Genomic DNA, 57,671 nt, shown 5'->3' on the forward strand with positions numbered 1-57,671 from the left:
TATTGGATGTACACCTCCAGATGGTCCTGCAGGTTCTGGCCGACGCCGGGCAGGTCGTGCACCACGGCAATATCCAGATCATGCAACAGCGCCGCCGGGCCGACCCCGGAGCGCTGGAGAATCTGCGGCGAGGCGATGGCCCCGGAGCACAGCAAGACTTCGCGGCGCGCATTGACGATCACCGGGGTGTCATTGTCGCCCGCTAGATAGCTGACGCCGATGGCGCGTTTGCCGCTGAACAGGATGCGGTCGGTCAGGGCGTGGGTGACGATGCTCAGGTTCGGCCGGCCCTTGGCTTGGTCGAGATAGCCGCGCGCCGTGCTGGAACGCCGCCCTTGTGGGGTGACGGTGCGGTCCATGGGGCCGAAGCCTTCCTGCTGGTAGCCGTTCAGGTCATCGGTGCGCGGGTAACCGGCTTGCACGCCGGCTTCGACCATGGCGTGGAACAGCGGGTTATTGCCATTTTTCGGGGTGGTTACCGACACAGGGCCATCGCCGCCGTGGTAGGCATTGGCGCCGATATCGCGGGTTTCGGCCTTGCGGAAGTACGGCAGGCAATCCAGATAGCTCCAGTCTTCCAGGCCCTTTTCCTCGGCCCAACCGTCGTAATCCATAGCGTTGCCACGGATGTAGCACATGCCGTTGATCAGGGACGAGCCGCCCAGACCCTTGCCGCGCCCGCATTCCATGCGGCGGTTGTTCATATGCGGCTCGGGCTCGGTCAGGTAGGCCCAGTTGTAGCGCCGGCCTTGCAGCGGGAAGGCCAGTGCAGCGGGCATCTGAGTGCGGAAGTCCAGGCGATAGTCCGGGCCGCCGGCTTCGAGCAGCAGCACGCTGACGTCAGCGTCTTCGGTCAGGCGGGTGGCCAGCACGTTACCCGCCGAGCCGGCGCCGATGATGATGTAGTCGAATTCCTGGGGCATAAAAGCTCCTGTAGCCCGGATGCACTCCGGGGAAAACGCGGTGACTGTTCCCGGATTACATCCGGGCTACGGGGTAGCTATACGTAGGGTGGATGACGCTGTTTTCATCCACCATTGCAGTTGGTGGATGGGTGAAGCGTCAGCTACGCGCCCCGATCCACCCTACGCGGGGTTTTAGAACACCGAGGCGAAGCCGCCCAGTTCGACCTGTATCGATTTGATCCGGGTGTAGTGCGCCAGAGTGGTCAGGCCGTTCTCGCGGCCGACGCCGGATTGCTTGTAGCCACCGACCGGCATCTGCGCCGGCGACTCGCCCCAGGAGTTGATCCAGCAGATGCCGGCTTCCAGCAGATGGATCACCCGGTGCGCGCGGGCCAGGTCGCGGGTGACCAGGCCGGCGGCCAGGCCGTAGTCGGTGTCGTTGGCGCGGCGGATCACTTCTTCTTCGGTGTCGTAGACCAGGATGCTCATCACCGGGCCGAAGATTTCCTCGCGGACGATGGTCATCTTGTCGGTGCAATCGGTGAACACGGTCGGCGCGACATAGGCGCCCTTGGCGTACTCGCCCTCGGTGACGCGGTTGCCGCCGATCAGCAGGCGCGCACCTTCGCTGCGGCCTTTGTCGATATAGCCGAGCACGCTGTCCAGATGGGCGGTGCTGACCAGCGGGCCAAAATTGGTGTCGTCATTCAGCGGGTCGCCGAGGCGGATGCGCTTGACCCGCTCCAGCACCTTGCTCTCGAAGCGCGCCTGCAACATGCGCGGTACGAACACCCGGGTGCCGTTGGTGCAGACCTGGCCGGAGCTGTAGAAGTTGGCCATCACCGCGATGTCGGCGGCGCGGTCGAGGTCGGCGTCTTCGAAGATGATCAGCGGCGATTTGCCGCCCAGCTCCATGGTCACTTCCTTGAGTGACGAACTGGAGGCGCTGGCCATCACCTTCTTGCCGGTGACGGTGCCGCCGGTAAAGGAAATCTTCTCGATGCCGGGGTGCTCGGTCAGCCATTGGCCGACTTCGCGACCGCTGCCGGTGAGCACGTTGAACACACCGTCCGGGACGCCGGCCTCGGTATAGATTTCGGCCAGTTTGAGCGTGGTCAGCGAGGTGACCTCGCTCGGCTTGAAGATCATCGCGTTGCCGGCGGCCAGGGCCGGGGCGGATTTCCACAGGGCGATCTGGATCGGATAGTTCCAGGCGCCGATGCCGGCGACCACACCCAGCGGCTCGCGGCGGGTGTAGACGAAGCTGGTGTCGCGCAACGGGATCTGCTCGCCTTCGATGGCCGGGATCAGGCCGGCGTAGTATTCCAGCACGTCGGCGCCGGTGACGATATCGACGTAGCGGGTCTCCGACAGCGGCTTGCCGGTGTCGAGGGTTTCCAGCTCGGCCAGCTCGTCGTTGCGCTCACGCAGGATGTCCACGGCCTTGCGCAGAATGCGCGAACGCTGCATCGCGGTCATCGCCGCCCAGACCTTCTGCCCGGCGGTGGCGCTGGCCACGGCACGCTCGACGTCGGCCTGGCTGGCGCGCTGCACCTGAGCGAGCACCTCGCCGGTGGCCGGGTTGATGGAATCGAAGGTGGCGCCGCTGCTGGCGTCTACATAGCGGCCATCGATATAGAGTTTCTGTTCGGGGAAACGAGGCATAGCGCGGTCCTCTGTTCGGTGGTCGGGTCAGCCAACCGGGGTTAGCGAAGGGACCGGCGAGCGGGCGGGAATGTTCGTCAGGCTAAAATATTTTGATTGAACGATCAATCAATAAAAACGACGAGACCGAGGTAAACACGACATGAGCGGCGCTGTATGGCCGTAGACAAGGCACCGCGTTTGTAGGGTGCGCTGCGCGCACCATGATTCCGGTGTAGGAAGGTGCGTACGGCGCACCCTACGAGGGCTTACTGGGTATTGAAGCTTCACTAGCCAAGGCACCACGTTTGTAGGGCGCGCTGTGCCCACCATGATTCCTCAGTGCAGCGACGTGCGCACGGCGCACCTACGAGGTTGCTTTGGCCAGCTGCACTTCAAGGTAGTCGTAAGCGATCTGCATGGCTTGCTGGGTATCGAAGGCTTCGCCCGACAGGGCGCCGCGCAGCCATAGGCCGTCGATCAGTGCCGCCAGCCCGCGGGCCGCAGTACGCGCCTGCTCCTGTGGTAATACGCGCTGAAACTGCCCACAGAGATTGGAATACAGGCGAAGGTCGTTGACCCGTTGCAGGCGGCGCAGCGACGGCTGGTGCATGCTGGTAGCCCAGAACGCCAACCAGGTTTTCATCGCCGGGCCATTGACCTGGCTGTCGTCGAAGTTGCCATCGATGATCGCGCGCAGGTGAGTGCGCGGGCTGTCATCGCCCAAGGCCGCGCGGCGTTGACGCACCGCATCGCTCAGAGCCTGCATCAGATGGCGCATGGTGGCCTCAAGCAGGCCGTTCTTGTCCTGGAAATAGTGACTGATGATGCCGTTGGATACCCCAGCCAGCTTGGCGATATAGGCAATGCTGGCATCGGCCATGCCCACCTGATCGACGGCCTCAAGGGTCGCGGCAATCAATTGCGAGCGGCGGATCGGTTGCATTCCAACCTTGGGCATCGGTGACTCCGTACAGACGGGCGGGGTGCGCAGTCTAGGACGGTTTTTATTGATCGATCAATCAATCATGCCGCGCGCTGCCCGTCGGGCTCTCGTTCAGAGCAGCGGTTCGTCGTCGCGGATCAGGATGTAAGAGCGGCCGCTGGCATCTTCGTCGTAATCGCAGACGAAGAACATCACCACCTCGCCTGCGCCCGGCATGGTTGCCACGTAGTCGCCGCTGTCGGTGACGAAGTGCTGGGCCGAGCCTGGCTTGGCCTCGCACTCGATGCGCGCCGTGAAGAACAGCTCGGGATCGCTGTCGGCAAAAAATGCCTCGCGCTCCGCGGCGTCCCAATCGGCGGGCGGCTGGAACGGGCCGGTCATCAGAATTTTCGCGTCGCCCAGGTCTTCTTCCTCGGCTTCGGGGTCGTGGGCGTCCGGCCGATAGACCGTGCAGTCCTGCGCGTCCGGGTGGTTGAGGATCGTCTGGCGGCTATCGGGGGCAGGCTGGGTCATGTGGGTATCCGGAATGGTGGAGTGGGTGCGTGAGGGTATCGCTGGCGTCAGCGGTAGGGCCATTCTAGCCCTCGTGCGGCGCCAGCAGCGCAAGACGCGTCAGGATCGGCAGGTGATCCGAGCCCACGTCTGGGCCCGTCTCGGCACTGAGCACAGCCCAGTGCTGCGTTACCAGGACGTGGTCGATTGGGATGCCCATAACTCCGCGCAGCATTGCCGGCCAGGTCGGGGCGAGGCCACTGGCGCGGCGCAAACCCTGGTCCGCCAGGCCAATGAAGGCGGACGACCAGGGCGTGGCGTTAAGGTCGCCCGCAACAATGCCTGGCAGGCTGCTCGCCGCAGCACGGGCGCCAAGCGCTCGCAGTTTGGCGTTGCGCACCTGATGGTCATGCGGCGAAAGCGGCGGCATAGGGTGCATCGCGACGATATCGAAGGATTGCCCGGACCATTGAATGCGCGCATCAAAGTGGGCGATACCCTGGGCATCGCGAATCACCCGCAGCTGTTGCAGCGGATGGCGGGAGAGCAGGGCGATGCCAAAGGCGCCGTCTTCGGCTATGCGTCGCTGAAAGGGGTAGTCGCGCAGTTCGCCCAGGCTTTTCGAGTACTCCGGTGAGACCTCCAGCAACACCACCACGTCCGGCTGCGTGTCGGCCAACCAGCGCTGCAGCGCCGCGCTGTCGCGGTTGTGCAGGTTGACGTTGGCGCTGGCGACGGAAAATACGGCGCTGCCCACAGGCATGTCTGGCGCTGGCGCCGACGCGGTAAGCCATGGCAGTGGCGCGGCCAGTAGCACCATCGCCCAGCGCCGGTCGTGCCAGGCCGCCAGGGTTGTGAACCCCACTAATCCGAGTAGAAACAGCCACTGCCAGTGACACGCCAGGTCGATCAGCCAGGCCAGCGTGCCGTTCGATTCGGCGAGCAGGTGTGACAGCAGTGGGGTCAACAGCCCCAGCGCAGAAAGTAGGGCGAATACGGGCGCGTATCCGGTGCGCCAGTGTTTTCGGCGGGGGCTGGCGGGTAATGCCGGGCGAGTGGGATGCATGGGGTTAGCCGGTGGTTGTGCGCGGCGACTCACTCGACAGCATACCGCTCGGCCATGCGCGCTTCGGGTTGCGGATTCGACATAAAAAAACGGGCCGAAGCCCGTTTCTTGTCTGCCGTGACTGCCGCTAGGTTATTCCAACCACTGGGCAACGCGCTCCGGGTTTTTCGCGATCCAGTCCTTGGCGGCCTGTTCCGGTTTGGCGCCTTCGCGGATGGCCAGCATGACCGCGCCGACTTCTTCACCGCGCCAGGAGATGTTCGTCAGGAAGGCAGAGGCGTCGGGCGCCTTGGCTTCCAGGCCCGGGTTGGCAACGGTGTCGACATGCTCGTCATCGCCGAAGACCTTTTTCGGGTCTTCCAGGAAGCGCAGGTTCCACTTGGCAAACATCCAGTGGGGAATCCACCCGGTGACGACAATCGCTTCCTTGTCCTTTTCGGCGCGCGTCAGGGCCGTGGCCATGGCCGGACCGGAACTCGGCATCAGCTTCATCTCGCTCAGCTGGTATTCCTTGATCGCTTCTTCGGTGCGGCGCATCACGCCGGCGCCAGCATCGATGCCGGTGATCTTGCCGTCGAAGTCCTTGCTGTAGGTGTTGAGGTCCTCGATGGTCTTGGCTTTGACGTAGTCCGGCACGATCAGGCCGATTTTCGCGCCGTCATAGTTGGTGCCAAGCACCACGACCTTGTCCTTGAGCTTCTCGAAATATTCGCCATGGGTGGCGGGCAGCCAGGCAGAGAGGGTGACGTCGAGGTCGCCGCGGGCGACGCCCTGCCACATGATCGCCGGCTCCACGGCTTGCAGTTTCACCGGATAGCCCAGCTTGGTCTGGAGAATTTCCGCAGCGACATGGCTGACGGCGACGCTGTCGTCCCAGCCGTTCACGTAGCCGATTTTCAGTTCCGGCTTGTCGGCCGCGAAAGCGCTGCTCATGCCGGCCGCCAGTGCTGCGATGCCAAGCCCTTGCAGGCAGAGTTTTTTCAGATTGCGCATGCTTTTTTTGCTCCATCAGTGAGTGGCAGTGGTGACGTGGTGCTGGCTCGTTCTGATTGCGGGCTTTGAGGCGGTGCCCAGCACGCTGCTGGCCAAACCGCAGAAAGCCGTTCCCACGCTGGCTGAAGCTTCAGTCAACCGGTTTGCAGCGGTGCAGCTGTGGGTACACCTGGCCCACCTGCACGTTGGCGGGTGGGCCGGATTGGTTGGTGTTACAGGCCGACGTGCTTCTTCACGGCAGCAATGCCGTCCTGGCCGTCATAAGTGGTGACGCCCGCCAGCCACTTGTCGAGGATCTCGGGGTTGGCCTTGATCCATTCCTTGGCGACGGTGGTCGGGTTCTGCTTATCCAGCACCTTTTCCATCAGCTGGCTTTCGATTTCCACGGTGAACTGCAGGTTGTTCAGCAGCTTGCCGACGTTGGCGCACCGCGCTTCGTAATCCGGCGGCACCACGGTGTAGACCTTGGCGGCGCCGAAGTCCGGGCCGAACACGTCATCGCCGCCTTCCAGGTAGGTGATGTCGAACTGGGTGTTCATCGGGTGCGGTGCCCAGCCGAGGAATACCGCCGGCTCCTTCTTCTTCACCGCGCGCTGCAGCTGAACCAGCATGCCGGCCTCGCTGGATTCGATCATCTTGAATTCGCCAAGGCCGTACTGGTTGTCCTTGATCATCTTGTCGATCAGCAGGTTGCCGTCGTTACCCGGCTCGATGCCGAAGATCTTGCCGTCGAGCTGGTCCTTGAACTTGGCGATGTCCTGAAAGCTCTTCAGGCCGGCTTCGGCGGCATAGGTCGGTACGGCCAGGGTGTACTTGGCGCCTTCGAGGTTGGGTGTTGGCAATACCTTGACCCCGCCGTCCTTGGTGAACGGCTCGATCACCGCGTCCATCGATGGCGCCCAGTAACCGAGAAAGACGTCGATCTGGCCACTTTTCACGCCGGTGAAAGCGATTGGCACCGAGGCCATGATCTTGCGCGTCTGGTAACCCAGGCCTTCGCTGAGGGTCATGGCTACGCCGGTGGTCGCGGCGATATCGGCCCAGCCGATCTCGGCGAAGCGCACCATCTTGCAGCTCTCGGGCTCCTGCGCCCAGGCGTTCTGTAGCAATGCAGCGGACAACAGGCCGACACCTGCGAGTGTTTTTATCGAGTTCATCTGCAACTCCCTGTGTAGTGCAATGGCTAAGACTTACTGACGCTGAAGCTTGCCGCTGAACCAGCCGAACACACTGCTGCGCTTGGCGGTTTGCGGTGTGCCGAAGCTTTCGGTGATGCGGTCGAGGATGATCGCCAGGAGCACCACGGCCATGCCGCTTTCGAAGCCTAGGCCGATATCCAGGCGCTGGATGCTCGCCAGCACGTCGTTGCCCAGGCCGCCCGCGCCCACCATCGAGGCGATGATCACCATCGACAGGGCCATCATGATGGTCTGGTTGACCCCGGCCATGATCGACGGCATGGCATTCGGCAGCTGCACCTTGAACAGCAGCTGGCGACCGGTGCAGCCGAACGACTGGCCGGCTTCGATGATTTCCTTGTTGACCTGGCGAATGCCCAGGTTGGTCAGGCGCACTGCCGGTGGCATGGCGAAGATCACCGTGGCGATGATGCCCGGTACGCGGCCGAGGCCGAACAGCATCGCGGCGGGAATCAGGTAGACGAACGCCGGCATGGTCTGCATGAAGTCGAGAATCGGCCGGATGATGGTCGCGACCCGCTCGCTGCGCGCGGCCCAGATACCTAGCGGGATGCCGAGCAGCAGGCTGATCAGGGTTGCCGAGAAGGTCAGGCCGAGCGTCACCACCGTCTGTTCCCAGAAACCGGTGAGCACGATCAGGACGAAGGCAACGGCGGTGAAGATTGCGAACTTGTAGCTGATGCGCCACAGCCCGAGGCCGACGAAGATGGCGATCAGCAGCCAGGCCGGCGGCAGCATCAGCAGCCACTCGATGCCTTCGGAAAAGCCGTTGACCACCGCGCCGATGCTGTCAAAACCGTCGCTGTAGTTGTCCAGCAGGTGCTGCACCACGTCGTTGACCCAACTGCCCAGGTCGAGCTGTTTCTCACTCATGGGATTCTCCTTGCAGGCGGGTCAGCAGACGCCCTTTGCTGATGGCGCCGCAGTAGTGGCCTTGCCCGTCGACCACCGGGATCGGCCCTTCGTTGTCCACCAGGCGTTCGATCACCTGATCCAGCGGCATATCTTCGGCTACCGGGTCGATGTGCTTGAGGACCCGATCATCCAGCCCGCAGGTTTCCCCACCCTCGACCAGCAGGGCGATTCGCTCGAGGCTGATCGAGCCCTGGAAGTTGTTCTGCTCGTCGACGACAAATGCGTAGTGCTTGTCCAGTGCCTGCAGCTCCTGGCACACCTGCTGCGCATCCGGCGCTTTGCCGTTGTGCACGTACAGCGGCACGCTGTCGGCCATCAGCTGGCCTGCGGTGAGGTAGCGGTTGGTGTCGACGGTGTTGAAGAAGTTGTGCACATAGTCGTTGGCCGGGTTGTCGATCAGCTCCTGCGGGGTGCCGACCTGGACCAGCTTGCCGCCTTCCATGATGCCGATGCGGGTGCCGATGCGCATGGCTTCTTCGATGTCGTGGGAAACGAAGATGATGGTGCGGCGATCGGTTTTCTGCAGCTCCAGCAACACATCCTGCATTTCGCGGCGCTTGAGCGGATCGAGGGCGGAAAACGCCTCGTCCATGATGATCATCGAGGGGTCGACCGCCAGGGCGCGGGCCAGGCCGACGCGCTGCTGCATGCCGCCGGACAGCTCATGCGGCAGCTTGTGCGCAAAGGTGTCCAGGCCGACCTGTTCGAGCACGGCCATGGCACGCTGCTCGCGTTCCTTGCGGCCTTTGCCGGCGACTTCGAGGCCAAACGCGGCGTTGTCCAGCACGGTGCGCGAGGGCATCAGGGCGAACGATTGGAAGACCATGCTCATGTCGCGGCGGCGCAGGTCGATGAGTTCCGCCTTGGGCATCTTGGCGACGTTCTGGCCGTCGATGTAGACGTTGCCGGCGCTGGGCTCAACCAGACGGTTGATCAGCCGGATCAGGGTAGATTTGCCCGAGCCGGACAGGCCCATGAGCACGAATATCTCGCCTTCCTCGACGCTGAACGACACGTCGCTGACGCCGATGACGGCGCCCTTCTCGGCAAGGATGCGGTCCTTGCTCCAACCCTGTTTGAGCAGGTCGATGGCTTCTTGTGGCTGTGGCCCGAACACCTTGTAGAGGTTCTCGACCACGATTTTTCCAGACTGCATGGGACGGTTCCCCTTCAGTAGACATCCAGATCAGTGCTGCGCAACCGCGCGCTCGCCGCAGGGCGTACGCACGGTGATGCCGACTGTTCTTGCTTGTATGGGTTAGCTTGATTGCGAGGGCTGGCTGGCGCTGGGCAACCTGACACGCCGACGCCTGCAGACACGCCCGGGTTAGCGCTCCAGTTGCCGGAGGCAATGGACGCTAGGGGAAGGTGTGCTGTGATGACTGTCGTAGTGCTCTGTTGCAAACCGCTTTCCAAACCCTCTGGCAGTTACGAAACCCATTCCCTGGGTGATACACACCGCGTCCGGCGGTGCGCGTACATCCGAAATTTCTTGTTGGGCTGGCGCCCAAGACGGGTGGCCAGCGCTTATCTATTCTTCGGTCCGGAGCGTTGGGAGCTCCGGTCTGTCGTGGTACGGACAGGTCGCGTGACGGTTGCGGCAGCGCTTCGGCGGCGTTTGCAATCAGCCTGGCCCAGCTTGCGCTCGGATGTCTCGATAACCCGCCAGATTTCGACAGCGACGAAATCGGCTGACTCAACGATATAGTCTTCAGGTCGCCGCGATTGTCGGTTTGCGACCCTGACGTGTTGGGCGACGACATGGCCGCGCCCTAAAAAACCATAACAGACTTTTCCCACCGGTTGGCAACGCTGCAAGCCACGCCGGCCGTGGTTCGCAGCCGTTGATGCGGCCCTAGCCAGCGTATGCCGGGGGCTGCGGGCGAATTGAAAAAAAATGCAATTCAGGGCGTTTGGCGGGCGCCGAACAATGGGTTTATGGGACTTCCGTCGTACTGGGTGACGCCTTGCAGCCATTGTTCCACCACCTGCGGATTGGCCTTCAGCCAGGCTTTGGCTTCGCGCCTTGGGGTGGTGTTCTGGTTGAGGATTGCTTCCATCAGGTCGTTTTCCATCTGCAGGCTGAAACGCAGATTTTTGAGCAGGCGACCGAGGTTCGGACACTCGCTTGCGAGCCCTCTGCGCACTGACGTGTAGACCGTGGCGCCGCCCAGGTTGGGGCCGAAGTAGTCGTCGCCGCCTGTGAGGTAGCGCATGCGCAGCTGGTTGTTCATCGGGTGCGGTTCCCAGCCGAGAAACACCGCCCATTTGTTCAGGTGGTCCGCCCGTTTGACGTGCAGGATCATGTTCGACTCGCTGGACTCCACCAGTTTGAAACCGGCCAGGCCGAAGGCGTTCTGCTCGATCATCTGCTGGATCAACTGGTTGCCGCCATTGCCTGGCTCGATCCCGTAGATCTTGCTGTCGAGCTGCTTGCTGAATTTGCCGATATCGGCGAAGTCCTTCAGCCCCGCGTCATAGGCGGCCTGATTGACTGCCAGGGTGTATTTGGCGCCCTCCAGATTGACCGCCAGCAGCTCCACCGATCCGTCGTCTAGGTAGGGGCAGATGTCCTTCTCCGAGCTGGGCAGCCAGGTGTCGAGAAACACGTCGATCTCTTTTTCGCGCAGTGCGCTGTAGGTCTCCGGCACCGACAGACGCTTGACCTGCGAACGGTAGCCCAACTCGCTGAGCAGCAGGCGGGTCACGGCGTTAGTGGTGATCAGGTCGGTCCAGCCGACGTCGGAGAAACGGACCATGTTGCAGCTCGGCGGGTCGCCGGCCTGCGCCAGCAGCGACGTACTCAGCGCTGCGGCGAGCAGCGAGGTTTTCAGCAGGTTCATGAAGGCGCCTCCAGCAGCCTGTTGGGTTCCCGCGCGCTCAAACGCGGGGCTTTTAGCCAACCATCGCGACGCCAAGGCACGGTACGCCGCTGGGTGGGCGCATGGATCATTGCGCCAGAAATCGCCCGGTGCCTATGCGCCGGGTCGCATCCGGGACGCAGTTGTCGTGGCGGGGAATGTGGCTGTCGTCCGCTGGCGCGACCGTCAGTACATCGCTGGCCCCTGCATCTGGCGGCTTTGGATAAGGGCGCGTCGGTATCAAGCCTGAGCGCTTCGGCCAAAGCCCGATGATGAGTTTTGTTGCCCACCCCGCAGGAGAACCTCGTGGCTATCAGCGTGTTTGACTTGTTCAAGATCGGCATCGGTCCGTCCAGTTCGCATACCGTCGGGCCCATGCGTGCGGCGGCGCTGTTTGTCGGCGCCTTGCGCGAGCGCCATCTGCTGGAGCGCGTCGACCGTCTGCAGGTACGCCTGTATGGCTCGCTGTCGGCTACCGGTGTTGGCCATGGTAGCGACCGTGCGGTGGTGATGGGTTTGATGGGCGAGTGGCCGGACAGCATCGACCCGACAAGCATCGCCCCACGGATCGACGAGCTGCTTAGCAGCGGCCGATTTTCGCTCGATGGTCAGGTGCAGATTGGTTTCGATTGGCAGCGCGACATGTTGTTGCTCGATGAAAACCTGCCGTATCACCCCAACGCCATGACCCTCAGCGCCTTTGCCGAAGAGGGTGGCCTGCTCTACGAAAACACCTATTACTCAGTGGGCGGCGGTTTTGTCGTCGATGCCGAGCAGGCCGCCACCGGCCAGCTGGACTATGACCAGACCCGCTTGCCCTACGACTTCGACAGCGCGGAGGAGCTGCTGCAGCAGTGCCGCGAGCACGGCCTGCGCGTCTCTGAACTGATGATGGCCAATGAAAAGGCCTGGCGCAGCGAAGCGGAAATCCGCAGCGGGCTGATGCGCCTGTGGCAGGCGATGCGCGAGTGCGTCGAGCAGGGTTTGAAGCACGAGGGCATCTTGCCCGGCGGGCTGAATGTCAAGCGCCGCGCCGCCAAGCTGCATCGCAGCCTGCAGGAAATGAGCAAACCCAACGTGATCGGCTCGACCCTCAGCGGCATGGAATGGGTCAACCTGTTTGCCTTGGCGGTGAATGAGGAAAACGCCGCCGGCGGGCGCATGGTCACCGCACCCACCAACGGCGCGGCCGGCATCATCCCGGCGGTGCTGCACTACTACGTGCGGTTCAGCCCGGCAGTGAGCGAGGCGGACGTGGTCGACTACCTGCTTGCGGCAGCCGCCATCGGCATTCTGTGCAAGAAGAACGCGTCCATCTCCGGTGCCGAGGTCGGCTGCCAGGGCGAGGTCGGTTCAGCGTGCGCGATGGCCGCGGCGGGCCTGGCGGAGATCCTCGGCGCCACGCCCGAGCAACTGGAAAACGCCGCGGAAATCGGCCTGGAGCACAACCTCGGGCTGACCTGCGATCCGGTCGGCGGGCTGGTGCAGGTGCCGTGCATCGAGCGCAACGCGATCGCCGCGGTTAAGGCGATCAATGCCGCGCAGATGGCCTTGCGCGGTGACGGTCAGCACTTCATTTCGCTCGACCGGGTAATCCGCACCATGCGCGACACCGGCGCCGACATGCACGACAAGTACAAGGAAACCTCGCGCGGCGGCCTGGCCGTCAGCGCCATCGAATGTTGAGTTCGTTTTGAGTTTTTTTACGACCCGATAGCGGGCAGCGTTGGCTGGATCTGTCAGCTTTTGGTGCATCGTTTCAGGCCGCTGTGAAACGCTACCTGACCGGCTGGTCAGCCCCGTGGGCACGAGGCTTGTTACCGCAGTGATTTCTTCGCGTAGCGCCGCGTTTCGCGCAGTGCTACCGAAATGCTCAGTCGCCTGGCTCGAGGCGCCTGGCGGGTCGCAAACAGAACGTTTCTGTCGCAGCTGCCATAGGCCCACGGCAAGGGTCGCACGGCGGTTTATGTTTTTAATTGAACGGCCAATCAATTTAGGCATGGCGTTTGCGTTGGCATCCTCACTATCTGGGCTTGCCGCGTGCCAGAAGCAAATCAAGGGCCTCGCCAAAAAGGGTCCATATACCGTGTGTTGCTTAGCGTGAGGATTCCACCCATGTCAGTGCTCAACCCAGGGACAACCGCCCAGAGTCCTGTTCCCCAGTCCATCGGCTTTCTGTTGCTGGACAATTTCACCCTGATCTCCCTGGCCTCGGCGGTCGAGCCCCTGCGCATGGCCAATCAGCTCTCGGGAAAAGAGCTGTACCGCTGGCACACCATCACCCAGAGCGGTCTGCCGGTCAGCGCCAGCGATGGCCTGCAGATTACCCCCGACGCGGCGCTGGCCACCGCGCCGCGGCTGGACGCGGTGATTGTCTGCGGCGGCGTGGACATCCAGCACAGCGTCAGCCGCGAGCACGTGCAGTGGCTGCAGAGCCAGGCGCGCCATGGTTGCAAACTCGGTGCGGTATGCACCGGCAGTTGGGCGCTGGCCAAGGCCGGGCTGCTCGATGGCTACGATTGCAGCGTGCATTGGGAGTGCCTGGCCTCGATGCAGGAAGCCTTTCCGCGGGCGGCGATCACCACCCGGTTGTTCTCCATTGACCGCAATCGCCACACCTCGTCGGGCGGCACGGCGCCGATGGACATGATGCTGCATGTCATCGGCCGCGAGCATGGCCGCGAACTGGCAGCGGCGATTTCCGAAATGTTCATCTACGAACGCATCCGCAACGAACAGGATCACCAGCGCGTGCCGCTTAAGCACATGCTCGGCACCAACCAGCCGAAGCTGCAGGAGATCGTCGCGCTGATGGAAGCCAACCTGGAAGAACCGATCGACCTCGATCAGCTGGCACTGTATGTCGATGTGTCGCGGCGCCAGCTCGAGCGCTTGTTCCAGAAGTACCTGCACTGCTCGCCGTCGCGCTACTACCTCAAGCTGCGCCTGATCCGCGCGCGTCAGCTGCTCAAGCAGACCAGCATGTCGATCATCGAAGTGGCCTCGGTCTGCGGCTTTGTCTCCACCCCGCATTTCTCCAAATGCTACCGCGAGTATTTCGGCATTCCGCCGCGCGACGAGCGTGCCGGCCAGACCTCGAGCGTGCTGGCGCTGTTGCCGATGCCGGAAGACCTGATGCGCCCTTCGACCTCCTCGGCAATGGCCGCGCTGACCCGCGCGCAAGGCGAATCGACGTTTGCCAGCGTGCGGCTCTGAGCTGGATTAACCAGCGCCGCGCCGGATAGCGCGGCTTTAAGCGTTAGGTGCAGCGCGTTAGGGATGGATAGCGCGTCCGAGCCGTAAGCGCGAACTTAGTGCCCTGGGTGTCGCTGCGCTCGACCCAGGCTACGGGTATTTGGGTGATTGCGGGCTTGGTCGGCTTGATAGCGGCTATGCCTGTTTGATGTCCTTCCACCGGTCGCGCAGAGCGTTGACTCAGTCACGTAGCCTGGGTCGAGCGCAGCGATACCCAGGAAAGCGCGCACCGAGGTATCGCATTACTGATTACCGGCCTAACCAAACATGCCTAACCATGCCACGATCAGGCAGAGCGCTGATTCAGCGCGGTACCAGCGCCGGCAGCAAGGTGCGGGAAATCGCTTCGCGCACGCAGGGCAGCAGCGTCGCGTTGCCGCCGAGCATGTCTTCCACCATTCGCCGCAAGGCGAGGGAGCGGTCCGGGCTCAAACCGACCACCGCGTACTCGCAGGCCTGTGCGGCAGTTACTCCGCTTGGAATGCTCAGGCCCAGCGCCACCAGACGTTCGCGCAGGTCTTCCTGGTCGATCAGGTCGGCATGCATCATGGTCAATTCCTCCAGTGGCGAAAGGGATGGCGATTGTCTGTGTAGTCGGCGGCCGCGCTCAGCGCAGCACACCTTCTTCGAGCAATAACCTGAAGATAGCCTCGGCGCCGGCCTGCGGCGTGGCATCGGCCAGCACCTGACCGCCGCCGCCCGCCGCCTTGGCGGTGGCGGCCTTCATGCGCTCGGCGCCGGTCTTGGCCTTGATCACCTTGAGGCGTTTCGGCCGTGGCCGCGCTGGCTGCAACCGGGCATCAGCGAACAGCGAATCGGCCTGGCCGTCCACCTTCTCGATGGTCAACGCTCCGCGCCGGGCCGGGCCAAATGCACTTTGCCGAGCGCTTGGCGCAGCGTTGTCGACGCTGGCAACAAACGGCAGGCGCACCCGCAAACGCCGCCGCTGGCCGCGGGGCAGGGCTTGCAGCACCTGCGCCACGCCATTGCTGATCTGCTCCACGGCCGCCAGCCCGACCACCAGTGGCCAGCCGAGTTGCTCCGCCAACAGGTAAGGCAGCATGCCGGAGCCTTCGCCGGTTTCCGCTTGGCTGCCGGTCAGCACCAACTGCGCACTGGAATCGGCCAGGTACTCGGCGAGCACCGGCAGCGCATCGCCGTGCGCCGGTTGCTCGAGAATCTTGATCTGCTCAAGGCCCATGCCCAGGTAAGCGCGCAGCGCCTCCTGCTGCGGATCACCGGCATGCAGCACCTGCAGACGCTCACCGGCCAGACGCAGCCCCAGCTCGACGGCGCGGGCATCCTGCTCGGCGCGGCGCGGCCGGCCTGAGGTCGGGTGAGCACCGACCGAAACCAACGTAACCACCTGCAAATCAGTCATGGCGCAGCTCCGTAGGGTGGAAGACGCCGTGTTCTTCCACCATGGCGGTGTGGGCGGTGATGGTGGATGGATGAGGCGTCATCCACCCTTCGAGCTGGTTATGCCGCATCACGCGCGCCTCCCTGCCGATGAGCGGCAACCCGCTCGATCAGCGCCTGGAGGATTGCGGCCGAATCGCCAATCACCGAAAGGTCGGCACGCTTGATCATGTCGCAGCGGGGGTCGAGGTTGATCGCGATCACCTTGTCGCAGGCGCCGATGCCTTGCAGGTGCTGGATTGCCCCGGAAATCCCCACGGCCAGATAGACCCGCGCGGTCACCCAGATGCCGGACGCGCCAACCTGGCGGTCGCGGCCCATAAAGCCATCGTCCACCGCCACCCGCGAGGCGCCTTCGGTCGCTCCCAGCGCGGCGGCAGCCTGGTGAAACAGCGCCCAGTCCTTTACGCCATTGCCGCCGGAGAGAATAAATTCAGCTTCGGCCATGGGGATCTGCGCCGGGTCGACCGCAACCGCTCCCAGGTCCTGAATCCGTGGCAAGTGACTGAGCAGCGCATCACTGAGCGCCAGTGGCCGAACCTCGTGGCGGGTTTCGCTGACCGGCTCGGCGCATTCGGCGGCTGCCAGGATCAGCCGGGGCGCCCGGCGTATCAGATCTTCACGGCCGGCGCCGGCACGCCCGCTGGCGATGCCGTCGGCGACCTGCCAGACCCGCGTTGCCGGGCGCTCGCCGAGCTTGGCTGCCAGTCGCCGGCCCAGCTCACCGCCACCGCTGCGGCTGTCCGGCAGCAGCCAATGGCGTGGCGCCAATTGCCGCTCCACCGCGCCCAGGGCCAATACCCGCGCCTCCGGGGCGTAGCCGTCGAAGGCGTTATCGGCGAGGTGCAGCAGGCGGTCGACACCGGCCAGGTCGAAAGCGTTTTCCTTGTGCTCGCCAAATACCACGGCAACCACCGCGCCGTCGCTGCCGGCCAGTTGCCGGGCCAGGCCAAGCAGATCCTTGTCATGGGCGCTCAGGCGGCCGCCGAGCATATCTGGCACCACGCAGATGCTAAATGCCGGTTGCTCGATCACCTGCAACGGCAGCTGCACCACTTCGTTGGTGCTCGAGCGCTTGGCTGCGCCGCCTTGCTGGGCGCCGGAGCGGTCGATGCGTTTGAGGCCGTTAGGGCCGATAAAGCCGATGGCATGAGGATTCTTGCGCAGCACGCCATGGGCGCTTAGCCAACTGGGTTCGGTCTTCTGCATGGCCGCGTGCAGCGGGTGCAGGCGGTTGCGCGCGATCCACTCGGCGCGCGGATCACGGCGAATGATGTCACTCATGGGCGGTTCTCCCCGATACCTGACGATAAGCGGATGTCGCGTTGGCTATCGCTACGCTCAACGCCAACCTGCGAAAAGTGGACGCCTTCATCACGGCACCTCCGCCATTTCAGGTTTGGCCGATGCCGGCTTTTTGGCCTCGGCCACGCCCTCGATCAGTACGTCCGCCACCAGCTCGGCAATATCCCTGACTTCGGGCCGCGGGCCGACCACGCCTTCGAGCATCGCCGTGCATTGCGGGCAACCCACGGCCACCAGCTCGGCAGCGGTCTCCTTGATATCGCCCATGCGCATATCGGGGATGCGCTGCTTGCCAGGGATATCGGTGATCGGCGCACCGCCGCCGCCGCCGCAGCAGCGGGAGCGAAAGCCCGAGCGCTGCATTTCCTTCACTTCGATACCGATGGCTTTGAGCACCGCCCGTGGCGCTTCGTATTCACCGTTATAGCGGCCCAGGTAGCAGGGGTCGTGGTAGGTAACCGAACCACCTTTGTGTTGGCCCAGGTTGAGTTTCTGGCCGGTGATCAGTTCATCCATATAAGTGCTGTGGTGCAGCACCTGATAGCGGCCGCTCAGCTCACCGTATTCGTTTTTCAGCACATGGAAGCTGTGCGGGTCGCAGGTGACGATGCGTTTGAACTGGTACTTGGCCAGGGTGGCGATATTGCGTTTGGCCAGCAGCTGGAAGGTTGCCTCATCGCCCAGACGCCGCGCCACGTCGCCGCTGTCGCGTTCTTCCAGGCCGAGCACGGCGAAGTCGACCTTGGCCGCTTTCAGCACTTTGACAAAGGCGCGCAGGGTGCGCTGATTGCGCATATCGAAGGCACCGTCGCCAACCCAGAACAGCACATCAACGCTCTGCTTATCTCTAAGCAAGGGCAGGTTAAGATCCGCCGCCCAGTTCAGCCGTCCACCGGGATTGAAACCGCCGGGGTTGTCGGTGGCGATCAGGTTGTCCAGCACCTCGGCGCCCTTGTTTGGCGTGGCGCCTTTTTCCAGGGTCAGATGACGGCGCATATCGACGATGGCATCCACGTGCTCGATCATCATCGGGCACTCCTCGACGCAGGCGCGGCATGTAGTGCAGGACCACAACGTTTGTGCTTCGACCAGCGCTTTGCCGTGCAGATTGACGATGGGCTGGTGCGGGCCGCCACCGTGCTCGCCAACCGGAATGCCAGGGTAGGGACTGCCGAAGTAACCTTTGTCGCTGCCGCCTGCAAGGCCGACCACCATGTCCTGAATCAGCTTCTTCGGGTTCAACGGCTGGCCGGCGGCGAAGGCCGGGCAGGCCACCTCGCACTTGCCGCACTGCACGCAGGCGTCGAAGCCGAGCAACTGGTTCCAGGTGAAGTCCGTGGGTTTTTCCACGCCCAGCGGGGCCTTCGGGTCATTCAGGTTCAAGGCCTTTAAACCGGTCGAACGACCACCGCCGAAGCGCTCACTACGCCGGTGCCAGGCCAGGTGCAGGGCGCCGGCGAAGGCGTGCTTCATCGGGCCGCCCCAGGTCATGCCAAAGAACAGTTCGGACACGCCCCAGGCCACGCCAACCGTCAGCAGCAGAGCGAGAAACCACCCACCAAAGTCGGCGGGCAGAATCCCAGCAACAGGAAGCGTGGCGATAAAGAAGCTGCCGGCAAACATCAGCAGGCTTTTCGGCAGGCGCATCCACGGGCCTTTCGACAGCCGCGAGGGCGGATCGAGGCGGCGCTTGGCGACAAACAGCGCGCCGACAAACATCAGCGTGGTAGCACCAAGCAGGGCAAAGCCGAGAATGCGGTTATGCAGGCCGAAACCGTGTACCAGAATCGCCAGCGCCGCCGCCAGCACGAAGCCGCCAGCGGTGGCGACGTGGGTGCGTGACATGTATGTGTCGCGCTCGACCACATGGTGCAGGTCGACCAGATAGCGGCGCGGCATGGCCAGCAGGCCGCCCAGCCAATCGACCTGCGCCGGCCGCCCGCGGCGCCACATAAAGAAGCGTTTGACTGCACCCATCACCGCCAATGCCAGCGCGGCGAACAACAGAATGGGCAGGATGGTGTTCAGCATGGCCGCACCCTTCAGATGATCCGTAGGGTGGATGGACGAAGCCATCCACCGTATTCAATTCTGTGTTACCCGCGGTGGATAAGCAGGGCGTTATTCACCCTACACAGGCCGCATCGCATAAGCCGCCTCTTAGGGGATGACCGAAGCCGTCCACCGAGGGCGTGACTCAGAAGTCCTTGCACAACCGCAGCGCGTCGTAGATCGCCGCATGGGTATTACGCTGGGCCACGCAGTCGCCGATGCGAAACAGCAAATAGCCGTCGCCCGCCTCGGATAAACACGGCTGAGGCTGAATGGCGAACAGCGCTTCCACATCGATCTGGCCCTTGTTGCGCGAGCCTTCCTTGAGTGCGTAGTAGAGGCGCTCATCCGGGCGCACGCCGTTTTCCACCACCACCTGATCGACCACCCGCTCTTCTTTCGCGCCGGTGTATTCGTTCTCCAGCACCGCCACCAGCTTGTCGCCCTCGCGGTAGACCTTCTCCAGCATCAGGTCGCCGGTCATGATCACTTCCTTTGGGTACAGGCTGCGGTAGTAGGTCGGGAAGCTGGTGCCACCGATGGCCACACCGGGCTTGATGTCGTCGGTGACGATTTCCACTTTCGCGCCCTTCTCGGCGATAAAGTCGGCCACCGACATGCCAGTAAATTCGCAAATGGTGTCGTACACCAGCACGTTATTGCCGGGGGCAACCGTGCCGTCGAGGATGTCCCAGCTGCTGACCACCAGGCCTTCGGCCGCGCCCCAGTGCTCGTTCTGCTCCAGGAACGGATGGCCACCGTTGGCCAGCACCACAATGTCCGGGCGCAGGTCCATGATGCTCGCCTCGTCCGCGCCAGTGCCCAGGCGCAGGTCGATGTTCAGGCGCGCCAGCTCCAGCTGGAACCAGCGGGTGATGCCGGCCATCTGGTCGCGTTGCGGCGCCTTGGCGGCCAGGCTGATCTGCCCGCCCAATGCGTCTTTCTTTTCAAACAGCGTGACGTCGTGGCCGCGCTCGGCAGCGACGCGTGCCGCTTCCATCCCGGCCGGGCCGCCACCGACGATCACCACCTTGCGTTTCGGCCCGGTGGATTTTTCGATGATATGCGGCAGGCCCATGTACTCGCGGCTGGTCGCGGCGTTCTGGATGCACAGCACGTCGAGGCCTTGATACTGGCGGTCGATGCAGTAGTTGGCGCCGACGCATTGTTTGATCTGGTCGACCTGGCCCATCTTGATCTTGGCGATCAGGTGCGGGTCGGCGATATGCGCGCGGGTCATGCCGACCATATCGACATAGCCACCTTCGAGAATGCGCGTGGCCTGATTCGGGTCCTTGATGTTCTGCGCGTGCAGCACCGGTACCTTGACCACTTCCTTGATCCCGGCCGCCAGATGCAGGAACGGCTCCGGCGGGTAGCTCATGTTCGGAATCACGTTGGCCAGGGTGTTGTGGGTGTCGCACCCTGAGCCCACGACACCAATAAAATCGATCATGCCGGTGGCGTCGTAGTAGGCGGCGATCTGCTTCATGTCCTCGTGGGACAGGCCGTCCGGGTGGAACTCGTCGCCGCAGATACGCATGCCGACGCAGAAATCGTCACCCACCTCAGCGCGCACGGCCTTGATCACTTCCAGGCCGAACTTCATCCGCCCCTCGAAGGTGCCGCCCCATTCGTCGGTGCGCTTGTTGACCCGTGGCGACCAGAACTGGTCGATCATGTGCTGGTGCACGGCGGACAGTTCGACGCCGTCCAGGCCGCCTTCTTTGGCACGGCGTGCGGCCTGGGCATAGTTGCCGATCACCCGCCAGATTTCCTCGACCTCGATGGTCTTGCAGGTGGCGCGGTGTACCGGTTCGCGGATGCCGGACGGCGACATCAGGGTCGGCCAGTGGAAGCCGTCCCAGCGCGAGCGACGGCCCATGTGGGTAATCTGGATCATGATCTTGGCGCCGTGCTTGTGCATGGCGTCGGCCAGATTCTGGAAGTGCGGAATGATCCGGTCGGTGGACAGGTTGACCGAACTCCACCACTGCTGCGGGCTGTCGATGGCCACCACCGAGGAGCCGCCGCAGATCGCCAGGCCGATGCCGCCCTTGGCTTTCTCTTCGTAATACTGCACGTAGCGCTCGGTGGTCATGCCGCCGTCGGTGGCATACACCTCGGCGTGCGCGGTGCTGAGCACGCGGTTGCGGATGGTCAGTTTGCCGATCTGGATCGGCTGGAACATTGCTTCGAAGGCCATGACCTTCTCCTCGATTCGGCTGCGATGCGCTCACGGTGCGCGGTGTTCTTGCGTAGGGTGGATGGCCGCAGCCATCCACCGTGGCATTGATGTGGAGGCGGCTTACAGGGGGCGGGTGACGAACAGGCCATCGTCGTGGCCTTCTTCGGAACCGCCGTATTCCTGCACGGTGACGGTGCGGATCGGGCTGCCCTTGGCGGCGAGAATCTGGTCGATGGCGCCGGAGAACCAGCCGGTGAACATGTAGTCCACCTTGCGCCCCACCTTGCCGTACACGTAGACGAAGGCCGAGTGCTTGAGCTTGACCTCGGCATGGCCGGTTTCCAGGTCCAGCTTCTGCGTCTCGAACAGGCCCCAGCCACGCTGCGACAGGCGCTTCATGTAGTGCTCGAACACCGCCGCGCCTTCCAGACCGTGGCACTCGGCCTCTTTCTCGCACCAGTGCCAGGCGGATTTGTAGCCGGCCTTGTAGAGAATCTCGGCGTACTTGTCGGCGCCCAGCACTTCCTCGATGCCCATGTGGTTGTTGACGAAGAAATGCCGCGGCACATAGAGCATTGGCAGCGCGTCGGTGGTCCAGACGCCGGTTTCGTCGTCGACCTGGATAGGCATTTCGGGTGCGTGGGTAGCCATGTGTTGAAACTCCGGAATCAGGTAATAGGTAGGGTGGATGACGCTTTATCCATCCACCGCGCAGGTGGGCCTGCGAGTGGGGCTTGGTGGATGAAAAGAGCGTCATCCACCCTACGGGTCGTGTTCGTTCGCGAGTGAGGCGCTTACTCGCCCCAGACATCCTTCAAGACGCGTACCCAGTTCTCGCCCATGATCTTGCGCACCACGCGCTCGGGATGGCCGCGCTTTAGCAGGGTTTCGGTGAGGTTGGGGAATTCGCCGACAGTGCGGATGCCCAGCGGGTTGATGATCTTGCCGAAGCTGGTCAGGCGGCGGGCGTAGCCCTTGTCGTGGGTCAGGTACTCGAAGAAGTCCTGGCCGTGGCCCTGGGTGAAGTCGGTGCCGATGCCGATGGCGTCTTCGCCGACGATATTCATCACGTATTCAATGGCTTCGGCGTAGTCGTCGATGGTCGAGTCGATGCCCTTGGCCAGGAAGGGCGCGAACATGGTCACGCCGACAAAGCCACCGTGGTCGGCGATAAATTTCAGCTCTTCATCGGACTTGTTGCGCGGGTGTTCTTTCAGACCGGACGGCAGGCAGTGGGAGTAGCAGACCGGCTTCTGCGATTCGAGGATCACTTCTTCTGACGTTTTCGACCCCACATGGGAGAGGTCGCACATGATGCCGACGCGGTTCATCTCGGCAACGATCTCGCGGCCGAAGCCGGACAGCCCGCCGTCACGTTCGTAGCAGCCGGTGCCGACCAGGTTCTGGGTGTTGTAGCACAGCTGCACGATGCCCACGCCAAGCTGCTTGAACACCTCGACATAGCCGATCTGGTCCTCGAACGCGTGGGCGTTCTGGAAGCCGAAGAGGATGCCGGTCTTGCCCTGCTCTTTAGCCTTGCGGATATCGGCGGTGGTGCGCACCGGCATCACCAAATCGCTGTTCTCGCGGATCAGCTTCTGGCTGGCGGCGATGTTGTTCACCGTGGCCTGAAAACCCTCCCACACCGACACGGTGCAGTTGGCGGCGGTCAGGCCGCCCTTGCGCATGTCCTCGAACAGTTCGCGGTTCCACTTGGCGATGATCAGACCGTCGATGACGATGCTGTCGGCGTGCACTTCGGCTGGGCTCATCAGGCTGTCCCCTCTGACAGGTATCGCCAAACCCGTTTGGCGCTTTGGAACGAGCATATCGCCGAGGGCTCGGATGACCCGGTGCAAAAACGACCGGGGGATTGCCGAAAGCGTCAAAGCCGGGTCGCGCTCGGATACGCTGGGGTTAGCGCAGGGTGAGCGGGGTTGCCTGGGCCGCGGGCACCAACTGAACGTGGAGGGGCCGGTGCGCATGGCGCGCCCTACGGGTTCCGGCGGCGAGGTGGTCTGGCTTCACCGCAGGCTCGCCAATAGAGGCGCATCGTGCAGCGGCACATAAAAAAGCCCCTGCGCGGGGTATCCGGCAGGGGCAAGGCGACCCCTTGAGGAGGGTCTCAATTGGCTGGCGCTAGACGTGGGTACGGCGGGCGGCCAGCAGACCGTAGGCGGTCAGCCCGAGCAGCAGTCCCAGGCCTAGCGACATGGCGTTACTCCGCGCCGACCTGGCGTAGGTAGGGCGCTGGCGCGGCGCCGAGGTTGCTCAGCATGCGCTCGCTGTACCAGTCGATGAAGTTGACCACGCCGAACTCGTAGGTCTTCGAGTACGGGCCGGGCTGGTAGGCGGAGGAATTGATACCGCGCTGGTTTTCTTCGGCCAGGCGGCGGTCCTGGTCGTTGGTCGCATCCCACACTTCGCGCATGCGCGCCACGTCGTAGTCGACGCCTTCGACGGCATCCTTGTGCACCAGCCACTTGGTGGTGACCATGGTTTCCTGGGCGCTGATCGGCCACACGGTAAACACGATGATGTGGTCGCCCATGCAGTGGTTCCACGAGTGCGGCAGGTGCAGGATGCGCATTGAACCGAGGTCGGGGTTCTGGATGCGACCCATCAGTTTCTTGCAGCCCTGCTGGCCATCCAGGGTCATGGATACCGTGCCCTTGAGCAACGGCATGCGCACGATGCGGTTGCGCAGGCCGAAGCTGGCGTGGGCGTAGGGGATCTTCTCGGCGTCCCACTTGGCTGCGGACTCGGCGACGTGGTCCTTGAACGCCTGGCTGGCGCGCGGGTCGGTTACGTCGTCCCATTCCAGCAGGGTTTTCAGCAGTTCCGGGTGTGAGCCGCTGCAGTGGTAGCACTCGCGGTTGTTCTCAAGCACCAGTTTCCAGTTGGCCTTTTCCATCAAGGTGGTTTGCACCGCCACCTTGGTGTTCTCCATGTCATAGGGCTCCATGTAATGGCTCAGGGTCGACAGGAAATCATCAATGGCCGGCGGGTTTTCGACCAGGCTGATGAAGATGTAGCCGCCGGCGGTCTTGCAGTTCACCGGCTTCAAACCGTACTGGCTCATGTCGAAATCTGCGCCCATCTCGCTGCCGGCAAACAGCAGGCGACCGTCCAGTTCGTAGGTCCACTGGTGATAATGGCAGACCAGTTTGGCCACCTTGCCCTTGTCGCTGGTGCATAGCCGCGAACCGCGATGGCGGCAGACGTTATGGAAGGCATGCACCACGCCCTCGGCGCCGCGAATGACGATGATCGGATTGGCGCCGATCTGCAGGGTCAGGTAGTTGCCTTTGGTCGGGATCTCACAGGTCATGCCGGCGATCAACCATTCCTTGTGAAAGATCTCCTGCATGTCGATCTGGAACAGCCGCTCGTCGTTGTAAAACGGCTGCGGTAGGGAAAAGGTGCGTTCGCGGGTCTGCAGCATTTCGGCGGTGGCCTTGCGCGCCGGTTCGAGCACATCGCCCAGGCTCAGGGTGGAAGTGGCGTCCATCGGTGACTCCTCAATGGCGAATCGCGCCTGCGATTGCCGCAAAAAAGTGGCGGTAGCAAGGTCGCTGCACGGCTGCCCGATCTTTGGCGCGTGCGGCTTGGTATGGGGCGGAGTGTGGAGTTGGCTGCGGGGTTGACCTTATCCATGGGCGACATGCTCACATCCGTTTCCGACGCGGCAAACCGCGTGGCATCTGGCAGGTCGCGATAAGCATGTAAATGTCGCTGGCAGGTAAATGAGCGGCAAAGCCGTTGCGCACAATCGCTGCCAAGAGGCCGTAATCAGGCTGCCGCGCGCGAGAACGACCATGTCGAACGATTTCCTCAATCCCGTCACCACCCAGACCTGGAGCAACGGCCGTCATCTGGTGCGGTGCGTTAAAGCGATCCAGGAAACCTGGGACGTGCGCACCTTCTGTTTCATGGCCGATCAGCCCGTGCTGTTTTTCTTCAAGCCGGGGCAGTTCGTCACCCTGGAGCTGGAGATCGACGGCCAGCCGATCATGCGCTCCTACACCATCTCCAGTTCGCCGTCGGTGCCCTACAGTTTTTCCATCACCATCAAACGGGTGCCGGGCGGCAAGGTCTCGAACTGGCTGCACGACAACCTGCAGGAAGGGCAGATGCTCGCGGTGCACGGTCCGGTGGGGCTGTTCAACGCCATGGACTTTCCCGCGGACAAGGTGCTGTTTCTCAGTGGCGGGGTCGGCATCACCCCGGTGATGTCGATGGCACGCTGGTTCTACGACACCAACGCCAATGTCGACATGGTGTTCGTGCACAGCGCGCGCTCGCCCAAGGACATCATCTATTACCGCGAGCTGGAGCACATGGCTGCGCGGATCAACAACTTCAGCCTCCATGTGATCTGCGAAAAACATGGCCTGGGCGAGGCCTGGGCAGGCTACCGCGGCTACCTCAACCAGAAGATGCTGGAGCTGATCGCCGCGGATTACCTCGATCGGGAAATCTTCTGCTGCGGGCCAACGCCCTACATGAGCGCGGTCAAGCGTCTGCTCGAAGCGAGCGGCTACGACATGCGCCGCTACCACGAGGAATCGTTTGGTGCGACGCCACCCGAGGTGCGTGCCGAGGTCAAGGAGCTCGCCGCCGAAGCGGCAGAGGCGTCACCCGTGCCGGTCGCCGAGCAGCGCCAGGTCGAATTCATCGGCACCGGCAAAAGCATCCGCGTCGACCCTGGCGAAACCGTGCATGCCGCCGCGGCTAAGCTCGGTCTGCATATTCCCAAAGCCTGCGGCATGGGCATCTGTGGCACCTGCAAGGTGATGAAAATCGCGGGCGAGGTGCAGATGGAACACAACGGCGGGATCACCGACGAGGACGTCGCGGAAGGCTACATCCTCTCCTGCTGCAGCGTGCCCAAGGGCGATGTGACGATTGATTATTGAGTGAGGGGCGGCGTTTCGGTGGACAAGCCCGCGGCATGTCCACCCTACGTGGCTAAATCACCTAGCTATCCGTACTCAGCGCCTGTCGATGGCATGGCGGTGATCTTTCGCACTGCCGACATATTCTGCAAAGCGATTTTACCTAAACCTTTTTGAGGTTCTTGTGGCCTCAGTTAGGTGTCAAGCAAATCACTAGCAGAAAAATCTGGAGGCATCTTTATGAACACCAAGACTTTGACTGCCCTGACCTTCGCCGGGCTGTTCGCAGTGCTCGGCAACGCTCACGCAACTGATAACACCGGTACCACAGGCACCGGTTCCGAGGCTGTTACTCCTGGCGTCGGCACTCCTGACGGCTCCACTACCGGTCGCGGCGCTGGGGTAAACACCGGTGCTGACCAAAGCGTCGAAGAGTCGGGCATGCCTGAGCACGACGACAACCGTGGCACCGATGCGGGTGCGGAAACCGGTAGCGACATGGGCACAGGCTCAGGCACCGGTACCGGTGTAGCGCCAGCCAATCGCGGCGACGGCAGCATGCAGCAGTAACACAGCGCCGTTAGCGCCGACGTCGCATCAACGCGTCGGCCGCGAAGGCAATGTGAAAAAAGGACGGCGCTGCCGTCCTTTTTAATGCCTGAAAAACAGCGCTTTCTAGACCGCCATTACTTCGCGAATGTCCCTTGCCAGCTCGCGCACGCGGGCCTCTTCGGTGTCCCATGAACACATGAAGCGTGCGCCGCCGGCACCGATAAAGGTGTAGAAACGCCAGCCTCTAGCGCGTAGCGCTTCCAGTGCGGGCTCGGACATCTGCAGGAACACCCCGTTGCCCTCTACTGGGAACATCAGGCTGACGCCGGGAATGTTGCCGACCAATTCGGCGAGCAGTTGGGCGCAGCGATTGGCGTGGTGGGCATAGCGCAGCCAGGCGCCGTCCTGCAGCAAACCGACCCAGGGTGCCGAGAGAAAACGCATCTTCGAGGCCAGCTGGCCCGCCTGCTTGCAACGGTATTCGAAGTCGCGCGCCAGGTCGTGGTTGAAGAACAGAATGGCTTCGCCGACCGCCATGCCGTTCTTGGTGCCGCCAAAGCACAGCACGTCGACGCCGGCTTTCCAGGTCAGCTCGGCCGGGCTGCAGCCGAGAAAGGCACAGGCATTGGAGAAGCGCGCACCGTCCATATGCAGGTGCAGGCCCAGCTCGCGGCAGGTTGCGCTGAGGGCGCGAATTTCTTCGGGACGGTAGGCGGTGCCGACTTCCGTGGCCTGGGTCAGGGTCACCACGCGCGGCTTGGGGTAGTGGATGTCCTGGCGTTTGATCGCAATATCGCGAATCGATTCTGGCGTCAGCTTGCCGTTCTCGGTCTTCGCCAGCAGCAGTTTGGAGCCGTTGGAGAAGAACTCCGGCGCGCCGCATTCGTCGGTTTCGACGTGGGCGGTTTCCGAGCAGATCACGCTGTGGTAGCTCTGGCACAGCGCGGCCAGGGCGAGGGAATTGGCGGCGGTGCCGTTGAAGGCGAAAAACACTTCGCAATCGGTTTCGAACAGCTGGCGAAAGTGATCAGCGGCGCGGGCGGTCCACTGGTCGTCACCGTAGGCGCGGTCGTGGCCCTGGTTGGCCTCGGCCATGGCGGACCAGGCCTCCGGGCAGATGCCGGAGTAGTTGTCGCTGGCGAACTGTTGCGATAAGTCAGGCATTGCTAGTTCCTTCTATCGGGCGTCGGACGTGGGGCGCCGAGCGAGCCGGCGGATGGGCTTACTTTACCTGCGCGGGCATGACCCGGCGGACGTTGCGGCGACATCTTGTTCATTCCAGGCGCTGTTTGGCCCGGCTGACAGTCTTGACGGCGCGCCGGCCCCGGACGGCACAAGCGGCCTGGCTGTGGCACCGCCTGCGGAACAAATGAAAGGAACTCACGGCGCCAGTCGGCCTCAGAAATAGGGATTCGGCATGCCTGCCGAGCGTTGCTCTGAACAGGAAATCCAGCATGAACTACCGACACCTGATCGCCTTTTTCGCACCCTTGGCCTTTACCTTGCCGGCTGCTGCCGAATGGTCGGCTGACGCGACCGCCGAGTTCACCCGCGAATGCGTAGCCAGCGCCCAATCGGACCACAGTGAAGCGCAGCTGACAGCGTATTGCGAATGCGCGGCTGACAAGATCAGCAGCGAATTCACTGAAGCCGAACTGCAGGCAATGGGCCGTCAGTCGCCGCCCGACTCCGCGCTGCAGCAACGCCTGGTCAACGCATCGAGCAGCTGTGACAGCAAATTGCAGTAGCTGGCGCTCGGCATTGGGGTAACGTCAGGTATGCCCTTTGAAAGCTGACGCCACCATGTCGAATCCCTCGCCCACTGCTCCACAGCCCACTGCGGCAGGCGCAACCCGCGACGCCGCACTGGACCTGCTCAAATGGCTGGCGCTGTTGAGCATGCTGATCGATCACCTGCGGCATGTCTGGCCGCAGCTCTATGCGGTTTACATTCCGGGCCGTCTGGCCTTCCCGCTGTTCTGTCTGGCAATCGCAGCTAACTTGGCACGGCCTGTATTGGCGCGGCCAACGACAAGCGAACGGCCGTCTATCCCTCTGCGTTATCTCGGCCTGCTGCTGGCGTTCGCGCTGCTATCCGAATGGCCGTACCGACTGCTGGTGCAGGCGCCCCAGTCGTTCAATGTCCTGCCCACCCTGGCGCTTGGCTTGCTGATTGCCAGCGCTGTGCAACACCCCCATGGCCAGCGGCGCTGGCTGGGTATTGCGGCGCTGGTGCTGGCGGCGGTCGGCCATCCCTGGCTGATGTTCGGCCTCGCAGGTGCGTTGCTGCCGGCAGCGTTTTTCTATGCGCTCAAGCGACCCAATCCCGGCGCGGTGTGGCCGGTACTGCTGTGCCTGCTCGGCAACTACTGGCCGCCGTTCTATGTCGATGCGCTGCGCGGCGATCCCTTCGCCTGGGCCGTCATCCTCAGTTGCGCCGGCGCGCCGCTGTTCGGCCTCTGGCTGTTGCGTCAGCGCTTGCCGCTGGCGGTACCCCCTGTGCGGCGCTGGGCGTACCTGTTCTATCCGGGGCACTTTCTGCTGCTGGTGGCGATGCGTGAGTGGCTGCGCTGATCGCAGCGTTGTAGACCCATATCCGCATGGCCTGCGACCTTGTTGGGCGGACATGCCGATGGCTTGTCCGCCATCTTGGTACCGGCGGAGGACAACGCTTCGCGATGTCCAGCCTATGAAAGCGCGTCTCGTCGCCTGCATGTGGCAGACGCGCACGTCGTAAACCCGCATGTCGCCAACGCGCATGTCGCAAACGCAATCCCCTGTGGCGTGCATAGGCATCTGACGGTGCAGAGCGAGTCATACCATCGGTTGCAACTGGGGTTCGACCCCGGAACCGATAACAGGCATCGCCCAGGTGCCGCAGGAGATCAGCAATGTTCAGCAAGCACGACCAGATTCAGGGTTACGACGACGAGTTGCTTCGCGCGATGGATGCCGAGGAGGCGCGTCAAGAGCACCATATCGAGCTGATCGCCTCGGAAAACTACACCAGCAAGCGCGTCATGCAGGCCCAGGGCAGCGGCCTGACCAACAAGTACGCCGAAGGCTATCCAGGCAAGCGTTATTACGGCGGCTGCGAGCATGTCGACGTGGTCGAGCAGCTGGCCATCGATCGCGCCAAGCAGTTGTTCGGTGCCGACTACGCCAACGTGCAACCGCATTCGGGTTCGTCAGCCAATAGCGCGGTGTACCTGGCGTTGATCAATGCCGGCGACACCATCCTCGGCATGAGCCTGGCCCACGGCGGCCACCTGACCCACGGCGCCAAGGTGTCGTCCTCGGGCAAGTTGTACAACGCCGTGCAGTACGGCATCGACACCAGTACCGGGTTGATCGATTACGACGAGGTCGAGCGCCTGGCCGTCGAGCACCAGCCAAAGATGATCGTCGCCGGCTTCTCCGCCTATTCGAAAACCCTGGATTTCCCGCGCTTTCGCGCCATCGCCGACAAGGTGGGTGCGTTGCTGTTTGTCGATATGGCCCACGTCGCCGGCCTGGTCGCCGCTGGCCTGTATCCCAATCCGATTCCCTTTGCCGATGTGGTCACCACCACCACCCACAAGACCCTGCGCGGTCCGCGTGGCGGGCTGATCCTGGCCAAGGCCAATCCTGACATCGAGAAAAAGCTCAACGCCGCAGTCTTCCCCGGCGCACAGGGTGGTCCGCTGATGCACGTGATCGCGGCCAAGGCAGTGTGCTTCAAGGAAGCCATGGAGCCGGGCTTCAAGACCTACCAGCAGCAGGTAATCAACAACGCCCAGGCCATGGCCAAGGTGTTTATCCAGCGCGGCTATGACGTGGTCTCCGGTGGCACCGATAACCACCTGTTTCTGGTCAGTCTGATCAAGCAGGGCATCACCGGCAAGGACGCCGACGCCGCGCTGGGTCGCACCGGTATCACGGTCAACAAGAACGCCGTGCCGAATGACCCGCAGTCGCCGTTCGTGACCTCGGGCCTGCGTATCGGCACCCCGGCGATCACCACCCGCGGCCTCAAGGAGGCGCAGAGCATCGAGCTGGCCGGCTGGATCTGCGATGTGCTCGACCACCTCGGCGATGCCGATGTGGAGGCGCAGGTCGCGGGCTTGGCGGCAGGGCTGTGCGCCGAATATCCCGTATATCGCTGATTCGTAGGGTGGATGTCGCTTTTTACATCCACCGTCGTGGCCATGGTGAATCGGTAAAGCGCGATCCACCTACGGGCTCGATGATTCATACCGAATTTAGGATGGGCCCATCAAACCGATTCTCCTGGGTATCGCTGCGCTCAACCCAGGCTACGTCCTCGTTTGCAGTGTCGTAGGGCAGCGAGAACCGGCGCAGTCGTCGGTACACCGTTTTCACGTATCAGGAGTATCCACTGATGCAACGTTATTCCGGCTTCGGCCTGTTCAAGCACGCGTTCAGCCACCACGAAAACTGGCAGCGCATGTGGCGCAACCCTACGCCCAAGCCGGTGTATGACGTGATCATCGTCGGCGGTGGCGGCCATGGGTTGGCGACCGCCTATTACCTGGCGAAAGAGTTCGGCGTGAAGAACGTCGCGGTGGTCGAGAAGGGCTGGCTGGGCGGTGGCAACACCGCGCGCAACACCACCATCGTGCGTTCCAACTACCTGTGGGATGAGTCGGCGCACCTCTACGAGCACGCGATGAAGCTGTGGGAAGGTCTGTCCCAGGACCTCAACTACAACGTCATGTTCAGCCAGCGCGGCGTCTACAACCTCTGCCATACCCTGCAGGACATGCGCGATTCCGAGCGCCGCGTCAGCGCCAACCGTCTCAACGGCGTGGATGGCGAACTGCTGGATGCCAAGCAGGTGGCCGAGGAGATTCCGTATCTGGACTGCAGCAAGAACACCCGCTACCCGATCATGGGCTCCACCGTGCAACGCCGCGGCGGCGTCGCCCGTCACGATGCGGTGGCCTGGGGTTATGCCCGCGCTGCCGACGCCCTGGGCGTCGACCTGTTGCAGCAGACCGAGGTGATCGGCTTCCGTAAGCAGGACGGAGTGTGCATTGGCGTGGAAACCAACAAGGGTTTTATCGGCGGCAAGCGCGTTGGTGTGGTTACCGCCGGTAACTCCGGGCACATGGCTGGCCTTGCCGGCTTCCGTCTGCCGCTGGAGTCCCATCCGCTGCAAGCGCTGGTGTCCGAGCCGATCAAACCGGTGATCGACAGCGTGATCATGTCCAACGCCGTGCACGGTTATATCAGCCAGTCGGACAAGGGCGATCTGGTGATCGGCGCCGGTATCGACGGCTACAACGGCTACGGCCAGCGCGGCTCCTATCCGACCATCGAACACACCCTGCAGGCCATCGTCGAGATGTTCCCGGTGCTCTCGCGGGTGCGCATGAACCGCCAATGGGGCGGCATCGTCGACACCTCGCCGGATGCCTGCCCGATCATCTCCAAGACGCCGGTACCGAATCTGTTCTTCAACTGCGGTTGGGGCACCGGCGGCTTCAAGGCCACGCCGGGTTCAGGCCACGTGTTCGCCGCCAGCCTGGCCAAGGGCGAGATGCACCCGTTGGCCAAGCCGTTCGCCATGGACCGCTTCCACAGCGGCGCACTGATCGACGAGCACGGCGCTGCCGCCGTGGCTCACTAAGAGGGCTTACCCATGTTGCATATCTTCTGCCCTCACTGCGGCGAGCTGCGCTCCGAAGAGGAATTCCACGCCAAGGGCCAGGCGCATATTCCGCGCCCGCTGGACCCGGCCGCTTGCAGCGATGCCGAGTGGGGCGATTACCTGTTCTTCCGCGATAACCCGCGCGGCATCCACCACGAGCTGTGGGTCCACGCCAGTGGCTGCCGCAAGTACTTCAATGCGACCCGCCACACCGTGACCTACGAAATTCTCGAAACCTACAAGATCGGCGAGAAGCCCAGCGTCACTGCTGCCGGCACTGCCGAGAAGAAGGCCGTCGTTCAAGGAGTACCGGCATGAGTCAGGTCAATCGTCTTGCCCGCGGTGGCCGCATCGACCGCAGCCAGCCGCTCAGTTTCAGTTTCAACGGCGAGACCTATCAGGGCTTTGCCGGCGACACCCTGGCCGCCGCGCTGCTGGCCAATGGCGTCGATATCGTCGGCCGCAGCTTCAAGTACTCGCGGCCGCGCGGCATCGTCGCCGCCGGTAGCGAAGAGCCGAATGCTGTGCTGCAGATCGGCAGCACTGAAGCGGCGCAGATTCCCAACGTGCGCGCCACCCAGCAGGCGCTGTATGCCGGTCTGGTCGCCAACAGCACCAACGGCTGGCCGAGCGTAAACACCGACATGATGGGCATCCTCGGCAAGGTCGGCGGCAAGATGATGCCGCCGGGCTTCTACTACAAAACCTTCATGTACCCGCAGAACCTCTGGCTGACCTACGAGAAGTACATCCGCAAGGCCGCCGGCCTTGGTCGTGCGCCCAGGGAAACCGACCCGGACAGCTACGACTACATGAATCAGCACTGCGACGTGCTGGTAGTCGGCGCCGGCCCGGCTGGCTTGGCCGCCGCATTGGCGGCTGCGCGCAGCGGTGCGCGGGTGATCCTCGCCGACGAGCAGGAGGAATTCGGCGGCAGCCTGCTCAGCAGCCGGGAAACCCTCGACGGCAAACCGGCGGCCGAGTGGGTCGCTCAGGTGATCGCTGAGCTCTCCGGCATGGCCGAAGTTGCCCTGCTACCGCGCTCGACGGTCAATGGCTACCACGACCACAACTTCCTCACCATTCACCAGCGCCTGACCGACCACCTCGGTGAGGTCGCGCCACTCGGTATGGTGCGCCAGCGAATGCACCGCGTACGCGCCAAACGCGTGGTGCTGGCCACCGGCGCCCACGAGCGGCCGCTGGTGTACGGCAACAACGATGTACCGGGCAATATGCTCGCCGATGCAGTGTCCACCTACGTGCGCCGTTATGGCGTGGCGCCGGGCAAGCAGCTGGTGCTGTCGACCAACAACGATTACGCCTACCGCGTGGTGCTCGACTGGCTCGACGCCGGCCTGCAGGTGGTGGCGGTCGCCGATGCCCGCAGCAACCCGCGCGGCGCCTGGGTCGAGGAAGCACGCCAACGCGGCGTACGCATTCTTGCCGGTAGCGCGGTGGTCGAAGCGCGCGGCAGCAAGCGCGTCACCGGCGCTCGCATCTGCGCCATCGATGTCGCCAGGCATAAAGTCACCAGCCCCGGCGAGGTGCTCGACTGTGACCTGATCGTCAGCTCCGGCGGCTACAGCCCGGTCGTGCACCTGGCTTCACACCTCGGTGGGCGGCCGATCTGGCGCGAGGACATTCTCGCCTTCGTGCCGGGCGACGGCCTGCAGAAGCGCGAATGCGCCGGCGCAGTAAACGGCGTGTTCGTCCTCGCCGATGTGCTGGCGGACGGTTTCGAGGCGGGCGCCAAGGCCGCTGGCGAGGCGGGGTTGAATGCCGTTGCCGGCACCTTGCCGGCGGCCGAGGCGCGCCACGAGGAAGCAGCCATCGCGTTGTTCCAGGTGCCCCATGACAAATCCACCGCCCGTGCGCCGAAGCAGTTCGTCGACTTTCAGAATGACGTGACCGCCGCCGGTATCGAACTGGCCACCCGCGAGGGCTTCGAGTCGGTCGAGCACGTCAAGCGCTACACCGCGCTGGGCTTCGGCACCGACCAGGGCAAGCTGGGCAATATCAACGGTCTGGCGATTGCCGCCCGCTCGCTAGGCATCAGCATCCCGGAAATGGGCACCACTATGTTCCGCCCGAACTACACGCCGGTAACCTTCGGCGCCGTGGCTGGCCGGCACTGCGGCGCGCTGTTCGAACCCAAGCGCTACACCGCGATGCACGCCTGGCACCTGCAACAGGGCGCCGAGTTCGAAGACGTCGGCCAGTGGAAACGCCCCTGGTACTTCCCGAAGAGCGGTGAAGACCTGCATACCGCCGTGGCCCGCGAGTGCCTGGCGGTGCGCAACGCCGTCGGTATTCTCGATGCCTCGACCCTGGGCAAGATCGATATCCAGGGTCCGGACGCCCGTGAGTTCCTCAACCGCGTCTACACCAACGCCTGGACCAAGCTGGACGTGGGCAAGGCGCGTTATGGCCTGATGTGCAAGGAAGACGGCATGGTCTTCGACGACGGCGTAACCGCCTGCCTGGCCGACAACCATTTCCTGATGACCACCACCACCGGCGGTGCCGCACGGGTGCTGGAATGGCTGGAGATCTACCACCAGACTGAATGGCCGGAACTGAAGGTGTACTTCACCTCGGTCACCGACCACTGGGCGACCATGACCCTGTCTGGTCCCAACAGCCGCAAGCTGCTGGCCGAGGTCACTGATATCGACCTGGATAAAGACGCCTTCCCGTTTATGACCTGGAAGGAAGGCACTGTTGGCGGTGTACCGGCGCGGGTGTTCCGCATCTCCTTCACCGGCGAGCTGAGCTACGAGGTCAACGTGCAGGCCGACTACGCCCTAGGGGTGTGGGAAAAGATCATTGCCGCTGGCCAGAAGCATGGCCTGACGCCTTACGGCACCGAGACCATGCACGTACTGCGCGCGGAGAAGGGCTTCATCATCGTCGGTCAGGACACCGACGGTTCGGTGACCCCGGATGACCTCAATATGGGCTGGTGTGTGGGGCGAACCAAACCTTTCTCCTGGATCGGCTGGCGCGGCATGAACCGCGAAGACGGCCTGCGCGAGGATCGCAAGCAGTTGGTCGGGCTCAAGCCCATCGATCCCGAGCAGGTGCTGCCGGAAGGCGCGCAGCTGGTGTTCGACCCGAAGCAGGCCATCCCGATGAGCATGGTCGGCCACGTCACCTCCAGCTACATGAGCGCGGCGCTGGGGTATTCCTTCGCCATGGGCGTGGTCAAGGGCGGGCTGAAACGCCTTGGCGAGCGGGTGTTTGCGCCCCTGGCCGATGGCAGCCTGATCGAAGCCGAAATCGTCAGCTCGGTGTTCTATGACCCTAAAGGGGATCGCCAGAATGTCTAACGTCAACGTTTACCTACAGCGCCCCGATGCTGCCCACGCCGAGTCGCCGCTGTTCCACGCCGGCCTCAATGAGCTGGTCGGCAAAGGGCCGAAAGCGGCTGGCGTAATCCTGCGCGAGAAAAAGCTGCTGGGCCATCTGGTGCTGCGCGGCGACGCCAAGGACCCGGCCTTCGCCAGCGGCGTACACCACGCCACCGGCATGGAACTGCCTGGTGCTCTGGGGCTGGTCGGCAGCGGGGAGCGTTCGCTGCAATGGCTGGCGCCGGACGAGTGGCTGCTGATCGTGCCGCGTGGCGAGGAGTTAGCCGCCGAGCAGAAACTGCGCGAGGCCCTGGCCGGCCTGCATATCTCGGTGGTCAACGTCAGCGGCGGGCAGACCCTGGTGGAACTGCGCGGGCCGAACGTGCGCGAGCTGTTGATGAAGTCCACTAGCTACGACGTGCACCCGAGCAATTTCCCGGTTGGAAAGGCCGTTGGCACCGTGTTCGCCAAGTCGCAACTGGTGATCCGCCACACCGGCGAAGACACCTGGGAACTGGTGGTGCGCCGCAGCTTCGCCGACTACGTCTGGCTGTGGCTGCAGGATGCCAGCGGTGAGTATGGGTTGGCGGTCGAGGCCTGACGACATCGTAGGGTGGACGACGCTTTTTTCGTCCGCCGTGAGGCAGCAAAGGTGGATGGATGAAGCGTCAGCTACGCGCCCCGATCCACCCTACGCCACTGAATGTAGGGCGGACATGCCGAAGGCTTGTCCGCCGTTGAAACTCCGCGATGGACAAGGCTGTGCCATGTCCACCCTACGCAATGCGCCATCATCGGAGCCGCCACATGAGCCGCACCCCCGATACCTGGATTCTGACTGCCCACTGCCCGAGCGTGCTCGGCACCGTGGATGCGGTGACGCGGTTTCTGTTCGAGCAGCGCTGCTACGTCACCGAGCACCACTCGTTCGATGATCGCCTGTCCTCGCACTTCTTTATTCGTGTCGAATTCCGCCAACCGGAGGGCTTTGACGAGGCCGCGTTCCGCGCCGGCGTGCAGGAACGTCTGGCGCCCTTCGACATGCAGGTCGAACTGACCCCGCCGGGCTATCGAGCGAAGGTGGTGTTGATGGTCAGCAAGGCCGACCACTGCCTCAACGACCTGCTCTACCGCCAGCGCATCGGTCAGTTGCCGATGGACGTGGTGGCGGTGATATCCAATCACCCGGACCTGGAGCCGCTCGCGCGCTGGCATGACATTCCTTACCACCACTTCGCCCTTGACCCGAATGACAAGCCGACGCAGGAGCGCAAGGTGTTGCAGGTGATCGAGCAGACTGGCGCAGAACTGGTGGTGCTTGCCCGCTACATGCAGGTGCTGTCGCCCGAACTGTGCCGCAAGCTGGATGGCTGGGCGATCAATATCCATCACTCGCTACTGCCCGGTTTCAAGGGCGCCAAGCCGTATCACCAGGCCTATGAGAAGGGCGTCAAGCTGGTCGGCGCCACCGCCCACTACATCAACAACGACCTCGACGAGGGGCCGATCATCGCCCAGGGCGTGGAGGCAGTGGATCACGCCCACTACCCCGAAGACCTGATCGCCAAGGGCCGCGATATCGAATGCCAGACCCTGGCCAAAGCCGTCGGCTATCACCTCGAACGGCGGGTGTTCCTCAACGCCAGCCGCACGGTGGTGCTGCATGCCTAGAACAACGTCACCTAACCCGTAGCCCGGGTCGAGCGCAGCGACACCTGGGAAGGCTGCCCCTGGGTATCGCTGCGCTCAACCCAGGCTACCCGCCTCGTAGGGTGCGCCGTGCGCACCTTGATATGGCCCGAATCATCGGTGCGCACCGCGCACCCCACGGTCGCCCTGTGGCGCCCGGCAACAGACGCAAAACTCCAATGCAAATCGCGTGGCCGCCGGCCGCGCTTTGGCTCGACAAGAGCTCCACAACAAGAAAGGAGAACAACCTATGTCTGGTAATCGTGGTGTGGTGTATCTCGGCGCTGGCAAGGTCGAGGTGCAGAAGATCGACTATCCAAAAATGCAGGACCCGCGCGGGCGCAAGATCGAGCACGGGGTGATCCTCAAGGTGGTGTCCACCAATATCTGCGGCTCCGACCAGCACATGGTGCGCGGCCGCACCACGGCGCAGACCGGCCTGGTGCTCGGCCACGAGATCACCGGCGAGGTGATCGAGAAGGGCAGTGATGTCGAGAACCTGAAGATCGGCGACCTGGTGTCGGTGCCGTTCAACGTCGCCTGCGGCCGCTGCCGCAGCTGCAAGGAGATGCACACGGGCGTCTGCCTCACCGTCAACCCGGCCCGCGCCGGCGGCGCTTACGGTTATGTCGACATGGGCGACTGGACCGGTGGCCAGGCCGAATATGTACTGGTGCCGTACGCCGACTTCAACCTGCTGAAACTGCCGGACCGCGACAAGGCGATGGAGAAGATCCGCGACCTGACCTGCCTGTCCGACATTCTGCCCACCGGTTACCACGGCGCCGTGACCGCCGGTGTTGGCCCAGGCAGCACCGTATATATCGCTGGCGCCGGCCCGGTCGGCCTGGCCGCTGCCGCTTCGGCACGTCTACTGGGCGCCGCGGTGGTGATCGTCGGTGACGTCAATCCGGTGCGGCTGGCCCATGCCAAGGCGGTCGGTTTCGAGATCGCCGACCTGTCCAAAGACACCCCACTGCACGAGCAGATCGCTGCGCTGCTGGGCGAGCCGGAAGTCGATTGCGCGGTCGATGCGGTGGGCTTCGAAGCCCGTGGGCATGGTCATTCCGGGGCCCAGCACGAGGCACCGGCGACAGTGCTCAACTCGCTGATGGGTGTGGTGCGGGTGGCCGGCAAGATCGGCATTCCCGGCCTCTACGTCACTGAAGATCCGGGTGCGGTGGACGCGGCGGCAAAGCTGGGCAGCCTGAGCATCCGCTTTGGCCTCGGCTGGGCCAAATCCCACAGCTTCCACACCGGTCAGACCCCGGTGATGAAGTACAACCGTGCGCTGATGCAGGCAATCATGTGGGACCGCATCAATATCGCCGAAGTGGTCGGCGTGCAGGTGATCAGCCTGGATGACGCGCCGCGCGGCTACGGCGAGTTCGATGCAGGCGTGCCGAAGAAATTCGTCATCGATCCGCACACGATGTTTAGTGCAGCGTAAGCCTGGGGCTAATCGCAATTCCGTAGGGCGGACATGCCGAAGGCTTGTCCGCCATGACGCTCTCGCGGTGGACAAGGCTGCGCCATGTCCACCCTACACCTCAATTTCGGCACGAATCCGCGCAATTCGCGCATCCTTCTCTTCCCACATCTTCGTTACCCAGGTCTGCACAAACTGACGGAATACCGCATCGTTTTCGTAGTCGCCCTGCCACAGCGCTGGGTCGAGGGCGAGGGTACGGATATCGACGATGACCTTGGGCACCTGGCCGCTGATCAAGTCCCAGAAGCCGGGAATCCGTGCGCCCGGGTAGACCACGGTGACATCCAGCACCGCATCCAGTTGTTCGCCCAGCGCGGCTAGCACGAAGGCCACGCCACCGGCCTTGGGCTTGAGCAGGTACTGGTAGGGCGAGCCTTGCTGCGCCTGTTTCGCCGGCGTGCAGCGGGTGCCTTCGAGGTAGTTGACCACGGTCACCGGCAGGTCCTTGAACTTCTCGCAGGCACGTTTGGTGATCTCCAGGTCCTGGCCCTTGAGCTCCGGGTGCTTGGCCAGAAACGCCTTGGAGTAACGCCGCATAAAGGGGTAGTCCAGCGCCCAGAACGCCAGGCCGAGGAACGGCACCCAGATCAGCTGCTGCTTGAGGAAGAACTTGAAGTAAGGCGTTTTGCGGTTGAACGCCTGGACCAGCGCGGGAATATCGACCCAGGACTGATGGTTGCTGATCACCAGGTAGGAGGTGCTCTGGCGCAGTTCGCCGCCACCGCGGATATCCCATTGCACTGGCAGCAGCGTGGCGAAGATCAGCTTATTCAATTCGGCCCAGGTTTCCGCCACCCACATCACGCCGCGCGAGGCACTGGCCTTCATCGCGCGACCGGGCAGAACGAACTTGCCCAAAGCGATCAGCAGCAGCGGGCCGATCAGCACCAGGGTATTGATGAGCAGCAAGATAATTACGGATAGACCGGTCATTACAGAGCGCATGGAAACTCCTTGTCGCGCGACCGCGCAGGCGCTGCCATGATAATCGCCGGCTTATGACGGCTGCACGCCCAGGTGTGCGATATGTCATATTGCCATTGCGTCACCGGCGCCGCGCCGGCTGCGATCCGCTGGCCTATCATCGTTAACAACCATCCAGGTCCGAGTGCACCCGATGTTGAAGCGCATTGCAGTGACGGACGTCCGCGTGGGTATGTTTATCCAGGAGTTCTGCGGCGCCTGGATGGATCACCCGTTCTGGCGCAGCAAATTTCCCCTGCAATCGGACAAGGACCTGCAGCGCATCCTCGCCAGCGGTATCCGCGAGCTGTGGATCGACACCAGTCGCGGCCTGGATGTGGAGGTGGGCACCGTCAGCGCCAGCCCGGAAGAAGTCGATGCGCAGGTAACGGAGCGCTTGCTGGCGGTCGACAGCGCACCGGTGGTCCAGACCTGTTCACTCGATGAAGAGATCAGCCGTGCGGCCAAGTTGTGCGCGCGCTCCAAGCAGGCGGTCGTCGACATGTTCAGCGATGCGCGGCTGGGCAAGGCCCTCGATTTCGAACAGGCTCAGGAACTGGTGGGGGAGATTTCCACCTCGCTGATGCGCCATCCCAACGCGCTGATCAGCCTCGCCAGGCTGAAGAATGCCGACGAGTACACCTACATGCACTCGGTGGCGGTGTGCGCGTTGATGATCGCGCTGGCGCGCCAGCTCGGTCTGGCCGAGGAGCAGGTGCGCGAAGCCGGGATGGCCGGCATGCTCCATGACATCGGCAAGATGGCTGTACCGCTGGCCCTGCTGAACAAACCGGGCAAGCTGACCGACGACGAATTCGACACCATGCGCAAGCACCCCGCGGAGGGCAGCCGGATCATCCGCATGGGCAAGCATTTCAGCGCGCTGGTGCTGGATGTGTGCCTGCATCACCACGAGAAGATGGATGGCAGCGGCTACCCGCACAAGCTGGTCGGCGAGCAGATCAGCCTGTTCGCCCGCATGGGCGCGGTATGCGACGTGTACGATGCGGTCACCTCCGACCGCGCCTACAAGAAGGGCTGGAGCCCGGCCGAGTCGATCCACAAGATGGCCGGCTGGAAAGGCCATTTCGATGACAAGGTGTTCCATGCCTTCGTCAAGACCATCGGCATCTACCCAACAGGTTCGCTGGTACGCTTGGCCAGCGACCGGATTGCCGTGGTGCTCGATCAGAGCGCCGCGTCGCTGCTCACGCCCAAGGTCAAGGTGTTCTATTCGGTGAAAACCCGCTCGGCCATCATGCCCCAGGTGGTCGACCTCGCCGAGCTGGCAGGCCGCGACAAGATCGTGTCGCGGGAGGCCGCCAGCGACTGGGGCCTGCGCAATACCGACGAGCTCTGGACTGGTCTGTCCTGACCCAGGCCCAGGCCAACGCGGGCCGAACCTTCTGCGGCGACACCAGTCGGACTGGTGGAGACCGTCATTTGGAGGATCCGCTGCGTGAAGTTTTTTACCCTGTTACTGACCCTGTTCACCCTGCCTGCCATGGCTAACCAGCCCACCCTTTACGGCCGCTACGAGCACATCCGTTTGCCGCAGATCGGCAAGACCCTGGAAGCCAAGATGGACACCGGCGCCATGACCGCTTCGCTGTCCGCCCGCGACATCGAGCAGTTCGAGCGCAACGGCGAGCCCTGGGTGCGCTTCCGCCTCGCCACCGCCACGGCCGATGACACCCTGTTCGAACAGCCGATGACCCGTATCAGCACCATCAAGGCACGCACCGAAGAATTGTCATCGGACGCCGCCACGCCCGTCACCGAGCGCCCGGTCATCGAGCTGGAAGTCTGCCTCGGCGAGGCGGCGCGGGTGATCGAGGTCAACCTCACCGACCGCAGCCACTTCGATTACCCGCTGCTGATCGGCGCCACCGCACTGCGCGATTTCGAGGCCGCGATCGATCCGTCCGAGCGCTACACCGCCGCCAATCCGCAATGCTGACCGGCGATGCTCTATGCTCCAGCTAATGCCCTGAGTAGCGTCCTTTAAGGAAAGCGCCTGAGGGCGTGATTCTTGCTAGGGATATTCTTCACGGCGCCAGATAGAGCGCCGGTCGGATCTGCTGAGGTGTCGTTATGACTGGATTACTCACGCCGGGCGTGCGTGTGTTGGAGCGCTTCAGCTTCGCGCACAAGTTTCAATTGTTGTTCGTGTTATTCATCCTGCCGTTGGGGTATGCGCTCTGGGCGATCAGCAGCGAGCAGCTGGCGCGCATGGCCTTGATCGACCGCGCCCTGGAAGGCATGCACGGCATCGAGGCGCTGGGCGACGTGCAGAATGCGCTGCTCGAACAACGCCTGCTGTTCTCCCGCTGGAAGGGCACCGATGCCGCCGCCGAAGCACTGCTGCAAGGCCGCGAAGGGGCGCTGGACGAGGCTTTACAGGAGGCTGCCAAGCGCCTCGATTCCGAGGCGGTCAGTGCCCAGGCACGGGAAAAGTTTCAGGCGTTGCAGGCCTCCCGCGCCGACCTCGCCGTGGCCAGTGTGGGCAAGCTGCCCCTGCCTGACGCGCTGGAGCGTTACCAAAAGACCCTTCTGCAGGTGATGACGCTGCGCGAGCAGGTAGCAACCGACAGCGGTTTGATCCTCGATCCCAACCTCGACACCTACCTGATGATGGAGCAGCTGACCTTCACCCTGCCGCGCTTGCGCGAAAGCCTGGGCAGCTTCGCCAGCCAGGGCTACGGCGCGGTGGTATCGAAACACTTCACCCTGCAGAGCCGGGTGTTGCTGCGCGATCTGCGCCGCGGCCTCGATGAAGCGCGCAGTCAGGTGATCAAGGCGGCTGGCAGCCTCCGGCAGAACTCGCCTTCCAGCATGGCGATCCTGCAGGGGCCGCTGACCGACGCCGAACAGGGCCTGACGCTGTTCTTCAGCGAAATGGACCGGGACATCTTCGAAGCCAGCCCGATGGCCGTGTCGCCCGAGCAGTTCGTCGAACGGGTCAAGGCCCTGCAGACCACCCTGGAATCCCTGCAAGGCGCGATGTATCGGCAGTTCGAAGTCAGCCAGGGCAATTACCGCGAGCAGACCGCGATGGGTCTGTGGCAAATCATTGCCGCTTTTGCCGCACTGACGGCGCTCGCGCTCTATGTGCTGCTCTGCCTTAACGCCTCCATCCGGCGCAGCACCGCCGGCATCATCGAGGCGGCCGAGGCGTTGCGCGATGGCGACTTGCGGGTGCAGATCAAGGTGCATGGCGAGGACGATCTTGCGGCCATCGCGGTGGCCCTGAACGTGGCGGTGAGCCAGTTGCGCGGCTCGCTGCAGGGGGTCAATCAGGAAAGCCAGAAGCTCGGCGGTACCGTGCAGGTACTCAACAGCCAGGCCCAGGGCGCGCTCGCGGCCGTCGAGCAGCAGCAACAGCAGATGAGCCAGATTGCCGCCGCCGCGACGCAAATGGCGGCCACCGCGCAGAGCGTTGCGCAAAGCTGCGAGCAGGCGGCCCACGAGGCCGGCCAGACCCAGGAGATCGCCAACCAGAGCAACCTGCGCAGCGCTCGCACCAGCACCAGCATGCGCCAGCTCAGCAGCCGCCTGGGCGAGAGTGCCACGGCGCTGCAGCAGCTGCGCGTGCAGACCGAGCAGATCACCCGGGTGGTGGATGTGATCAAGGGCATTGCCGAGCAGACCAACCTGCTCGCGCTCAACGCGGCGATCGAGGCGGCCCGCGCGGGCGATCAGGGCCGTGGTTTCGCGGTGGTCGCGGACGAGGTGCGCAGCCTGTCGCAACGCACCCAGAATTCCACCGCCGAAATCGCCCAGACGGTCGCCGACCTGCACCGCGTGGTGGGCCAGTCGGTCGGCCTGATGGAGGAAGCCGTGCGCCAGGCCGAAGGCGATGTCGGCAGCGTGTTGGCGATGGGTGAAGACCTCGCCGGGATCGTCGACTCCGTGCAACTGGTCAGCGACCGCCTGGCACAGATCGCCACCGCCGCGGAGCAGCAGGCTGCCACCGCCGACGAGGTCAGCGCGAACATCCAGCAGGTCGATCAGGCCGCCTCGTCGCTGCTCAACGGCGCCCAGGAAGTCAGCGCCGCGTCCGAGCAGCTGCGCCTCGGCAGCGAAGGGCTGGAGCGCAACACCAGCCGCTTCCAGCTGGGCTGAGGGCCAAGGTCTATTGGCGTAGGGTAGACAGCTAGCCCGGAAGCGATCCGGGGGCAGGTTGTGTAGCCGGCATCGCTCCCGGATTTCACCTGTGCCACGGGGTTAAAACACAGGTAATCCGTAGCCCGGGGTCGAGCGAAGCGCACCCGGGATAGAGTGCCCCCGGGTATCGCAGTGCTCAACCCAGGCTACAAGCTGCATGTGTAGGCCCGCTTGACGCTCGCTGCCAGCTGCCGCAGGCTCCTCGCCGAGTTGCCCACGAGCAGGACGCCCATGCCGCATATTCTGATTGTCGAAGACGAAGCGGCGATAGCCGATACCCTGATCTACGCGCTGCAGGCCGAAGGTTTCACCACCTGCTGGCTGAGCCTCGCCGGCGATGCGTTGGCGCTGTTGGCGCGCGAAGCCTTCGATATGGTCATCCTCGATGTCGGCCTGCCGGATATCAGCGGTTTTGAGGCGTGCAAACGGCTGCGGCGGTTCTCCGAAGTGCCGGTGATGTTCCTCACTGCGCGCAATGACGAGATCGACCGGGTGGTTGGTCTGGAAATCGGCGCCGACGATTACGTGGTCAAACCGTTCAGCCCGCGTGAGGTCACCGCCCGGGTCAAGGCGATCCTCAAGCGCGTCGCCCCCAGCCCGGTTGCAGCGCCCGTGCCGAGCGGGCCGTTTCAGGTCGACAGCGAACGGGTACAGATCCATTACCGTGGCCACCTACTCGGCCTGACGCGCCATGAGTTTCGCCTGCTGCAAACGCTGCTCGCTCAACCCGAGCGGGTGTTTAGCCGCGAACAGTTGCTCGATCACCTCGGCGTCTGCGTCGACGCCGGTTACGAGCGCAGCATCGACAGCCACATCAAAAGCCTGCGCGCCAAGCTGCGTGCGATAGCCGCAGACGCCGAGCCAATCCAGACCCACCGCGGCCTGGGCTACAGCTACTCGCCGAGCCACAGCTGATGCCGCTGGGTATTCGCATCTTCCTGGTGTATTTCCTGTTCGTCGGCCTGGCCGGCTACTTCGTCCTCAGCACGGTGATGGACGAAATCCGTCCCGGCGTGCGCCAGTCCACGGAAGAGACGCTGGTGGACACGGCCAACCTGCTGGCGGAGATCCTGCGTGACGACCTCAAGGCCGGCAGCCTGGCGCAGAGTCGCCTGCCCGAGGTGTTGCGCGCCTATGGCCGGCGCGAACCGGGCGCGCGCATCTGGGGTGTGGAGAAAACCGAGGTCAATCACCGTATCTACGTCACCGACGCGCAGGGCATTGTGCTGCTCGATTCGACCGGCGCGGCGATCGGCCAAGACTACTCGCGCTGGAACGATGTGCTGCGCACCCTGCGCGGCGAGTACGGTGCGCGCTCGACCCGCGAAGACCCCGCAGACCCGGACTCCTCGGTGATGTACGTGGCCGCGCCGATCAAGGACGGCGAACGCATCATCGGCGTGGTCTCGGTGGCCAAGCCCAATCGCAGCCTGCAACCCTATATCGAGCGCTCGCAACAGCGCCTGGGCTGGCTTGGCGCCGGACTGATTGGCCTTGGTCTGCTGGTTGGCGGGCTGTTGTCCTGGTGGCTCAGCGGCTCTTTGCGGCGCTTGACCCGCTATGCCCAGGCGGTCAGCGAAGGTCAACGCGCGGAGTTGCCAGCGTTGCGGGGCGGCGAGCTGGCGCAGTTGGCCCAGGCGGTCGAGCGAATGCGCACCGAGCTGGAAGGCAAGGCCTACGTCGAGCGTTACGTACACACCCTGACCCATGAGCTGAAAAGCCCGCTGGCCGCCATCCGCGGCGCGGCTGAGCTGCTGCAGGGCGAGATGCCGGCCGCACAGCGCGAGCGCTTCGTCGCCAATATCGACCAGGAAAGCGCGCGCCTGCAGCAGTTGATCGAGCGACTGCTGCATCTGTCGCTGGTGGAACAGCGTCAGGGTCTTGAAGAACAGGTCGAGGTGCCGTTGCGGGCGCTGGTGGAGGAGTTGCTGCAGGCGCAGCTGGCGCGAATCGAACGCGCCGATTTGCAGGTTGAGAATCACCTGGCGGCGGATTTGAAGGTGCGCGGCGAACGCTTTCTGCTGCGCCAAGCACTGGCCAACCTGCTCGATAACGCTTTGGATTTCACGCCGCCGGGCGGGCTGATCCGCTTCAACGCCGAACAGCGAGGCGAGCAGGTCGAGCTGCGCCTGTTCAACCAGGGCGAGGCGATTCCGGCCTATGCGCTGCCACGCCTGAGCGAACGCTTCTATTCATTGCCGCGGCCCACCAGCGGACGCAAGAGCACCGGGCTGGGCCTCAACTTCGTTGAGGAGGTTGCCGAGCTGCACGGCGGCGAACTGTGCGTCGCCAACGTAGACGGCGGGGTCGAGGCGCGCCTCAGCCTGGCGCGTGGCGACGCATGACTCGCCCCGTTCGCAGGGCGCCTTGGTTATTGCGCCAATGCCGCGCAGATGCTCTGATTCCCCTGCCGGGTTGGTTAGTATCCGTACGCCGCGCCGTTGCGCTGCCGACCTCAACCGCACACACAACAAGACAGGAAGCCACTGCATGAAAACAGTCGCCGAGATTCTCCGAGCCAAGCCCCATGCCGCGGTGTACAGCGTCAGCCCGACCACCACGGTGCTGGATGCGATCAAGTTGATGGCCGAAAAAGGCATTGGCGCGCTGGTGGTGCTGGACAACGGACGCCTCGCCGGGATCGTCAGCGAGCGAGACTATGCGCGCAAGGTGGCGATGCTGGAACGCTCGGCGTTCGGTGCGCAGGTCAGCGAGATCATGACCGCCGACGTGATCACCATCGGTCCGCGCGACACCTCGCAATACTGCATGCAACTGATGACCGATCGGCATCTGCGCCACCTGCCGGTGCTGGCCGAAGGCGAGCTGATCGGCCTGCTGTCGATCGGCGACCTGGTCAAGGAAACCATCGCTGAGCAAGCCAGCCTGATTCAGCAGCTCGAACAGTACATCCGCGGCGAATAGCGCATCAGCCCTCCAGCCGCTTGCCCATGAAAGCTGCCGCGGCTGGACAGAGCCCGGCGAATTGCCGGGTGGCGGCAATGCTCGCGGGTGCCAGCCCGCGGTCAAGCAGCTGATAGCCGTGGCGGGCAAACCAGGCTTCGGCACTGGTGGTGAGCAGGTACAGCGTCCGCACACCCTGAGCGCGGGCGTGCTGCTCGGCATGCTGTAGCAGCGCCTTGCCCAGCTGCCGCTCGCGCGCCGACTCGGCGACTGCCAGCGAGCGTAACAGCCCATCCTGACCGTACAGCTGCAGACCGACCACCCCAGCCAGCCGCGCCTCAGCCATGCAGCCGAACAGCTGCAGAGCGCCTTGCGCCCCGTGCAGGTCTTCGGTCGGCAAGTGGCAGGTTTCCAGCAATTGCTTCACGGCTTCGTCCAGGGCGATGGGTGCCACGGCAGAGGTCATGATCAGTTCTCCTGGTGTCGGGCGGCAGCGCTAGCGGCATGGCGCAATGCCTCGCGTTGCGCCGGACTGAGCACTGTTGGCGTGGCACTGGGCGCGCCGTCTGGCGTGAAGAACGGCGTGTGCTTGTAACTGCCGTCCAGGCGAGCCTTGAGCATGTGGCCCGCTGCGCGCAGCAGCGTGCCGGCCATGCCCGTGGTGGGCGGTTTGGGCTCGCCATGGGCCGAGGCGGTGTTGACATGCGCGCGCACCGGCCCGAACGCCTGATCCAGCACCGCATGGTCGCCCAGGCAGTTATGAATCAGGCCCACGAACGCGAACTTGGCGGTGGCCAGCGTGTTGCCGATCGGCGTGTTGCAGCAGCACGCATACCAGCGCAGCAAGCCTTTTTCGGACAGGCGCATGCAGGCGAGGTATTCGACGCCTGCGCTGAAACTCACCCATTGCGGGCGGGTTTGCACGATGTCGCTGCCGCCGCGCGCATCGAGCACCTGCTCGGCGCGTTGCAGATAATGGGCGAAGGCCTGGCAATCGGTGCAATAGCACAGCAGTCGATTGCTGGCCTGCGTCCGTTCGAGCAAGCCTTGCAGGTGTCCGCAGGTGCAGCGTATCGGCTGGGGCATGGGGAGAAATCCGTCGGGGCTGTTGATCAGGGTTATAGCCGCCGAGCTCGGCAGGTCGCAACCTGTGCACCCGAGTAACGCTGATCAGCTCTCGCCGATGCGGTGAGGGCATCAGTCGGAAAGTCCTGGCCGAAGCCCTGGGCGTATGCGCGCCCAGGGCAGGTGGGCTTACTCGTAGCGCCAGTTCAGCGTCATGCCGGAGAACGCGGAGTAGGCGTGGGCGCCGATATGCCAGGTGCCGGCGGTGGGGTTCTCTAGGGTGCAGGTTTCCTGGCTGCCATCGAGGTACGGGCGGCAGTTCCACTGGCTCTGGGTCGGCCGGCTGCCGAAGCGCGTGTACAGGTCCGCATCGCCGGTGCCGCCGCTGGTTGTAACGGTCAGGCGCTTGCTGCCACTCGGCACGTTGACGCTGTAATACACCCAGGCGCCACGGGCGGCGGACAGGTTGGTATAGGTCTGCTCCTGACCGTTATCGCCGCCACTGGCGTCGCAGCCGCCCTGCGCGATCAGGTCGCTGGCGCGCTTGGCTTTGACGATGCCGTAGCCGTAATTGGGGTCGCGTCCGCTTGTGCCGCGATCTTCGGCGGTGGCGTTGACCGCGTTGCGGATCTGCGCGGCCGAGCACTGCCGATGCTGGCTCCATACCAGGGCGTACACCGCGGAAACATGCGGCGTGGCCATGGAGGTGCCGTTGAAGCTCGCGTAGTTGTTGCCGGGCGTGGTCGAGCGCACCGCGACGCCTGGCGCCGCCACTTCGACCTGGTTGTTGTATTGCGAGAAGGAGGCGCGGTTGCCACTGCTGTCGACCGCTGCCACCGACACCACCGAGTCGTACGAGGCGGGGTAGGACAGCGCGCCGGTGCCGTTATTGCCGGCCGCGGCGACCACCAGCACGCCGTTCTGGTAGGCCGCGTCCATGGCGTTGCGCTCGGTGACGGACGATGCACCGCCGCCCAGGCTCATGCTGATGACGGTCGAGCCGGCAGTGCGGCATTGCTGGATCGCCATCACCAGGTCCGATCCGTAGGCCCAGCCGCCGTTGTTGTTGAACACCTTGACGATGTGCAGGCCCAGATTGCCCGACGGGCTGACGCCAACCACGCCCACGTCGTTGCCGCCGAGTGCGCTGATGGTGCCGGCGACATGGGTGCCGTGGCCGTTGCCGTCCTCGTACCAGTTACCGCTGTCGACACCGCCATAGCCGTCGTTACCGGTCACGCCCGCGGAGGGCAGGTCCTGGTGGCCGAGGTCGTAGCCGGTGTCGACAATGCAGACTTTCATGCTGGAAATATTGCCGTCGGACAGCTGGTTCGCCTGCACCATGGGAATGCCGTACGGCACCTGTTCGGCCATCAGGTAACGCCGCGGGTCGAGTTCGACGTAGTCGACCGCCGGGTTGGCTTTGAGCTGTTTCAACTGCGCTGAGGTCAGACGCGCCACGCTGGCGGCCTGGCTGTCGAGGTGCATCAAGGGTTGCACCTGGGCCTGGCTGAGCAATCGTTGCGCCGCCTGGCTTTCGAACTGGCCACCGCTCAAGGGCGCGAGCTGGCCCGCTTTGCCTGCGAGTGAAGGCGCCAGTTCCTTGTACTTGATGATGTAGCGCGGTGGCTGCTGCTGATCGACAGCGGCCTTGGCGTTGGCGGTGAAGCTCGGCGTATCCGCCGCCTGCGCGTGGCTGAAGGATGCGCCCATCAGCAATAGGGCGAGGGTGCTACGGGAAAATCTTTGCATGGGTGTATCTCCTGATTTTTTGCCGCTCAATGCAGCTGTGCAAACCCTAGGAGACTGTTCTGAAAATCCAAGGCCATTCGTCGTCTTTTTTGGAAAAAATTATCAATAAAACCAATTATTTAAGGCGATACTGGTTGGCCCTTCCGGGACTCGGAAAGGAGGCGTGGATTGCCAGGGGGTAATGCGCAACCTGGCAGGCGTGGGGTGCATGGGGCGCCCATTGGCGCAACCGTGCGGCCTGCTTCAGGCGAAGTGTCGCCCTATGAACAGCAGCGCAGCGTCCAATGACGCAACGGCTGTTTTCGCCATGGCTGCTGGAGGATCGACCGGGGAGTGTGGGCGCTGAATGATGCGGGGTTGATCAGATGCTGCCGTGCGCGAACCGCGCACATCCATTGATGCTGCTTCATTGCCGTTCCTTCTTCAGATTGGGTAAATCTTCTGGTCGCTCTCCGGTTGCCTTGTGGGCGCGCGGTGTGACTTAGCACTTTAGTGCACGAACCCAGGCAGGTCGGCGCAATTGACGAACGGTCGGTCAGGCCCAGCGCAGAGGCCTGTCGGTTGGTCGGGCAGTTCAGTTCGGCGACCCGGAGCACCGCAGATTCTCCACACACTCTCCATACAGGCTCCACAGAGCGCACACCTGGGCTCGGCAGACTTTGCCCACCTTAACTGCATTGGAGAGTTGCACCATGAGCCGAACCCTTGGCTTCAAGCTAGGCGCCATCGTCCTGTTGATAATGCTGTTGCTGATCCCGCTAATGAAGATCGGCGGCCTGGTCAGCGAGCGGCAATACCTGCGCGAGGGCGTGCTGCAGGACATCGCGCGCAGCTCGAGCTATCGCCAGCAGATCACCGGGCCGATCCTGGTGATGCCCTACACCAAGGTCTGGAACGAGTGGAAAACCCACGACAAGACCGGCGAGCGCTACATGGAAGAGCGCCAGTCGCGCGGACGCCTGTACTTTCTGCCGGAGCGGTTCGTGCTCAATGGCAAAGTCGGCACCGAGCTGCGTGCGCGGGGCATCTACAAGGCGCTGCTGTACCGCAGCGACAACCAGATCAACGGCACCTTCAAGCTGCCGGCGCGGCTCGGACTGGGCGAAGACCTGGGCCTGTACCGTTTCGACAAGCCCTTTCTGTCGGTCGGCATCAGCGACGTACGCGGCATCAGCAATGACCTCAAGCTGAACCTCAACGGCACCCAGTTGGGCTTCGCCCCCGGTAGCGGCGACGAGCGCTTCGGCGCTGGCGTGCATGCGCCATTGCCGAGCCTGGACAGCCAGGGCGGCCAGCTTCTCGAGTTCGCCTTCGACCTCAAACTGCAGGGTACCGAGCAGCTCAGCGTTACCCCGGTGGGTCGCGACAGTCAGGTTTCCTTGCGCTCCGACTGGCCGCACCCGAGCTTCGTCGGGGAATACCTGCCAAGCCAGCGCGAAGTCACCGAGCAGGGCTTTGTCGCGCAATGGCAGACCAGCTTCTTCGCCACCAATATGGAAGACGCGCTGCAAGAATGCGTGGACGAAGACAACTGCAACGGGCTCTCGGCGCGCACCTTCGGCGTCAGCTTCGTCGACCCGGTGGACCAGTACCTGAAAACCGAGCGGGCGATCAAATACGCGCTGTTGTTCATCGGCCTGACCTTCGCCGTGTTTTTCCTCTTCGAAGTGCTCAAGCGCATGGCGGTTCACCCGGTGCAGTACGCCCTGGTGGGGATGTCCCTGGCGCTGTTCTACCTGCTGCTGTTGTCGCTGTCCGAGCACATGGGCTTCGCCAGTGCCTATGCCCTTTCTGCGCTGGCCTGTGTGGCGCTGATCGGCTTCTACGTCAGCCACGTATTGCGCAGCTGGCTGCGCGGCTGCGCTTTTGCAAGCCTGCTGGGTGCGCTCTACAGCCTGCTGTTCGGCTTGCTCAGCGCCGAGGACTACGCCCTGCTGATGGGCTCGTTGCTGGTGTTCGGCGTGCTCGGTTGCGTGATGGTGCTGACCCGCAAACTCGACTGGTACAGCGTCGGCCGCAGCGCGCCGAGCAACCCCGCCACCCTTTGATCACCACGGGCGCGGCTGCGGTCGCGCCTGCCTGGAGGACCTGACCATGCGTTTTCTACTGCAATTTTCCGCCTGTTTCGCCCTTGGCCTGGTAGTCGCCACGTTGCTGCTGATCGGCCTGATGTTTTTCGGCCAGTTCAGCCTGATCGACGGCCTGATGTTTACTGGCAAGCCGCTGGCGCAACTGAGCCTGGCGCTGTTGCCGGAGGCGTTCTGGGTTGGGCTGACCGGCGTGGCCGATGCCGCGCAGAACAGCTCGGTGCAGTCCTTCCTGCAGCTGTGCGCTGCCATCGGGCAATGCGCCTTGCTGCTGGCGCTGGGATTTTTCCGTCTGTGGTACCGCGCATGAGCGGGTATGTCGGCTTGCGCGAGGATGCCCAGATCGGGCGGAACCTGACGCTGAGGATCGCCACTTTGTTTCCGCTGCGCCGGTTAATGCCGCCCCGCGCAAGGGCGATTCCCTTCGTAGGTTGGGTTGAGCGCAGCGATACCCAACAAAAATCGACGTCAATTGCCTGCAACCCAAGATAAAACCGGTGGCGCCGCTGTAGCCGACGCCACCGAACACCTCACTCAGGGCGCTTCAACTACTGCCGCCGGCCCCGCGCTTGCGGCTGAACGAACACTGCCACGCTGAGCGCCGGCACCTGGAACTGCCCGGCTTCGACCTTGGCCTCGCGAATCAGCGGGTCGGCGGAGGCGCGCTGCGTGGGATGCAGCTGGAAGCCCGGCTTGGCCCCAGCAACCGTTACCGTATCGGGCGTGGTATTGAAGATCACCATCAGCGCTTCGTGGCGCGGGTCGAGGTCGCGGCCCAGGTGACGGCCATCGTCCAGGCTGAAGGCGAGCACGCCGGGTTGCTGGTCGGGGCCGGTGTTGTGGAAGCGCAGGCGCCGGTCGATGTCGCGGGCGTTGTCGAGTTGGAACAGCGGGCTGCCGCTGCGGATGCGCAGCAACTCGAGGAACTGGCGCTTGGCCTCGAGGATGTCGCTGCTGGTCGGCTGGGCGCTGGGGTCGGCGATGATCTGCCGAATCAGCGACCAGTTGCCGCCATCCTTGTCTTCGCGCGGCAGGCCCTTGTTCCAGTTGTTGTCCTGGTAACTGAAATCCACCGCGTTGTACCAGTCGCCGGAATCGTAGCTGTCGCGCTCCATCGACTTGGAGCGCAGGATGTCCGAGCCCATGTGAATGAACGGCACGCCCTGGCTGAACAGCGGCACAGCGAGGCCAAGCAGTTGCAGGCGCACCCGCTGGGCGCTGCTCAGGGAACCGGCCAGCTTGTACTGGTTGATGTCCCAGAGGGTCTGGTTGTCGTGCTTGGACACGTAGTTGATGGTTTCCTGCGGGTCGAGCGTATAGCCGGCGGGCTGGCCGTTGTAATCCACCTCGGCACCCCGTTTCAGGCTGCCGTCGGCGCTCTCGAAGCGGTAATCGCGCAAGCCGCCGGCGATGCCGACGCGAATCAGGTCGGTCAACCGCAGCAGCTGTGCCTGTTCCGCGGCGCTGGCGCTGTTCAGCTCGTTGGGCAGCACGAAGAGGCCGTTGGCGAAGCCCTGGTTGAGGCGCAGGCTGGCGCCACCATCGAATGGCCCACCGCCGCGTACGGCGTCGCGCTGGCGGTCGTTGAAGGTGCCGATGCCGGTGCCAGCCATGTTGCGCTGGGTCGCGTTGATGCCGCGGGCGTCATCCGCCACTTCGCCAAAATTCCAGCCCTCGCCGTAGAAGTAGGTGTGCGGGTCGATGCGCTGCACCGCCTGGTAGGCCCGCAGCAAGTTGCGGCGCATGTGATGGCCCATCAGGTCGAAGCGAAAGCCGCCGATCTTGTAATCGCGCGCCCAGACCTGCAGCGAGTCGATCATCAGTTTTTCCATCATGCGGTGTTCGGACGCGGTGTTCTCGCAGCAGGTGGAACGCTCGACCTCACCGCTGACCGGGTTGCGCCGGTGGTAATAGCCAGGCACCAGCTTGTCGAGCACCGACTGATCGCCCAGGCCGGAGCCGTGGGTGTGGTTGTAGACCACGTCCATCACCGTGTTCAGCCCTTGCTGGGCGAGGGCCTGGACCATCGCGCGAAACTCGCGGATGCGCTGCACGCCTTCGGCATCGCTGGCGTAGCTGCCTTCCGGCACCGTGTAATGGAAGGGATCGTAGCCCCAGTTAAAGGCGTCGAAGGCGCGCAGATCGGCATGCAGCGCCTGGGCATCCGCGCTGGCGGGATCGAAACCCTGCAGCACCTCACGGATGGTCCCCGCGTTGCAGTAGCCGGCCCAGTTCTCGCGGGCGCTGGCGGACAGTTCGCAGAGTTTGCCGAAGGCGTCATCGAGCTCGACACGCTGGCGTGGGTCTTCGCTTACCGTGGCGATGTCGAAGACCGGCAGCAGCTGAATATCGGTCAGGCCGGCGTTGCGCAGGTCACGCAGGTGCTGCACGCCCTGGCCCTGTGGCTGAGCGAACGCCAGGTAGGTGCCGCGCTGGGCGGCGGGCAGGCTGCTATCGCTGGCGCTGAAGTCGCGCACGTGGGTTTCGTAGATCACCCGTGCTTCGGGTTTGCTGGCGCGCGGCGGGCGCAGCGAATCCCAGCCGCCGGGCTTGAGGTCGGCGTCATCGAGGTCGACCACCTGGGCGTACTGGCTGTTGCGCGACAGGCTGAGGGCGTAAGGGTCCGAAGTCATGCTGGTTTCCACCCGGCCGGTGCTCGGGTGGTAGACGCTGACTTCGTACTGGTAGTACTGGCGATCCAGCTGCTTGGGTGCATCGAAACGCCAGACGCCATGGCGCTCGCGCATCTCGACCGGAAAACCCCGCAGGCGCTGCTTGTTGCGGTCGAACGCGTGCAGGCGCACCCGCTGGGCGGTCGGCGCCCACAGGCGAAAGCGCACGCGGTGGTCGTCAACCCGCGCACCCAGCGCGCCGTCGTAGGCATACAGGCTGTCGAGCACGCCGGGCGTCTGCACCTGGGTGGCCGCGATAAGGCGCTCGTCGCTGTCATAGGCGAGCACCAGCAGCTGGCTTTTCAAGGCGTTGCGCAGGGTTTTGCCGCCGACGTCCAGGCGGTAGGCGGGTTGTTCGGCCAGGTGCGGAAACCTGCGTTTCAGCCGATCGCTGAGGGCGCCCGGTTGCAGGGCGATGGCGCGTCCGCCGTTGACACTGCGCTGCTCGGCATCAATGCGGATATCCGCAGTGGGCGAATAGCGCAGCTCCAGCCGCGCCGCCTGGCTGCTGCCATGCAGCACCAGGGTGTGCGCATCCAGCCAGTGGGCGCGAGCGCCTTCGATGGCCAGCGCGGCTTCGTTGATCGGGGTTGGCGAGAGCTGGGCGACGCCGCTGACGCTGAACACGCGCCGGCCCAATTCCTCGAAACGCCAGACCAGGTCACCACCGCCGAGGTCCTTTTCGTCGCCCTTGTGCATGATCAGGTTCAGGCAACTGGCATCGCTGCTCAACGGGATGCGGTACCAGGCGCCGTGTTCGGGGTCCACACCGGCGGGCGCCAGCGGCTGATCCCAACTGGTGCCGTCGCGTACGCCGGTGCATTGCAGGGTATTCCACAGGTGCGGACCCCAGCCGTCATACACGCCGTCGCTGCGCTGGTAATACAGCAGCGCCTCGTCGGGGCCGGGTTCGAGGGGCTCGGCAGTGGCCGTTGCGGCCAGGCCTCCGAGCAGCAGGGTGAGTAGGTAGCGCGGCAATCGGAGGTTGTGCATGGTTCGCTTCCCAGAGTTGTTTTTGTTGTTTGCACCACGCGTTGATTGTGGACAGCGCCTTGGTGAGGCACATCCTCTGTGGGACCATTTACAGGGGCGTAGGACGGGGAAGGAGAAGAGGCTGATAGCGTTGTGCCTGATCGGCGGGCCGTTACGGTAGAATGCGGCCCGGGCGTAAGCCCATGAACACTTGAAGGAGCAAGGATGAACCTCAACAAAGCGGCCTTGGCCCTCATCGCCCTATTTGAGCTGGGTCACGCCCACGCGGATGAGTGCCGTGACCAACTGCCGCAGATTTTACAGACGGTTTACGGCGGCGATGCAGTGGCGGCTCAAACAGTGGTTTGCAAGGTCTGGCCGGCGCAACCGCAGTTCACTTTGGTGGCGGTTCCTTTACCTAAGGTCCGTCATGAGGGCTATGGTGAAACCGATCTGGAAATCCTGGTGGTGAAAACTGATACCCGGCAAATCCAGGCACGGCGGCTTGAGCCGCATCTGCTGGATTGGGACGCGGTGTACGTAGATGGCATGGTCTTCGACACCGCGCTCTATCGTTTAAGTGAACAGCAGTTGGCCTTTGGCTTGCGCATTGATCGGCGAGGTAGCTCCCGCGCCAATCCCTTTTACGAAACTTCGCTACGTCTCTATCTTTTGAACGGCGATCAATTACAGGCGCCGCTCGAAAAATTGCTCGTCTCGGGTTCGTCTGGGGAGTGGGACACTCGCTGCACGGGTGAGTGGCATGATCGTACGGTAACCCTGGCTGTAGCCGAGCGCGCTGGTCGCGAGGGTTATAACGACTTGTTGCTCAGCGAGCGAAGTGTTCAATCACGCGCCGAAGAACGCGCCGAGGACTGCCTGAGCGTCGAGGAGCGAGTGACGAAGCGGCGTTATCGGCTGACCTATGGCGATCAGCGATATAGCGTCCCGTCCGAACTGCAGGTGCTGCAATGATTAACCGCAACGGCCGAATCGCCGTCGTTCAAGGTTTGTGGCCGATATCTGCTGTGGCTTAGCAACGATATAGCCGCCGGCGCCTTGCTTAGAGGCTCGTGAATACCATAGAAGTTTTCGCCTGACGCTGCGCGTGGCTTGGATATGGCTTCTTAGCCCTTGTTCGCCTGCCAGGGCAGCTTGGCCAGTAGTAGGACCAGCAAGCCGGTGAGGGTCAGGATGACGCCGAAGACGATGCCGATCATCCCTGCGCCGCCGGTCCACAGCGTAGTGCTGGCGATGGACGCCTGGTCGGGTTCGTCGGCGTCGTAACGCACGCTGACTCGCTCGCCGATCGCATAGTCACTGCTGGCGCGATCCTGCATGGCATCGGTGAAGGTCACCGTTTGCCCGTCTTCAGCGGTAAAGCGCACCACAGGGGCGACATGGGTGCGCCGGCCGCGGTTGGCGGTGGATGTGTCGTGGCCGATCACCACGCCCTCGACCGACTCGTCGAACAGCCAGGCGGCAAGGCTGTCACCCACCGCACTGAAACCGAAGTAGCCCATCAGCAAGCCACCGCCCACGAAGCACCAGGCCCAGATACGTACGAGTTTGCGGATCATCGGTAGTGGCGTCCTGGTGGCAGCGAGGTCGCCAATCCTATCTTCCGCTGCTACGCCAGGTTGGCGCGTCGGGTGGATTTGCCAAGGCCTTCACACTTCCCTCACTGCGGCGGCTGGGTGGCCTGCAGCGACGGCCGCTGGCTCACCTCGGCATACCAGCTAGCCAGCTGCGGGTAGCGCTGGCGCCAGTTCAATTCGGGTTGGCGGAAATCCAGGTAACCCAGTGCGCAGGCCACGGCGATGGCGGCGATATCGAACCGGCGGGCCAGTTCGGTGACGGCCTCGGCTTCCAGGTGCGCCAGGCCGCGCTCGATCTTGTCCTGCTGGGCAGCGAGCCAGTCGTCCCAGCGTTTCTCGGCGGGCCGCAGGAAGGTCTCGTAGCGGATCAGCACCGCTGCATCGAGCATCGCATCCGCCAGCGAGGCCAGGGTCAGCCGTTGCCAGCGTGCCGGACCATCAAGGGGAATCAAGGGCTGGCCGTCATGCTGGCGGTCGAGGTAATCGAGAATCACCTGGCTGTCATGCAGCACGCTGCCGTCGGCGAGGCGCAGCGCCGGAATTTTTCCGGCCGGGTTGCCGGCATTCACCAGCGCGTTGGGGCTGGTCGGGCTGACCTGCACGCTTTCCAGCGT

48 protein-coding genes (2 of these 48 only partly in view) are annotated in these 57,671 nt (G+C 63.6%); 22 read left to right on the forward strand and 26 right to left on the reverse strand.

Annotated features, from left to right (window positions below; genetic code table 11):
• From betA to choX, 10 genes are all read right to left on the reverse strand, one after another.
• Positions 1–923 carry the 5' portion of a choline dehydrogenase gene (gene betA, locus ACX0MV_RS17405; RefSeq protein ID WP_458983780.1) on the reverse strand. The gene continues 760 nt to the left of window position 1, outside the view, so only the first 923 of its 1,683 coding nucleotides appear in the window; the start codon lies at positions 921–923; its stop codon lies beyond the left edge, outside the window.
• 174 nt (positions 924–1,097) lie between these two features.
• Complete coding sequence (gene betB / locus ACX0MV_RS17410) at positions 1,098–2,570, reverse strand: betaine-aldehyde dehydrogenase (RefSeq protein WP_458983781.1); 1,473 nt, start codon at positions 2,568–2,570, stop codon at positions 1,098–1,100.
• A gap of 346 nt (positions 2,571–2,916) precedes the next feature.
• Positions 2,917–3,510, reverse strand: coding sequence for a transcriptional regulator BetI (gene betI, locus ACX0MV_RS17415; protein WP_458983782.1), 594 nt, complete (start codon positions 3,508–3,510; stop codon positions 2,917–2,919).
• A 96-nt stretch (positions 3,511–3,606) separates the two neighbouring features.
• A complete protein-coding gene (locus ACX0MV_RS17420; RefSeq protein WP_458983900.1) occupies positions 3,607–4,008 on the reverse strand; it encodes a hypothetical protein in 402 nt (133 codons plus the stop codon).
• Positions 4,009–4,072: 64 nt separating this feature from the next.
• A complete protein-coding gene (locus ACX0MV_RS17425) occupies positions 4,073–4,954 on the reverse strand; it encodes an endonuclease/exonuclease/phosphatase family protein (protein ID WP_458983783.1) in 882 nt (293 codons plus the stop codon).
• 231 nt (positions 4,955–5,185) lie between these two features.
• The gene (locus ACX0MV_RS17430) at positions 5,186–6,046 is read right to left on the reverse strand and encodes a glycine betaine ABC transporter substrate-binding protein (RefSeq protein ID WP_458983784.1); all 861 of its coding nucleotides are present in this window, start codon (positions 6,044–6,046) and stop codon (positions 5,186–5,188) included.
• A gap of 212 nt (positions 6,047–6,258) precedes the next feature.
• Positions 6,259–7,203: a choline ABC transporter substrate-binding protein gene (locus ACX0MV_RS17435; protein ID WP_458983785.1), complete on the reverse strand. Its 945-nt coding sequence runs from the start codon at positions 7,201–7,203 to the stop codon at positions 6,259–6,261.
• 33 nt (positions 7,204–7,236) lie between these two features.
• Positions 7,237–8,118 (reverse strand): ABC transporter permease, encoded by an 882-nt coding sequence (locus ACX0MV_RS17440; RefSeq protein ID WP_458983786.1) that lies wholly within the window; start codon positions 8,116–8,118, stop codon positions 7,237–7,239.
• Positions 8,111–9,316 carry a quaternary amine ABC transporter ATP-binding protein gene (locus ACX0MV_RS17445; RefSeq protein ID WP_458983787.1) on the reverse strand — a complete coding sequence of 402 codons (1,206 nt, stop codon included), beginning with the start codon at positions 9,314–9,316 and terminating at the stop codon, positions 8,111–8,113. The genes ACX0MV_RS17440 and ACX0MV_RS17445 overlap by 8 nt, the downstream gene beginning before the upstream one ends.
• Before the next feature lie 748 nt (positions 9,317–10,064).
• On the reverse strand, positions 10,065–11,003 hold the full coding sequence (choX, locus tag ACX0MV_RS17450) for a choline ABC transporter substrate-binding protein (RefSeq protein ID WP_458983788.1): 939 nt from the start codon (positions 11,001–11,003) through the stop codon (positions 10,065–10,067).
• A 324-nt stretch (positions 11,004–11,327) separates the two neighbouring features.
• Here choX and ACX0MV_RS17455 point away from each other — a divergent pair, with 324 nt between their 5' ends.
• Complete coding sequence (locus ACX0MV_RS17455; protein WP_458983789.1) at positions 11,328–12,707, forward strand: L-serine ammonia-lyase; 1,380 nt, start codon at positions 11,328–11,330, stop codon at positions 12,705–12,707.
• A 429-nt stretch (positions 12,708–13,136) separates the two neighbouring features.
• Positions 13,137–14,237, forward strand: a complete 1,101-nt coding sequence (gene gbdR / locus ACX0MV_RS17460) for a choline metabolism transcriptional regulator GbdR (protein ID WP_458983790.1) — start codon at positions 13,137–13,139, stop codon at positions 14,235–14,237.
• Positions 14,238–14,579: 342 nt separating this feature from the next.
• Here the strand turns inward: gbdR and ACX0MV_RS17465 are convergent, their stop codons facing one another.
• From ACX0MV_RS17465 to gbcA, 8 genes are all read right to left on the reverse strand, one after another.
• Positions 14,580–14,825, reverse strand: a complete 246-nt coding sequence (locus tag ACX0MV_RS17465; RefSeq protein ID WP_458983791.1) for a hypothetical protein — start codon at positions 14,823–14,825, stop codon at positions 14,580–14,582.
• A 58-nt stretch (positions 14,826–14,883) separates the two neighbouring features.
• Complete coding sequence (gene etfB / locus ACX0MV_RS17470) at positions 14,884–15,657, reverse strand: electron transfer flavoprotein subunit beta (protein ID WP_458983792.1); 774 nt, start codon at positions 15,655–15,657, stop codon at positions 14,884–14,886.
• Positions 15,658–15,755: 98 nt separating this feature from the next.
• The gene (gene etfA / locus ACX0MV_RS17475; protein ID WP_458983793.1) at positions 15,756–16,979 is read right to left on the reverse strand and encodes an electron transfer flavoprotein subunit alpha; all 1,224 of its coding nucleotides are present in this window, start codon (positions 16,977–16,979) and stop codon (positions 15,756–15,758) included.
• A gap of 90 nt (positions 16,980–17,069) precedes the next feature.
• A complete protein-coding gene (gene dgcB, locus ACX0MV_RS17480) occupies positions 17,070–19,031 on the reverse strand; it encodes a dimethylglycine demethylation protein DgcB (protein WP_458983794.1) in 1,962 nt (653 codons plus the stop codon).
• Positions 19,032–19,197: 166 nt separating this feature from the next.
• Positions 19,198–21,258: a dimethylglycine demethylation protein DgcA gene (gene dgcA, locus ACX0MV_RS17485; protein WP_458983795.1), complete on the reverse strand. Its 2,061-nt coding sequence runs from the start codon at positions 21,256–21,258 to the stop codon at positions 19,198–19,200.
• 102 nt (positions 21,259–21,360) lie between these two features.
• Positions 21,361–21,891 carry a DUF5943 domain-containing protein gene (locus ACX0MV_RS17490; protein WP_458983796.1) on the reverse strand — a complete coding sequence of 177 codons (531 nt, stop codon included), beginning with the start codon at positions 21,889–21,891 and terminating at the stop codon, positions 21,361–21,363.
• A 143-nt stretch (positions 21,892–22,034) separates the two neighbouring features.
• Positions 22,035–23,012 carry a dipeptidase gene (locus ACX0MV_RS17495; protein WP_458983797.1) on the reverse strand — a complete coding sequence of 326 codons (978 nt, stop codon included), beginning with the start codon at positions 23,010–23,012 and terminating at the stop codon, positions 22,035–22,037.
• A gap of 446 nt (positions 23,013–23,458) precedes the next feature.
• Positions 23,459–24,751: a glycine-betaine demethylase subunit GbcA gene (gene gbcA, locus ACX0MV_RS17500; protein WP_458983798.1), complete on the reverse strand. Its 1,293-nt coding sequence runs from the start codon at positions 24,749–24,751 to the stop codon at positions 23,459–23,461.
• 307 nt (positions 24,752–25,058) lie between these two features.
• Here gbcA and gbcB point away from each other — a divergent pair, with 307 nt between their 5' ends.
• Both gbcB and ACX0MV_RS17510 read left to right on the forward strand, forming a co-directional pair.
• The gene (gbcB, locus tag ACX0MV_RS17505; protein WP_458983799.1) at positions 25,059–26,159 is read left to right on the forward strand and encodes a glycine-betaine demethylase subunit GbcB; all 1,101 of its coding nucleotides are present in this window, start codon (positions 25,059–25,061) and stop codon (positions 26,157–26,159) included.
• 219 nt (positions 26,160–26,378) lie between these two features.
• Positions 26,379–26,708 (forward strand): hypothetical protein, encoded by a 330-nt coding sequence (locus ACX0MV_RS17510; protein ID WP_458983800.1) that lies wholly within the window; start codon positions 26,379–26,381, stop codon positions 26,706–26,708.
• Between the two features lie 105 nt (positions 26,709–26,813).
• On the opposite strand, the gene ACX0MV_RS17515 is transcribed toward ACX0MV_RS17510, so the two are convergent.
• A complete protein-coding gene (locus ACX0MV_RS17515) occupies positions 26,814–27,854 on the reverse strand; it encodes a threonine aldolase family protein (protein WP_458983801.1) in 1,041 nt (346 codons plus the stop codon).
• Between the two features lie 290 nt (positions 27,855–28,144).
• Between ACX0MV_RS17515 and ACX0MV_RS17520 the strand changes: the two genes are divergently transcribed.
• From ACX0MV_RS17520 to fdhA, 9 genes are all read left to right on the forward strand, one after another.
• Entirely contained in the window at positions 28,145–28,438 is a 294-nt protein-coding gene (locus tag ACX0MV_RS17520) for a hypothetical protein (RefSeq protein ID WP_458983802.1), read from the forward strand.
• A 55-nt stretch (positions 28,439–28,493) separates the two neighbouring features.
• Positions 28,494–29,264: a TraX family protein gene (locus ACX0MV_RS17525; RefSeq protein ID WP_458983803.1), complete on the forward strand. Its 771-nt coding sequence runs from the start codon at positions 28,494–28,496 to the stop codon at positions 29,262–29,264.
• A 317-nt stretch (positions 29,265–29,581) separates the two neighbouring features.
• The gene (gene glyA / locus ACX0MV_RS17530) at positions 29,582–30,835 is read left to right on the forward strand and encodes a serine hydroxymethyltransferase (RefSeq protein ID WP_458983804.1); all 1,254 of its coding nucleotides are present in this window, start codon (positions 29,582–29,584) and stop codon (positions 30,833–30,835) included.
• A 236-nt stretch (positions 30,836–31,071) separates the two neighbouring features.
• Complete coding sequence (locus ACX0MV_RS17535) at positions 31,072–32,322, forward strand: sarcosine oxidase subunit beta (RefSeq protein WP_458983805.1); 1,251 nt, start codon at positions 31,072–31,074, stop codon at positions 32,320–32,322.
• A gap of 12 nt (positions 32,323–32,334) precedes the next feature.
• Positions 32,335–32,661: a sarcosine oxidase subunit delta gene (locus tag ACX0MV_RS17540; protein WP_458983806.1), complete on the forward strand. Its 327-nt coding sequence runs from the start codon at positions 32,335–32,337 to the stop codon at positions 32,659–32,661.
• On the forward strand, positions 32,658–35,675 hold the full coding sequence (locus ACX0MV_RS17545; protein WP_458983807.1) for a sarcosine oxidase subunit alpha: 3,018 nt from the start codon (positions 32,658–32,660) through the stop codon (positions 35,673–35,675). The genes ACX0MV_RS17540 and ACX0MV_RS17545 overlap by 4 nt, the downstream gene beginning before the upstream one ends.
• A complete protein-coding gene (locus ACX0MV_RS17550) occupies positions 35,668–36,297 on the forward strand; it encodes a sarcosine oxidase subunit gamma (protein ID WP_458983808.1) in 630 nt (209 codons plus the stop codon). The genes ACX0MV_RS17545 and ACX0MV_RS17550 overlap by 8 nt, the downstream gene beginning before the upstream one ends.
• 206 nt (positions 36,298–36,503) lie before the next feature.
• The gene (purU, locus tag ACX0MV_RS17555) at positions 36,504–37,367 is read left to right on the forward strand and encodes a formyltetrahydrofolate deformylase (RefSeq protein ID WP_458983809.1); all 864 of its coding nucleotides are present in this window, start codon (positions 36,504–36,506) and stop codon (positions 37,365–37,367) included.
• Between the two features lie 268 nt (positions 37,368–37,635).
• The gene (gene fdhA, locus ACX0MV_RS17560; RefSeq protein ID WP_458983810.1) at positions 37,636–38,835 is read left to right on the forward strand and encodes a formaldehyde dehydrogenase, glutathione-independent; all 1,200 of its coding nucleotides are present in this window, start codon (positions 37,636–37,638) and stop codon (positions 38,833–38,835) included.
• A 93-nt stretch (positions 38,836–38,928) separates the two neighbouring features.
• Here the strand turns inward: fdhA and ACX0MV_RS17565 are convergent, their stop codons facing one another.
• The gene (locus tag ACX0MV_RS17565; RefSeq protein ID WP_458983811.1) at positions 38,929–39,822 is read right to left on the reverse strand and encodes a 1-acylglycerol-3-phosphate O-acyltransferase, YihG family; all 894 of its coding nucleotides are present in this window, start codon (positions 39,820–39,822) and stop codon (positions 38,929–38,931) included.
• A 172-nt stretch (positions 39,823–39,994) separates the two neighbouring features.
• Between ACX0MV_RS17565 and ACX0MV_RS17570 the strand changes: the two genes are divergently transcribed.
• The 6 genes from ACX0MV_RS17570 to ACX0MV_RS17595 all read left to right on the forward strand — a co-directional run bounded on the left by ACX0MV_RS17570 (position 39,995) and on the right by ACX0MV_RS17595 (position 46,932).
• The gene (locus ACX0MV_RS17570) at positions 39,995–41,215 is read left to right on the forward strand and encodes an HD-GYP domain-containing protein (RefSeq protein WP_458983812.1); all 1,221 of its coding nucleotides are present in this window, start codon (positions 39,995–39,997) and stop codon (positions 41,213–41,215) included.
• Between the two features lie 84 nt (positions 41,216–41,299).
• The gene (rloA2, locus tag ACX0MV_RS17575) at positions 41,300–41,800 is read left to right on the forward strand and encodes a retropepsin-like aspartic peptidase RloA2 (RefSeq protein WP_458983813.1); all 501 of its coding nucleotides are present in this window, start codon (positions 41,300–41,302) and stop codon (positions 41,798–41,800) included.
• A gap of 134 nt (positions 41,801–41,934) precedes the next feature.
• Complete coding sequence (locus ACX0MV_RS17580) at positions 41,935–43,965, forward strand: methyl-accepting chemotaxis protein (protein ID WP_458983814.1); 2,031 nt, start codon at positions 41,935–41,937, stop codon at positions 43,963–43,965.
• A 273-nt stretch (positions 43,966–44,238) separates the two neighbouring features.
• A complete protein-coding gene (gene creB, locus ACX0MV_RS17585; RefSeq protein WP_458983815.1) occupies positions 44,239–44,922 on the forward strand; it encodes a two-component system response regulator CreB in 684 nt (227 codons plus the stop codon).
• Positions 44,922–46,352, forward strand: coding sequence for a two-component system sensor histidine kinase CreC (creC, locus tag ACX0MV_RS17590; RefSeq protein WP_458983816.1), 1,431 nt, complete (start codon positions 44,922–44,924; stop codon positions 46,350–46,352). The genes creB and creC overlap by 1 nt, the downstream gene beginning before the upstream one ends.
• A 145-nt stretch (positions 46,353–46,497) precedes the next feature.
• On the forward strand, positions 46,498–46,932 hold the full coding sequence (locus tag ACX0MV_RS17595; protein WP_458983817.1) for a CBS domain-containing protein: 435 nt from the start codon (positions 46,498–46,500) through the stop codon (positions 46,930–46,932).
• 4 nt (positions 46,933–46,936) lie between these two features.
• On the opposite strand, the gene arsN2 is transcribed toward ACX0MV_RS17595, so the two are convergent.
• The 3 genes from arsN2 to ACX0MV_RS17610 all read right to left on the reverse strand — a co-directional run bounded on the left by arsN2 (position 46,937) and on the right by ACX0MV_RS17610 (position 49,728).
• The gene (gene arsN2 / locus ACX0MV_RS17600; protein WP_458983818.1) at positions 46,937–47,377 is read right to left on the reverse strand and encodes an arsenic resistance N-acetyltransferase ArsN2; all 441 of its coding nucleotides are present in this window, start codon (positions 47,375–47,377) and stop codon (positions 46,937–46,939) included.
• Between the two features lie 2 nt (positions 47,378–47,379).
• The gene (locus tag ACX0MV_RS17605; protein ID WP_458983819.1) at positions 47,380–47,997 is read right to left on the reverse strand and encodes a DUF6151 family protein; all 618 of its coding nucleotides are present in this window, start codon (positions 47,995–47,997) and stop codon (positions 47,380–47,382) included.
• A 168-nt stretch (positions 47,998–48,165) separates the two neighbouring features.
• Positions 48,166–49,728: a S8 family serine peptidase gene (locus tag ACX0MV_RS17610; RefSeq protein ID WP_458983820.1), complete on the reverse strand. Its 1,563-nt coding sequence runs from the start codon at positions 49,726–49,728 to the stop codon at positions 48,166–48,168.
• Between the two features lie 692 nt (positions 49,729–50,420).
• Between ACX0MV_RS17610 and creD the strand changes: the two genes are divergently transcribed.
• A complete protein-coding gene (gene creD, locus ACX0MV_RS17615; RefSeq protein WP_458983821.1) occupies positions 50,421–51,776 on the forward strand; it encodes a cell envelope integrity protein CreD in 1,356 nt (451 codons plus the stop codon).
• Between the two features lie 46 nt (positions 51,777–51,822).
• On the forward strand, positions 51,823–52,125 hold the full coding sequence (locus ACX0MV_RS17620; protein ID WP_458983822.1) for a hypothetical protein: 303 nt from the start codon (positions 51,823–51,825) through the stop codon (positions 52,123–52,125).
• 238 nt (positions 52,126–52,363) lie between these two features.
• Here the strand turns inward: ACX0MV_RS17620 and pulA are convergent, their stop codons facing one another.
• Positions 52,364–55,480: a pullulanase-type alpha-1,6-glucosidase gene (gene pulA / locus ACX0MV_RS17625; RefSeq protein WP_458983823.1), complete on the reverse strand. Its 3,117-nt coding sequence runs from the start codon at positions 55,478–55,480 to the stop codon at positions 52,364–52,366.
• 204 nt (positions 55,481–55,684) lie between these two features.
• Here pulA and ACX0MV_RS17630 point away from each other — a divergent pair, with 204 nt between their 5' ends.
• Positions 55,685–56,434, forward strand: a complete 750-nt coding sequence (locus ACX0MV_RS17630; protein WP_458983824.1) for a PA3715 family protein — start codon at positions 55,685–55,687, stop codon at positions 56,432–56,434.
• Positions 56,435–56,586: 152 nt separating this feature from the next.
• On the opposite strand, the gene ACX0MV_RS17635 is transcribed toward ACX0MV_RS17630, so the two are convergent.
• Together ACX0MV_RS17635 and ACX0MV_RS17640 are read right to left on the reverse strand one after the other, a co-directional pair.
• Positions 56,587–57,039 (reverse strand): DUF3592 domain-containing protein, encoded by a 453-nt coding sequence (locus tag ACX0MV_RS17635; protein WP_458983825.1) that lies wholly within the window; start codon positions 57,037–57,039, stop codon positions 56,587–56,589.
• A gap of 101 nt (positions 57,040–57,140) precedes the next feature.
• Positions 57,141–57,671, reverse strand: partial view of a glutathione S-transferase family protein gene (locus tag ACX0MV_RS17640; RefSeq protein ID WP_458983826.1) — the 3' portion only. The gene runs 99 nt beyond the window's last position; 531 of the gene's 630 nt are visible here — the last part of the coding sequence; the start codon falls outside the window, past its right edge; the stop codon is at positions 57,141–57,143.

This window comes from Pseudomonas cistanchae, assembly GCF_054483635.1.

Excerpts from the sequence above, each read along its gene's own strand:
- ACX0MV_RS17445 (WP_458983787.1), bottom strand. The coding sequence starts at position 9,316 with ATGCAGTCTGGAAAAATCGTGGTCGAGAACCTCTACAAGGTGTTCGGG.
- ACX0MV_RS17430 (WP_458983784.1), bottom strand. The coding sequence starts at position 6,046 with ATGCGCAATCTGAAAAAACTCTGCCTGCAAGGGCTTGGCATCGCAGCA.
- pulA (WP_458983823.1), bottom strand. The coding sequence starts at position 55,480 with ATGCACAACCTCCGATTGCCGCGCTACCTACTCACCCTGCTGCTCGGA.
- etfA (WP_458983793.1), bottom strand. The coding sequence starts at position 16,979 with ATGAGTGACATCATTCGCCGTGATCCGCGCGCCGAGTGGATCGCGCGC.
- dgcA (WP_458983795.1), bottom strand. The coding sequence starts at position 21,258 with ATGGCCTTCGAAGCAATGTTCCAGCCGATCCAGATCGGCAAACTGACC.
- creC (WP_458983816.1), top strand. The coding sequence starts at position 44,922 with ATGCCGCTGGGTATTCGCATCTTCCTGGTGTATTTCCTGTTCGTCGGC.
- ACX0MV_RS17515 (WP_458983801.1), bottom strand. The coding sequence starts at position 27,854 with ATGCCTGACTTATCGCAACAGTTCGCCAGCGACAACTACTCCGGCATC.
- creD (WP_458983821.1), top strand. The coding sequence starts at position 50,421 with ATGAGCCGAACCCTTGGCTTCAAGCTAGGCGCCATCGTCCTGTTGATA.
- creB (WP_458983815.1), top strand. The coding sequence starts at position 44,239 with ATGCCGCATATTCTGATTGTCGAAGACGAAGCGGCGATAGCCGATACC.
- arsN2 (WP_458983818.1), bottom strand. The coding sequence starts at position 47,377 with ATGACCTCTGCCGTGGCACCCATCGCCCTGGACGAAGCCGTGAAGCAA.
- etfB (WP_458983792.1), bottom strand. The coding sequence starts at position 15,657 with ATGACTGATTTGCAGGTGGTTACGTTGGTTTCGGTCGGTGCTCACCCG.
- glyA (WP_458983804.1), top strand. The coding sequence starts at position 29,582 with ATGTTCAGCAAGCACGACCAGATTCAGGGTTACGACGACGAGTTGCTT.
- fdhA (WP_458983810.1), top strand. The coding sequence starts at position 37,636 with ATGTCTGGTAATCGTGGTGTGGTGTATCTCGGCGCTGGCAAGGTCGAG.
- ACX0MV_RS17525 (WP_458983803.1), top strand. The coding sequence starts at position 28,494 with ATGTCGAATCCCTCGCCCACTGCTCCACAGCCCACTGCGGCAGGCGCA.
- ACX0MV_RS17440 (WP_458983786.1), bottom strand. The coding sequence starts at position 8,118 with ATGAGTGAGAAACAGCTCGACCTGGGCAGTTGGGTCAACGACGTGGTG.
- ACX0MV_RS17510 (WP_458983800.1), top strand. The coding sequence starts at position 26,379 with ATGAACACCAAGACTTTGACTGCCCTGACCTTCGCCGGGCTGTTCGCA.
- ACX0MV_RS17570 (WP_458983812.1), top strand. The coding sequence starts at position 39,995 with ATGTTGAAGCGCATTGCAGTGACGGACGTCCGCGTGGGTATGTTTATC.
- betI (WP_458983782.1), bottom strand. The coding sequence starts at position 3,510 with ATGCCCAAGGTTGGAATGCAACCGATCCGCCGCTCGCAATTGATTGCC.
- ACX0MV_RS17520 (WP_458983802.1), top strand. The coding sequence starts at position 28,145 with ATGAACTACCGACACCTGATCGCCTTTTTCGCACCCTTGGCCTTTACC.
- ACX0MV_RS17495 (WP_458983797.1), bottom strand. The coding sequence starts at position 23,012 with ATGAGCCCAGCCGAAGTGCACGCCGACAGCATCGTCATCGACGGTCTG.
- ACX0MV_RS17605 (WP_458983819.1), bottom strand. The coding sequence starts at position 47,997 with ATGCCCCAGCCGATACGCTGCACCTGCGGACACCTGCAAGGCTTGCTC.
- ACX0MV_RS17565 (WP_458983811.1), bottom strand. The coding sequence starts at position 39,822 with ATGCGCTCTGTAATGACCGGTCTATCCGTAATTATCTTGCTGCTCATC.
- gbcA (WP_458983798.1), bottom strand. The coding sequence starts at position 24,751 with ATGGACGCCACTTCCACCCTGAGCCTGGGCGATGTGCTCGAACCGGCG.
- ACX0MV_RS17610 (WP_458983820.1), bottom strand. The coding sequence starts at position 49,728 with ATGCAAAGATTTTCCCGTAGCACCCTCGCCCTATTGCTGATGGGCGCA.
- ACX0MV_RS17435 (WP_458983785.1), bottom strand. The coding sequence starts at position 7,203 with ATGAACTCGATAAAAACACTCGCAGGTGTCGGCCTGTTGTCCGCTGCA.
- purU (WP_458983809.1), top strand. The coding sequence starts at position 36,504 with ATGAGCCGCACCCCCGATACCTGGATTCTGACTGCCCACTGCCCGAGC.
- ACX0MV_RS17540 (WP_458983806.1), top strand. The coding sequence starts at position 32,335 with ATGTTGCATATCTTCTGCCCTCACTGCGGCGAGCTGCGCTCCGAAGAG.
- betB (WP_458983781.1), bottom strand. The coding sequence starts at position 2,570 with ATGCCTCGTTTCCCCGAACAGAAACTCTATATCGATGGCCGCTATGTA.
- ACX0MV_RS17635 (WP_458983825.1), bottom strand. The coding sequence starts at position 57,039 with ATGATCCGCAAACTCGTACGTATCTGGGCCTGGTGCTTCGTGGGCGGT.
- ACX0MV_RS17535 (WP_458983805.1), top strand. The coding sequence starts at position 31,072 with ATGCAACGTTATTCCGGCTTCGGCCTGTTCAAGCACGCGTTCAGCCAC.
- ACX0MV_RS17630 (WP_458983824.1), top strand. The coding sequence starts at position 55,685 with ATGAACCTCAACAAAGCGGCCTTGGCCCTCATCGCCCTATTTGAGCTG.
- ACX0MV_RS17620 (WP_458983822.1), top strand. The coding sequence starts at position 51,823 with ATGCGTTTTCTACTGCAATTTTCCGCCTGTTTCGCCCTTGGCCTGGTA.
- gbcB (WP_458983799.1), top strand. The coding sequence starts at position 25,059 with ATGTCGAACGATTTCCTCAATCCCGTCACCACCCAGACCTGGAGCAAC.
- choX (WP_458983788.1), bottom strand. The coding sequence starts at position 11,003 with ATGAACCTGCTGAAAACCTCGCTGCTCGCCGCAGCGCTGAGTACGTCG.
- dgcB (WP_458983794.1), bottom strand. The coding sequence starts at position 19,031 with ATGCTGAACACCATCCTGCCCATTCTGTTGTTCGCCGCGCTGGCATTG.
- ACX0MV_RS17595 (WP_458983817.1), top strand. The coding sequence starts at position 46,498 with ATGAAAACAGTCGCCGAGATTCTCCGAGCCAAGCCCCATGCCGCGGTG.
- gbdR (WP_458983790.1), top strand. The coding sequence starts at position 13,137 with ATGTCAGTGCTCAACCCAGGGACAACCGCCCAGAGTCCTGTTCCCCAG.
- ACX0MV_RS17580 (WP_458983814.1), top strand. The coding sequence starts at position 41,935 with ATGACTGGATTACTCACGCCGGGCGTGCGTGTGTTGGAGCGCTTCAGC.
- ACX0MV_RS17420 (WP_458983900.1), bottom strand. The coding sequence starts at position 4,008 with ATGACCCAGCCTGCCCCCGATAGCCGCCAGACGATCCTCAACCACCCG.
- ACX0MV_RS17550 (WP_458983808.1), top strand. The coding sequence starts at position 35,668 with ATGTCTAACGTCAACGTTTACCTACAGCGCCCCGATGCTGCCCACGCC.
- ACX0MV_RS17490 (WP_458983796.1), bottom strand. The coding sequence starts at position 21,891 with ATGGCTACCCACGCACCCGAAATGCCTATCCAGGTCGACGACGAAACC.
- ACX0MV_RS17545 (WP_458983807.1), top strand. The coding sequence starts at position 32,658 with ATGAGTCAGGTCAATCGTCTTGCCCGCGGTGGCCGCATCGACCGCAGC.
- ACX0MV_RS17465 (WP_458983791.1), bottom strand. The coding sequence starts at position 14,825 with ATGATGCATGCCGACCTGATCGACCAGGAAGACCTGCGCGAACGTCTG.